General features: G+C 73.0%; 39 protein-coding genes (1 of these 39 running past the window's edge). 23 read left to right on the top strand and 16 right to left on the bottom strand.

Features of this window, described 5'->3' with window-relative positions:
• Positions 1 to 601, bottom strand: partial view of a serine/threonine-protein kinase gene (locus LG395_RS16465; RefSeq protein WP_225810266.1) — the 5' end (the start) only. The gene continues 1,139 nt to the left of window position 1, outside the view; the window shows 601 of its 1,740 coding nt (coding positions 1–601); it begins with the start codon at positions 599 to 601; its stop codon lies off the left edge, out of view.
• Between the two features lie 396 nt (positions 602 to 997).
• Here LG395_RS16465 and LG395_RS16460 point away from each other — a divergent pair, with 396 nt between their 5' ends.
• From LG395_RS16460 to LG395_RS16430, 7 genes are all read left to right on the top strand, one after another.
• A complete protein-coding gene (locus tag LG395_RS16460) occupies positions 998 to 4,579 on the top strand; it encodes an FHA domain-containing protein (protein WP_225810265.1) in 3,582 nt (1,193 codons plus the stop codon).
• Positions 4,580 to 4,811: 232 nt separating this feature from the next.
• Positions 4,812 to 6,191 (top strand): ABC transporter substrate-binding protein, encoded by a 1,380-nt coding sequence (locus LG395_RS16455; protein ID WP_171155738.1) that lies wholly within the window; start codon positions 4,812 to 4,814, stop codon positions 6,189 to 6,191.
• A 70-nt stretch (positions 6,192 to 6,261) separates the two neighbouring features.
• Positions 6,262 to 7,542, top strand: a complete 1,281-nt coding sequence (locus LG395_RS16450; RefSeq protein ID WP_308071271.1) for a carbohydrate ABC transporter permease — start codon at positions 6,262 to 6,264, stop codon at positions 7,540 to 7,542.
• On the top strand, positions 7,539 to 8,447 hold the full coding sequence (locus tag LG395_RS16445) for a carbohydrate ABC transporter permease (RefSeq protein WP_225810263.1): 909 nt from the start codon (positions 7,539 to 7,541) through the stop codon (positions 8,445 to 8,447). The genes LG395_RS16450 and LG395_RS16445 overlap by 4 nt, the downstream gene beginning before the upstream one ends.
• A gap of 145 nt (positions 8,448 to 8,592) precedes the next feature.
• A complete protein-coding gene (locus LG395_RS16440) occupies positions 8,593 to 10,800 on the top strand; it encodes a bifunctional glycosyltransferase/CDP-glycerol:glycerophosphate glycerophosphotransferase (protein ID WP_225810262.1) in 2,208 nt (735 codons plus the stop codon).
• A gap of 125 nt (positions 10,801 to 10,925) precedes the next feature.
• A complete protein-coding gene (locus LG395_RS16435; RefSeq protein WP_225810261.1) occupies positions 10,926 to 13,127 on the top strand; it encodes a bifunctional glycosyltransferase/CDP-glycerol:glycerophosphate glycerophosphotransferase in 2,202 nt (733 codons plus the stop codon).
• A 6-nt stretch (positions 13,128 to 13,133) separates the two neighbouring features.
• A complete protein-coding gene (locus LG395_RS16430; protein WP_225810260.1) occupies positions 13,134 to 15,335 on the top strand; it encodes a bifunctional glycosyltransferase/CDP-glycerol:glycerophosphate glycerophosphotransferase in 2,202 nt (733 codons plus the stop codon).
• A 58-nt stretch (positions 15,336 to 15,393) separates the two neighbouring features.
• Here LG395_RS16430 and LG395_RS16425 read toward each other — a convergent pair whose 3' ends face one another.
• Positions 15,394 to 15,807, bottom strand: a complete 414-nt coding sequence (locus LG395_RS16425; RefSeq protein ID WP_171155733.1) for an organic hydroperoxide resistance protein — start codon at positions 15,805 to 15,807, stop codon at positions 15,394 to 15,396.
• A 74-nt stretch (positions 15,808 to 15,881) separates the two neighbouring features.
• On the opposite strand from LG395_RS16425, the gene LG395_RS16420 reads away from it, so the two are divergent.
• On the top strand, positions 15,882 to 16,373 hold the full coding sequence (locus LG395_RS16420) for a MarR family winged helix-turn-helix transcriptional regulator (RefSeq protein WP_225810259.1): 492 nt from the start codon (positions 15,882 to 15,884) through the stop codon (positions 16,371 to 16,373).
• Here LG395_RS16420 and LG395_RS16415 read toward each other — a convergent pair.
• A complete protein-coding gene (locus tag LG395_RS16415; protein ID WP_372463308.1) occupies positions 16,321 to 17,805 on the bottom strand; it encodes a glycosyltransferase family 39 protein in 1,485 nt (494 codons plus the stop codon). The two genes, LG395_RS16420 and LG395_RS16415, sit on opposite strands and share 53 nt — an antisense overlap.
• Before the next feature lie 225 nt (positions 17,806 to 18,030).
• Between LG395_RS16415 and LG395_RS16410 the strand changes: the two genes are divergently transcribed.
• Complete coding sequence (locus LG395_RS16410) at positions 18,031 to 19,302, top strand: glycosyltransferase 87 family protein (protein WP_225810257.1); 1,272 nt, start codon at positions 18,031 to 18,033, stop codon at positions 19,300 to 19,302.
• 44 nt (positions 19,303 to 19,346) lie between these two features.
• Positions 19,347 to 20,969: a glycosyltransferase family 2 protein gene (locus LG395_RS16405; RefSeq protein ID WP_225810256.1), complete on the top strand. Its 1,623-nt coding sequence runs from the start codon at positions 19,347 to 19,349 to the stop codon at positions 20,967 to 20,969.
• A 135-nt stretch (positions 20,970 to 21,104) separates the two neighbouring features.
• On the opposite strand, the gene LG395_RS16400 is transcribed toward LG395_RS16405, so the two are convergent.
• Positions 21,105 to 21,743 (bottom strand): TetR/AcrR family transcriptional regulator, encoded by a 639-nt coding sequence (locus LG395_RS16400; protein WP_171155728.1) that lies wholly within the window; start codon positions 21,741 to 21,743, stop codon positions 21,105 to 21,107.
• Between the two features lie 202 nt (positions 21,744 to 21,945).
• On the opposite strand from LG395_RS16400, the gene LG395_RS16395 reads away from it, so the two are divergent.
• The 4 genes from LG395_RS16395 (at position 21,946) to LG395_RS16380 (ending at position 27,726) form a co-directional block, all read left to right on the top strand.
• A complete protein-coding gene (locus tag LG395_RS16395; protein WP_171155727.1) occupies positions 21,946 to 22,860 on the top strand; it encodes an ABC transporter permease in 915 nt (304 codons plus the stop codon).
• The gene (locus LG395_RS16390; RefSeq protein WP_225810255.1) at positions 22,853 to 23,752 is read left to right on the top strand and encodes an ABC transporter ATP-binding protein; all 900 of its coding nucleotides are present in this window, start codon (positions 22,853 to 22,855) and stop codon (positions 23,750 to 23,752) included. The genes LG395_RS16395 and LG395_RS16390 overlap by 8 nt, the downstream gene beginning before the upstream one ends.
• A gap of 102 nt (positions 23,753 to 23,854) precedes the next feature.
• Entirely contained in the window at positions 23,855 to 26,065 is a 2,211-nt protein-coding gene (locus LG395_RS16385) for a CDP-glycerol glycerophosphotransferase family protein (RefSeq protein WP_171155725.1), read from the top strand.
• Positions 26,062 to 27,726 (top strand): glycosyltransferase family 2 protein, encoded by a 1,665-nt coding sequence (locus tag LG395_RS16380; protein ID WP_225810254.1) that lies wholly within the window; start codon positions 26,062 to 26,064, stop codon positions 27,724 to 27,726. The genes LG395_RS16385 and LG395_RS16380 overlap by 4 nt, the downstream gene beginning before the upstream one ends.
• Positions 27,727 to 27,752: 26 nt before the next feature.
• Here the strand turns inward: LG395_RS16380 and LG395_RS16375 are convergent, their stop codons facing one another.
• The gene (locus tag LG395_RS16375; RefSeq protein WP_225810427.1) at positions 27,753 to 29,147 is read right to left on the bottom strand and encodes a hypothetical protein; all 1,395 of its coding nucleotides are present in this window, start codon (positions 29,145 to 29,147) and stop codon (positions 27,753 to 27,755) included.
• Positions 29,148 to 29,394: 247 nt separating this feature from the next.
• Positions 29,395 to 34,341 carry an NAD-glutamate dehydrogenase gene (locus LG395_RS16370; protein ID WP_171155723.1) on the bottom strand — a complete coding sequence of 1,649 codons (4,947 nt, stop codon included), beginning with the start codon at positions 34,339 to 34,341 and terminating at the stop codon, positions 29,395 to 29,397.
• A gap of 599 nt (positions 34,342 to 34,940) precedes the next feature.
• Between LG395_RS16370 and LG395_RS16365 the strand changes: the two genes are divergently transcribed.
• Positions 34,941 to 35,507, top strand: coding sequence for a DJ-1/PfpI family protein (locus LG395_RS16365; protein ID WP_171155722.1), 567 nt, complete (start codon positions 34,941 to 34,943; stop codon positions 35,505 to 35,507).
• A gap of 238 nt (positions 35,508 to 35,745) precedes the next feature.
• On the opposite strand, the gene LG395_RS16360 is transcribed toward LG395_RS16365, so the two are convergent.
• Both LG395_RS16360 and LG395_RS16355 read right to left on the bottom strand, forming a co-directional pair.
• Positions 35,746 to 36,414: an HAD family hydrolase gene (locus tag LG395_RS16360; protein ID WP_225810253.1), complete on the bottom strand. Its 669-nt coding sequence runs from the start codon at positions 36,412 to 36,414 to the stop codon at positions 35,746 to 35,748.
• A 57-nt stretch (positions 36,415 to 36,471) separates the two neighbouring features.
• Entirely contained in the window at positions 36,472 to 36,984 is a 513-nt protein-coding gene (locus tag LG395_RS16355) for a DUF6912 family protein (protein ID WP_225810252.1), read from the bottom strand.
• Between the two features lie 336 nt (positions 36,985 to 37,320).
• Here LG395_RS16355 and LG395_RS16350 point away from each other — a divergent pair, with 336 nt between their 5' ends.
• Positions 37,321 to 37,806 (top strand): Rv3235 family protein, encoded by a 486-nt coding sequence (locus LG395_RS16350; protein WP_171155719.1) that lies wholly within the window; start codon positions 37,321 to 37,323, stop codon positions 37,804 to 37,806.
• Between the two features lie 228 nt (positions 37,807 to 38,034).
• On the opposite strand, the gene secA is transcribed toward LG395_RS16350, so the two are convergent.
• Positions 38,035 to 40,845: a preprotein translocase subunit SecA gene (gene secA / locus LG395_RS16345; RefSeq protein ID WP_225810251.1), complete on the bottom strand. Its 2,811-nt coding sequence runs from the start codon at positions 40,843 to 40,845 to the stop codon at positions 38,035 to 38,037.
• 253 nt (positions 40,846 to 41,098) lie between these two features.
• Between secA and LG395_RS16340 the strand changes: the two genes are divergently transcribed.
• Together LG395_RS16340 and LG395_RS16335 are read left to right on the top strand one after the other, a co-directional pair.
• Positions 41,099 to 41,668 (top strand): GNAT family N-acetyltransferase, encoded by a 570-nt coding sequence (locus LG395_RS16340; RefSeq protein ID WP_171155715.1) that lies wholly within the window; start codon positions 41,099 to 41,101, stop codon positions 41,666 to 41,668.
• A 71-nt stretch (positions 41,669 to 41,739) separates the two neighbouring features.
• On the top strand, positions 41,740 to 42,915 hold the full coding sequence (locus LG395_RS16335) for a winged helix-turn-helix domain-containing protein (protein WP_225810250.1): 1,176 nt from the start codon (positions 41,740 to 41,742) through the stop codon (positions 42,913 to 42,915).
• 3 nt (positions 42,916 to 42,918) lie between these two features.
• On the opposite strand, the gene LG395_RS16330 is transcribed toward LG395_RS16335, so the two are convergent.
• The 7 genes from LG395_RS16330 to mtnA form a co-directional block, all read right to left on the bottom strand.
• Entirely contained in the window at positions 42,919 to 43,662 is a 744-nt protein-coding gene (locus tag LG395_RS16330; RefSeq protein WP_171155711.1) for a response regulator, read from the bottom strand.
• Positions 43,663 to 43,865: 203 nt separating this feature from the next.
• Complete coding sequence (gene hpf, locus LG395_RS16325; protein WP_372463375.1) at positions 43,866 to 44,564, bottom strand: ribosome hibernation-promoting factor, HPF/YfiA family; 699 nt, start codon at positions 44,562 to 44,564, stop codon at positions 43,866 to 43,868.
• A gap of 311 nt (positions 44,565 to 44,875) precedes the next feature.
• Complete coding sequence (locus LG395_RS16320; protein WP_225810249.1) at positions 44,876 to 45,754, bottom strand: ComF family protein; 879 nt, start codon at positions 45,752 to 45,754, stop codon at positions 44,876 to 44,878.
• Positions 45,755 to 45,900: 146 nt separating this feature from the next.
• Positions 45,901 to 47,733: an LpqB family beta-propeller domain-containing protein gene (locus LG395_RS16315; protein ID WP_225810248.1), complete on the bottom strand. Its 1,833-nt coding sequence runs from the start codon at positions 47,731 to 47,733 to the stop codon at positions 45,901 to 45,903.
• Positions 47,723 to 49,831 (bottom strand): MtrAB system histidine kinase MtrB, encoded by a 2,109-nt coding sequence (mtrB, locus tag LG395_RS16310; RefSeq protein WP_225810247.1) that lies wholly within the window; start codon positions 49,829 to 49,831, stop codon positions 47,723 to 47,725. Before mtrB ends, LG395_RS16315 begins: the two co-directional genes overlap by 11 nt.
• A 1-nt stretch (position 49,832) precedes the next feature.
• Positions 49,833 to 50,522: a two-component system response regulator MtrA gene (gene mtrA, locus LG395_RS16305; RefSeq protein ID WP_005316841.1), complete on the bottom strand. Its 690-nt coding sequence runs from the start codon at positions 50,520 to 50,522 to the stop codon at positions 49,833 to 49,835.
• A 118-nt stretch (positions 50,523 to 50,640) separates the two neighbouring features.
• Positions 50,641 to 51,786: an S-methyl-5-thioribose-1-phosphate isomerase gene (gene mtnA, locus LG395_RS16300; RefSeq protein WP_225810246.1), complete on the bottom strand. Its 1,146-nt coding sequence runs from the start codon at positions 51,784 to 51,786 to the stop codon at positions 50,641 to 50,643.
• Positions 51,787 to 51,926: 140 nt separating this feature from the next.
• Here mtnA and LG395_RS16295 point away from each other — a divergent pair, with 140 nt between their 5' ends.
• Genes LG395_RS16295 through LG395_RS16275 form a run of 5 tightly spaced genes read left to right on the top strand, consistent with a single transcriptional unit; the run spans position 51,927 to position 57,600 of the window.
• Positions 51,927 to 53,315, top strand: coding sequence for a glycerophosphoryl diester phosphodiesterase membrane domain-containing protein (locus tag LG395_RS16295; RefSeq protein ID WP_225810245.1), 1,389 nt, complete (start codon positions 51,927 to 51,929; stop codon positions 53,313 to 53,315).
• 4 nt (positions 53,316 to 53,319) lie between these two features.
• Positions 53,320 to 54,108 (top strand): DUF4129 domain-containing protein, encoded by a 789-nt coding sequence (locus LG395_RS16290; protein ID WP_372463302.1) that lies wholly within the window; start codon positions 53,320 to 53,322, stop codon positions 54,106 to 54,108.
• Positions 54,105 to 55,301, top strand: coding sequence for a DUF4350 domain-containing protein (locus tag LG395_RS16285; RefSeq protein ID WP_225810244.1), 1,197 nt, complete (start codon positions 54,105 to 54,107; stop codon positions 55,299 to 55,301). Before LG395_RS16290 ends, LG395_RS16285 begins: the two co-directional genes overlap by 4 nt.
• A complete protein-coding gene (locus tag LG395_RS16280; protein ID WP_171155697.1) occupies positions 55,298 to 56,290 on the top strand; it encodes an AAA family ATPase in 993 nt (330 codons plus the stop codon). Before LG395_RS16285 ends, LG395_RS16280 begins: the two co-directional genes overlap by 4 nt.
• Positions 56,290 to 57,600, top strand: coding sequence for a DUF58 domain-containing protein (locus LG395_RS16275; protein WP_225810243.1), 1,311 nt, complete (start codon positions 56,290 to 56,292; stop codon positions 57,598 to 57,600). Before LG395_RS16280 ends, LG395_RS16275 begins: the two co-directional genes overlap by 1 nt.
• Positions 57,601 to 57,671: the final 71 nt, after the last annotated feature.

The raw sequence follows: 57,671 nt of genomic DNA, 5'->3' as shown, positions 1-57,671 counted from the left end.
CGGAGGTCTGCGGGCGGCCCTCCGCGGACTCCGGCGCCACGTACGCGGGCGTGCCGACGAACTCGTGGGTGCGGGTCAGGCCCGGGGAGTCGGCGAGGCGGGCGATGCCGAAGTCGGTCAGCATCGGGTGCATCTGGCCGCCGTGCTGCATGAGCAGCACGTTGGCGGGCTTCAGGTCGCGGTGGACGACGCCGTCGGCGTGGCTCGCGGCGAGGGCGTCGGCGATCTGGGCGGTCAGCAGGGCGGCGGCGACCGGGGTGAAGGGGCCGTTCTCGCGCAGGTAGCGGTGCAGGTCGGGGCCGTCGACGAGGTCCATGACCAGCGCCAGCAGGTCGCCCTCGACGACCAGGTCGCGGACCCGGACGATGTTCGGGTGGGTGAGCCGGAGCAGCACGGAGCGCTCGCGCAGGAAGCGCATCACGATGTCCGGGTCGCTCGCCAGCTCCTCCTTCAGGACCTTGATCGCGACGGTCTCCCCGGGCTGTCCGGGCACGGCCGCCTCGGCGCCCGCGGTCTCACGCTGGCGGGCACGCCAGACGGTGCCTGTGGCGCCGCGTCCGAGCGGTTCCTCAAGCAGGTATTTGCTGCCGACTGGCCGCACGTCTCGCGCTCCCTGCTGGTCGCTGTTGCTTCGCTTGCCTGCGTTCCGGTGTCCCGACCCACTGTAGGCCGTGCTCCACGGCACCACGTACGCGTTCCCGAGCACGCTCGCGGGCTCGACGGGAAGACGCGCGGCCCGGTCCGCTGGTTGCCGGGGACGGACGTGACCGATCTCAACTGATCGCCGGTGACGTCTTGGTCAGGCATTTTTGGGGGCAGAGCCGACCAATCAAGATCACTTCTGCCCGGGTCACGGGCGTGTTGTCGGTGGCAGGTGCGAGGATGCGTGCAGCAGCTCCCTGGGATGCCTTCAGTGGCTGCTGGCCGACGTGCTCGTGCGGGGGTGGGGGGAAGTCCGCGCCCGCGCAGATCCGCGCAGAAGGGACCGCTGACGCCGATGCAGATCCGGCTGACCGTCGTAGACCCGCTCGGCCCGTCCCCGCAGCGGGGCCGCGCCGCGAGCCGCGACGTGCTGGTCACGGCTCCCGCGGGTACGGAACTGGCCGCGGTCGCGTCGGCGCTGGCCGGGGCGGTCACCGCGGAGGGCGGCACGGGACGGGAGACCGGCGGCGCGTCCGTGGTGCTGTACGCGGGCACCGAGCGGCTCGACCCGCGCCGCGGCACGCTCGGCGAGCCCCCGCTGGTCGACGGCGCCGTGCTGTCCCTGGGCGCCCCGGCCGCCCCCGAGCCGCATCCCGAACTGGACGACGCCCCGACCCAGCTGCACGTGGTCGCCGGCCCCGACGCGGGCGGGGTCCATCTGCTGCACGGTGGCCGGATCACGGTCGGCCGCTCCGCCGACGCCGACGTCCCGCTGGACGACCCCGACGTCTCCCGTCTGCACTGCGTGGTCACCGTCGGCGCGGACGGCCGGGTCTCGGTCGCCGACCTCGGCTCCACCAACGGCACGTCCCTCGACGGCGTACGGGTGACGGAGCGGCCGGTACGGGTGCCCGCCGGGGGCCTGCTGCGGATAGGAGAGTCCGCCCTGCGGGTGACGCCGTCCGGGGGACCCGGGATGCGGGTGCGGACGGTGGCCGACGGTGAGGGGTGCGTACGGGTCGCCGTGGGCGAGGAGCGGAGCCCGTCGGACGCGTATCCGGCGGGGACCGGTTCCGCCGTGCCGCCCGCGCGGACGCCCTCCTCCGCTGTGAGCGGTGCCGAGGAGCCCGGAGGGTCCGCCGGCGGCGCGGGGCACCCGCACGGCGTGGCGCCTTCCGCAGGCGGGCGCCCCGGTGCGTGGGCCTCCTCCGGCGGTGCCCGGCACGCCTACGACCCCCACGGCCCCGCCGGCTGGGACGCCGGGGCCCGGGAGCACCGGCGCGGGCAGTCGCCCGTCGTGCCGGGACAGGCGGGCGCGCCGAGCGTGGAGAGCCCCGGCGGGGGCTCCGCCGGTGCGTTCCGCCCGGCGTCCGGTGCGGACACGCACGCGGGCCGCTCCGGGGTCGCCGGGACCGGTGACGAGGACGCGCGGGCGGGCGGGCGTGAGGGGGCTCCGCTCGGGGGCGCCGACCTGCCGCAGGGTGTCCGGCGGCGCGGGCTCGGCGCCTGGGCGCGTCGGCTGGCCGGCGGGCGCGGGGAGCAGCCGTCCGGTCCGCAGGCGTACGACGGTACGGCCGCCCCCGACGGCGGCGCCCCGCCGGAGGACGCCCCACGGCAGCCGGAGACCTGGCCGGACCCGGCCGCGCTGCTGCTGACCGCGCTGGGCCCCGGGCCCCGGTTGTGGGAGCGCGGGCCGGGACACCCCGAGGCGCTCACCGTGCGGCTCGGCACGGCCGACCGGAGCACGCCGGACGGCTCGGTCCTGCTGCCGGCGGTGCCGGTGACGGCCGCGCTGCGGGAGGCGGGCGCGCTGGGCCTGGCCGGTCCGCGCCCGAGGCTGTCCGGGCTGGCCCGCGCGGTGCTGGCCCAGCTCGCCGCGCTGCACTCCCCCGACCTGCTGGAGATCGTGCTGATCAGCGCGGACCACGCACGATCGGTGGCGGACCGTACGGCCGAGTGGGCCTGGCTGGGCTGGCTCCCGCACGTCCGTCCGGGCCACGGCCAGGACTGCCGGCTGCTGCTGGCCTACGACCGTGAACAGGCGGCGGCCCGCACACAGGAACTGCTGCGCCGGGTGGAGGACCACGCGGCGACGGGCCGCACCACGGCCCATCCCGCGCGCGACGCCGCCCGCCCCGGCGCCGCGGGCCCGTCCGGCACCGGCACCGGCACCGGCACTCACCATGGACCGGACCCCTCCCACGGGACCCACGACGGGCCCCAGGGGACCCATGAGGCTTACGGGACCTACGGGGGCCCGGGGCACGCGGTACGCCCCGCCGGCCCCGGCACGCCCGCCCACCCGGCCGCTCCCCTCGCCCCCACCGAGCCCTCCGCCCGCCGCCCCTCCTGGGCCCGGGAAGCCTCCGGTGCCGGCGGCGGCTTCGGCGGACCCTTCACCGTCGTCGTCGTGGACGGGGACCCCGGCGGGGCCGCGCTGCGGGACGCGCTCGCGCGGCTGGCCGTGGCCGGGCCCCGCGCCGGGGTCCACGTGGTGTGTCTCGCCGAGACCCCGGCCGCGTCGCCCGCCTCCCCGGTGGCCGAGACGTACGAGGCCGCCTGCGCGGTGACGCCGACGTTCCGGCACTGCGGTGCCGTGGCGCTGCTCGGCGGGGACGTCGCCGCCACGCTGCGGCTGGCGCGGGTCGCGCCGGGCGGTCCGGTCGGCCCCGGTTCGCCCGCCACCGTCGACGCCGTCTCCGCCGCCTGGGCCGAGCGGTTCGCACGGGCACTCGCACCGCTGCGCCCGGACGGCCCCGCCGGCGAGCACCACGCGCGCGTGGCCACGCCGCTGCCCCAGTCGGCCCGGCTGCTGGACGAGCTGGGGCTGGCCCGGGCCACCCCGGCGTCGCTGATGGCCCGCTGGGCCGACGCGGCCGACGACACCCGGTCGCTGGGCGGGCGGGCCCGCGCGGTGCTGGGTGCCGGGCCGCGCGGACCGGTCACCGTCGACCTCGTGGCCGACGGGCCGCACCTGCTGATCGAGGGGCCGGCCGGCAGCGGCCGTACCGAACTGCTGCGGGCCGTGGTCGCCTCGCTGGCCGCGGCCGAGCGGCCCGACCGGCTGGCCATGGTCCTGCTCGACGGCCGGGACGGGGTCGGCACGGGCGCCGGCCGCGGTGAGGGCCTGCGCGTGTGCACGGACATACCGCATGTGACCACGCATCTCATCGCCAACGACCCGGTGCGCATGCGGGAGTTCGCGCAGTCGCTGGCCGCCGAGCTGAAGCGCCGGGCGGAGCTGCTGGGCCGGACCGACTTCGCCCAGTGGCACGCCGGGCAGGAGGTCTCCGGCCGGCTGGTCGCCCAGCGCACGCCCCACCCCGGTGCGGCGCCCTCCTCCGGTGACATCGACACGCCCCCCAGCTCCACCCTGCGGCTGCGGCCGGGCGCCGCCGCCCGGCAGCGGGCCGCGGCCGTGGCGCCGTTGCCCCGGCTGGTGGTGGTCGTGGACGACCTGGACGCACTGGTCTCCCCGGCGCTCGGCTCGCCGGGGCGGCCCGCCGCCGGTTCGGTGATACGGGCGCTGGAGGCGGTGGCCCGGGAGGGCGAGCGGCTCGGCGTCCAGCTGGTGGCGGCGGCCGGGACCGGCGGCCGTACGGCGGAGTCCGAGCCGGCGCGCCGGGCCGCCCTGCGCGTCACGCTGGACGCACCGCAGCCGGGGCCGGACCAGCCGGCGCCGGGCCGGGGCACGCTGGTGTACGCCGACGGACGGGCCACCGGTTTCCAGGGCGGCCGGGTGACGGGCCGTATCCCGCGGACCGCGACCCAGCGGCCCACCGTCGTCCCGCTGGACTGGGAGCGCATGGGCGACCCGCCGGCCCGCCGGCCCGTGCGGGAGCTGGGCAACGGCCCGACCGACCTGGCGCTGCTGGCGAGCGCGGTGGAGCGGGCGGCCCGTGAGGTCGCGGCGGCGCAGGTGCCCTCCCTGCTCTGACGGAACCCCGTCCTCCCTCCAGGGAACCCGGCCCCTCCCCGGCCGGCCCGCCCGGCCCCCGTGCCGTCGGAGATCCGCGGGCATACACCCGTGGTCACGAGCCGGTCACGATGAGCCGGTGGACACCGCAGGCGCTCTTGCCCACCCGTCGCGGCCCGGCGTACACCGGACCGCACGGGACAGAGTTCTGACGTTCAACAACGTTCAACGGAGAACGACGAACGGGGAAGTGATGCGCAGCAAGAGCAGCACGTTCCGGTCACACAGGGCCGTCACCACACTCGCCGCACTGCTGACGGGAGCGCTCGCGCTCTCCGCCTGCTCCGGCAGTGACGACGACAAGAAGGACAACGGGGACAAGAGCAGCGGGGCCGCCGGTTCCACCGTCACGCTGCCGAAGCTCGACGGCGCCCACCTGGAGGTGGCCGCCGTCTGGACCGGCGGGGAGCAGGCCAACTTCAAGAAGGTCCTCGCCGAGTTCGAGAAGCGGACCGGCGCCAAGGTCACCTTCGTGCCCGCGCAGGACCCGATCATCAATTTCCTCGGTTCGAAGATCGCGGGTGGCCAGCCGCCGGACGTGGCGCTGCTGCCGCAGCCCGGCGCGATCAAGCAGGCCGTCGACAAGGGCTGGGCCAAGCCGCTCGGGGCCGGGGCCCAGCAGGAGCTGGCGAAGAACTACTCGCAGGGCTGGCAGGACATCGGCAAGGTCGGCGGCAAGCCGTACGGCGTCTACTACAAGGCCGCCAACAAGTCGCTGATCTGGTACAACGCCAAGGTCTTCGAGAACGCGGGCACCCAGGAGCCGAAGACCTGGAAGGACCTGCTGACCGCCGCGCGGGCCGTGTACGACTCGGGTGTCACCCCGTTCTCGGTGGCCGGCGCGGACGGCTGGCCGCTGACCGACTGGTTCGAGAACGTGTACTTGTCGCAGGCGGGGCCGGAGAAGTACGACCAGCTCGCCCAGCACAAGATCAAGTGGACCGATCCGTCGGTGAAGCAGGCACTGACCACGCTCGCCGGGATCTGGGGCAGGAAGGACTATCTGGCGGGCGGTCAGAAGGGCGCGCTGCAGACGGAGTTCCCGCAGTCGGTCACCCAGACCTTCACCGGCGGCGACCAGCCGAAGTCCGCGATGGTCTACGAGGGCGACTTCGCGCAGGTGAACATCGGTGAGACCAAGGCGAAGGTGGGCACGGACGCGAAGGTGTTCCCGTTCCCCGCGGTCGGCGCGGGCGCGCCGGTGGTCTCCGGCGGTGACGCGGCGGTGATCCTGAAGGACTCCAAGGCGGCACAGGCCCTCGTCACCTTCCTGGCCTCCCCGGACGCGGCCACCATCCAGGCGCGGCTCGGCGGCTACCTCTCGCCGAACAAGAACGTGCCGATCTCGGCGTACCCGAACGCGGTGCAGCAGAAGATCGCCAAGGCTCTGATCGCGTCCGGTGACGACTTCCGCTTCGACATGTCCGACCAGGCCCCGCAGGCCTTCGGCGGGACGCCCGGCAAGGGCGAGTGGAAGGACCTCCAGGACTTCCTGAAGAACCCGAAGGACGTGGCCGGCGCCCAGGCGAAGCTGGAGAAGGACGCGGCGGCGGCGTACGGGAACGGGGGCTGATCCGGTCATGGCGTCGGCAGCGGCGGCCGGGGCCTCACCGGGCCCCGCCGCGCCCCGCAGTCGCAAGAGCGTGACCGGCACCCGCAGGACCGTGGCGGCGCTGTTCCTGCTGCCCGCGCTGGTGCTGCTGGGCGCGCTCGTGGTCTACCCCATCGGGTACTCGCTCGTCCGCAGTTTCTCCAACGCCTCCGGTGACGGTTTCGCCGGCTTCGACAACTACAAGACCCTCTTCACCGACGACGGCATCCGCACCGCGCTGAAGAACAACGTCCTGTGGGTGGTGTTCGCGCCGACGGTCTCCACCGCACTCGGCCTGGTCTTCGCGGTGCTGACCGAACGGGTGCGCTGGGGAACGGCGTTCAAGCTGGTCGTCTTCATGCCGATGGCGATCTCGATGCTGGCCGCCGGGATCATCTTCCGGCTGGTGTACGACCAGGACCCGGACAAGGGCGTCGCGAACGCGGTGTGGGTCGGCGTGCACGACACGTTCGCGCAGTCGTCGGCGTTCCCGAAGGCGCACCCGGGGCGCGAGTCGCCGCTCGTCGCCCGGGGCGGGGGCTTCGTCACCAAGTCGCCGGTGCACGCCGGGCAGCCGGTCGCCCTGCCGCTCGTCGGCGTCGCCCCGGACCAGTTGCCGGACGCCGCGAAGAAGGCCGCGGCCGCGCGGCCGGAGCCGGGGAAGGTCACCGGCACCACCTGGCAGGACTTCACCCGCGGCAAGGGCGTCGGGAAGCTCGGCGCGCCCGATCCGTCGGAGGTGGGCTACGCCGGGATGCGGATCGAGGCGGTGAAGGACGGCCGTGTGGTCGCCTCGACGAAGGCGTCGGGCGACGGCACCTTCACGCTGCCCGCGGCGGCCGACGGGGCCCTGCTCCGGCTGCCCGCGAGCAATTTCAAGGAGCCGTACAACGGGGTCGACTGGCTCGGCCCGGCGCTGGTCACCCCGGCGATCATCGGGTCGTACGTGTGGATGTGGGCGGGCTTCGCGATGGTGCTGATCGCGGCCGGGCTCGCGGGCGTGCCCCGGGAACTGCTGGAGGCGGCACGGGTGGACGGCGCCACCGAGTGGCAGGTCTTCCGCAAGGTCACCGTGCCGTTGCTGGCACCGGTGCTGGCGGTCGTGGTCGTCACGCTGATGATCAACGTGCTGAAGGTGTTCGACCTGGTGTTCATCATCGCGCCGGGCTCCTCCCAGGACGACGCGAACGTGCTGGCGCTGGAGCTGTACCGCAAGGGCTTCGCGGAGGGCCAGCCGGGCGTCGCGAGCGCGATCTCGGTGTTCCTGCTGCTGCTGGTGATCCCGGTGATGCTGTTCAACGTTCGTCGGCTCAGGCGGGAGGTACGGCGATGACGGCGACCGCCGGACGCATCGGGAAGGCCGATCCGGCCGGGGCGGTGAAGGCCGGGCAGCCGGTCGCCTCCCGGATCACGGAACGGCTGGGCGGCGGACTGGTCCGCGTGGTCCTCGTCCTCGTGGGCCTGTTCTGGCTGGTGCCGACCATCGGCCTGCTCGTCTCCTCACTGCGCAGTCCGCAGGACATGAGCGCCGGCGGCTGGTGGACGGTGTTCACCGAGCCGTCCCAGCTCACCGTGGACAGCTACCAGAAGCTGCTGGAGAACCCCGACATCACCAACTCCCTGGTGAACACGGTGCTGATCACGGTTCCGGCGACCGTCCTGGTCGTGGTGATCGGGGCGCTGGCCGGGTACGCGTTCGCGTGGATGGAGTTCCCGGGCCGGGACTGGTGGTTCCTGGGCGTGGTGAGCCTGCTGGTGGTGCCCGTACAGGTGGCGCTCATCCCGATCGCCGAACTGTTCGGCAACATCGGCCTGTTCGGGACGATCTTCGGGGTGATCCTGTTCCACACCGGCTTCGGCCTGCCGTTCGCGGTGTTCCTGCTGCGGAACTTCTTCGCGGAGATCCCGCGCGAGCTGCTGGAGGCGGCCCGGCTGGACGGCGCCGGCGAACTCCGGCTGTTCGCACGGGTGGTGATGCCGCTCGGCGGGCCGGCCATCGCGAGCCTCGGCATCTTCCAGTTCCTGTGGGTGTGGAACGACATGCTGGTGGCGCTGGTGTTCACCAAGTCGGGCACCCAGCCGATCACGGTGGCGTTGCAGACGCAGGTACGGCAGTTCGGCAACAACATCGACGTGCTGGCGCCCGGCGCGTTCATCTCGATGGTGATCCCGCTGGCCGTGTTCTTCGCGTTCCAGCGGCAGTTCGTGTCCGGGGTGATGGCGGGCGCGGTCAAGTAGCCGTCGCGGGAGGGGGCGGGCCGCCGGCGGCCCGCCCCTTCGCGTTCCCCCGCTGTAGCCCGAATGCCGCACGGGGCCGTAACCAAGTCACTCCATCGGCCGTTCCCGGGCAGAACGCCCGCGCCGACCGACCCATGGATGTCCAGTGCCCAGGTTCAGTGTCATCGTCCCCGCGTACAAGGTCCAGGCGTACCTCCCCGAGTGCCTGGACTCGGTGCTCTCGCAGTCGTTCCCCGATCTGGAACTGATCGCGGTGGACGACCGCTCGCCGGACGCATGCGGCGCGATCATCGACGAGTACGCGGCCCGGGACACGCGCGTGAAGCCCGTCCACCTGGCCGTCAACCAGGGGCTGGGCCGGGCCCGGAACGCGGGACTCGCCGAGGCCGCCGGCGACTACCTGGTCTTCCTGGACGGCGACGACACGCTCACGCCGGACGCACTGCGGGCGGTGGCCGACCGGCTGAAGGAGACCGGCGACCCGGACGTCCTGGTCTTCGACTACGCGCGCACCTACTGGGACGGCACCCGGGTGCGCAACCGGCTCGCCGCCGAGCTCACCGAGCAGGGCCCGGCGCCGTTCCGGCTGGAGGACCGGCCGGGGCTGCTGCGGGTGCTGATGGTCGCCTGGAACAAGGCCTACCGGCGGGAGTTCGTCACGGAGCACGGCTTCACGTTCCCGCCGGGCTACTACGAGGACACCCCCTGGACCTTCCCGGTGCTGCTGACGGCCGAGTCGCTCGCCACCCTGGACCGGGTGTGCGTGCACTACCGGCAGCGCCGGCGGGGCAGCATCCTCGGCACCACCAGCCGCAGCCACTTCGACCTGTTCGAGCAGTACGACCGGGTGTTCGCGTACGTCGCGGAGCGGCCAGAACTGGCTCGCTGGAGCCCTGAGTTGTTCCGCCGGATGGTCGACCACATCGCCGTGGTGTTCACCAGGCGGGACCGGTTGCCGCGCGGCAGCCACGGCGAGTTCCTGCGCCGGGCCCGCGCCCACTGCCGCCGCCACCGCGTACCGGGAGCCCGCCTGCGACTGCGGCACGGCCTGGTCCGCTTCGGGCTGCACCGCACGTTCCGGGCGCTGCGGCTGGCCGCGGCCGTCCGCCGGCGCGTGCTGAGGGCGGCGCTCAGACTCGCCCGCGCCCTGCGCACCGGCGCGCTGCGGCTGCACTACGGCGTCCAGCTGCGGCTGCCGCTGCGGTCCGACCGCGCGGTGTTCGCCGCCCGGGAGGGGTACGGCGACCCGGCCGCGCTGGAGGAGGCGTTCCGGACGCACGCCCCCCGGCTGCGCACGGCGTGGGTCGCCCCGCCCGGGCGCGCGGTGCCGCCGGGCCCGCGCCGGCTGACACCCGGCACCGCCGCCTACTGGACGGCGCTGGCCCGCTCCCGCTACCTGGTCAGCGACGCCCGCATCGAGCGGCGGCTGCGCAAGCGGCCCGGGCAGGTCGTCGTGCGGGCGCTGGAGGGCACGCCGCTCGGACACGCGGGCCTGGACCTGCTGGAGCGCCCGGCGGCGGCCCGCGGCCTGGACTTCGCGGAGCTGCTGCGGGACGTCGACCAGTGGGACTACGTCCTGTCCGGCAACCGGCACGCCACCCTGACCTGGGAGCGGGTCCTGCCGGGCGGCTACACCACGCTGGAGTACGGGCTGCCCCGCAACGACGTCCTGCAGCGGGCGACCGCGGCGGACGTGGCCCGGCTGCGGGGGTCGCTGGGCGTCCCGGAGGGAGCGGTCGCCGTCCTGTACGCGCCCGCGCACCGCGACCACCGGCGCACCCAGCAGCCCCTGCTCGACCTGGAGCGGATCGTGCGCCGCCTCGGCCCGCGCTTCGTGGTGCTGGCCCGCGCCCACGCCCCTGCCGGGAGCACCCGGGTCATCGACGTCTCGGGCCACCCGGACCTGGCGGAGCTGTGCCTCGCCTCGGACGCGCTGCTCACCGACTACGCGCCCGTCCTGTTCGACTACGCGGGCCTGGACCGGCCGATCGTGGTGCACACCGAGGACTGGGCGGCGTACGAGGCTTGCCGTGGCGCCTACATCGACCTGCGCCGGTTCCCGCCGGGCGCGGTGGCGCGCAGCGAGGACGAGCTGATCGACATCTTCGCCTCCGGGCACTGGCGCGGCTCGCGCTCGGCTCAGCTCCGGGCGGCGTTCCGGGAGCGGTTCTGCCCGTGGGACGACGGGCACGCCGCCGAGCGGGTGGTGCGGCGGGTGGTCCTGGGCGAGACGGAGCCGCCGTCCGCGGTGCCCCTGGCGGACCGCACCCCGGCCCCGTCGGCCTGTGCGCGCTCCCCGCTGGCCACCGTGCCGCAACCTTCCGAGCCCGTCCCCGTCACCGAGAGCCGCTGAACGGCGTTGGTCATACCGGGAGTTCCCATGCCCCTCGGCTCGACGCGGCCCACCCCGAGCCGGCCGTCCACCTGGCGTCCGGCGGGACGGCCCGGCCGCGTCCGCAAGACGACAGAAAGAACAGAATGCCCCGCTTCAGCATCATCGTCCCGTCCCACGGGGTCACCGGCCGGCTGTCCCAGGCGCTGGACTCGGTCCTGTGCCAGTCCTTCGGCGACCTGCAACTGATCCCGGTCTGCGACGCCCCCGACGCCCCGGCCGCCGAGGTCGCCGCCGGGTACGCCGAGCGGGACTCCCGGGTGACCCCGGTCCACTCGCCGCCGTCCGCCGGGCTGAGAGGGGCGCGCAACGCCGGCATCCGGGCGGCGACCGGCACCTACCTGCTGTTCCTCGACGGCGACGACCTGCTGCTGCCGGGCGCGCTGGCGGCGCTGGACGCCCGGCTGTCCGAGACGGCCGGCGTGGACGTGCTGTACGCCGAGCACGAACGTGCCCCCTGGTGGGAGGGCGAGCCGACGAACCCGGCCGCGCCGCTGCTCGCGGGGGCCCCGAAGGGCGCGTTCGCCCCCGCCGACCGGCCCGCGCTGACCGGCGTCCAGCTGCCCGCGTGGAGCGCCGTCTACCGCCGCGCCTTCCTCGCCGAGCGGGAACTCCTCTTCCCCGAGGGCCACTTCACCGACCTCGGCTGGGGCGGGCTGGTGACCGTCGCCGCCGAGCGGATCGCGGTGCTGCGCCGGACCGTCGTACGGCACCGGGTGCGCCGCCAGGGCAGCCGGCTCAATCTGCCCGGGCCGCACCAGCACTCCCTGCTGGACCAGGTGGAGCGGGTGCTGACGCGGGCGGCGGAGCGCGCCCTGCCGGCCGAGCGGACGGGACCGCTGTTCGACCAGTTGTTCGCCGTGGTGCTGAAGACGGCGTCCCGGCCGGAGCGGCTGCTTACCGGGCGCCGGGCGTTCTTCCGCCGGGCGGCCCGCCTGTACCGGCGGCACCGGCCGGCCGGCCACCCGGTGCCGGGCGGCAGCCTGGGCGTGCAGCACCGGCTGCTGGCGGCGGGCGCGTACACGGCGTTCCGCGCCCTGCGCGGCGCCAACCGGGCGGCCGGCGGCGCCACCGGCCTGCTGCCCCGCCCGCACATGCTGCGCACCCGGCTGCGCTACGCCCGCGACCTGCGCCGCCCGCTCGACCCGAACCTCGCGGTGTACTGCGCCTACTGGGGCCGCGGCTACGCCTGCAACCCGGCGGCGATCCACGCCAAGGCCCGGGAACTGGCCCCGCACATCCGCTCGGTGTTCCTGGTCGAGGCCGGCCAGGAGCACGCCGTGCCGGGGGACGTCGAGTACGCGGTGATCGGCTCCCGCCGCTACTGGGAGGTGCTGGCCCGCGCCACGTACCTGATCAACAACGCCAACTTCGCCGAGGGCGTCGTCAAGCGGCCGGGCAGCGTGCACGTGCAGACCCAGCACGGCACCCCGCTGAAGACGATGGGCGTGGACCAGTCGACGTACCCGGTGGTCGCCGCGCAGTCCGGCAGCTTCACCAAGCTGCTCGGCCGGGTCGACCGCTGGGACTTCAACCTGTCGTCCAACCGTCACTCCACCCAGATGTGGGAGCGCGCCTTCCCCGGCTCCTACGAGCACCTGGAGTACGGCTATCCGCGCAACGACGTCTACTACACCGCGACCGCGCGGGACGTGGCCCGGATCCGGCATGAGCTGGGCGTCCCGGAGGGCAGGACGGCCGTGCTGTACGCGCCGACCCACCGCGACCACCACAGCGGCTTCGAGCCCGGCCTGGACCTGGAGGCGTTCTGCGCGGCGGCCGGTGAGGACGTCGTCGTGCTGCTGCGCGCCCACTACTTCTACGACCGGGGCGGTGTCCGGGGCTCCGGCCGGATCATCGACGTCACCGCCCACCGCTCCGCCGAGGACGTGTGCCTGGCCGCGGACGCGCTGGTCACCGACTACTCGTCCATCATGTTCGACTACGCCAACCTGGACCGGCCGATCGTCGTGTACGCCGACGACTGGGACGTCTACCGGGAGACCCGGGGCGTCTACTTCGACCTGATGGCCGAGCCGCCGGGGCTGGTCGCCCGGACCCCCGAGGAGCTGGCCGCCGTCTTCCGCGACGGCTCCTACGCGGGCCCGGGGGCCCGGGCGCTGCGGGCCGCGTTCCGGGAGCGGTTCTGCCAGTTCGACGACGGCCGGGCCGCCGAGCGGGTCGTCCGGCGGGTGCTGCTCGGCGAGCCGCCGGAGGCGGTTCCGGCCGTGATCCCGCTCGCGGAGCGCATCCCCGCCCCCGCCGCCGCGACCCTCGTGAGGAGCTGACCCGCCGTGCCCCGCTTCAGTGTGATCGTGCCCTGTTTCAAGGTGCAGGGATTCCTGCGCGAGTGCCTGGACTCGGTGCTCGGCCAGTCCTTCGGCGACTTCGAGCTGATCGCCGTGGACGACTGCTCCCCGGACGGCTGCGGCGCGATCCTGGACGAGTACGCCGAGCGCGACTCGCGCGTGAAGGTGCTGCACCTGCCGGAGAACGTGGGCCTCGGCCGGGCGCGCAACGCGGGCATGCCGCACGCCACCGGCGACTACCTCTTCTTCCTGGACAGCGACGACACCCTCACCCCGGGCGCGCTGCGGGCCGTCGCCGACCGGCTCACCGAGGCCGGGGACCCCGACGTGCTCGTCTTCGACTACGCGCGCACCTACTGGTGGGGCGGCACCCGGCGCAACGTCCTCGCGCACGTCCTGGCGGAGGCGCCCGGCACGTTCACCGTCTCGGAGTACCCACAGGTCCTCGACCTGCTGATGGTGGTCTGGAACAAGGTGTACCGGCGCGCGTTCGTCGCGGAGCACGGTTTCGCGTTCCCGCCGGGATACTACGAGGACACCCCCTGGACCTTCCCGGTCATGCTCAGCGCCCGCCGGATCGCCGCCCTGGACCGGATCTGCCTGAACTACCGGCAGCGCCGCCAGGGCAACATCCTGTCCACCACCAGCCGCAAGCACTTCGACATCCACGACCAGTACGAGCGGGTGTTCGCCTTCGTGGCCGGGCGGCCCGAGCTGGCGGCCTGGCGGCCCTACCTGCACCGCAAGATGGGCGAGCACTGCCTGGACATCCTGGCCAAGCCGGACCGGCTGCCGCCCGCCGACAGGGCCGAGTTCTTCCGGCGTACGGCGGAGATGTTCCGCCGGCACCGGCCGGAGGGCGCCCCGGTGGACGGCGAGGTCGCCGTGCTGACCGGTTCGTGGGCCGGGTACCGGGTCAGGCGGCAGGCGGCGCGGGCGGGCCGGGAGGCCGCCCGGCGGGCGGACGGGGTGCGACGGGCAGCCGGCGCGCGGGCCCGCACCGGCTGGACGGCCCTGCACACCCTCCGCCCGCTCGACGAGAACCTCGTCGTCTACTCGGCGTCCTCGCACCGGGGTGTGCTCGGCGACCCGGCGGCCGTACACGCCGCCGCCCGGGAGATCGCCCCGCGGCTGCGCGGCGTGTGGGTGGTGCGGGACGCGGAGACGGCCGCGCGGCTGCCGGCCGGCGTCGAGCACGTGATCGTCGGCTCCCGGCGATACCTGGAGGTGACCGCACGCGCGAAGTTCTTCGTCAACGACGTCAACTGGCCCGGCGCTCTCGCCAAGCGCCCCGGCAGCGTGCACATCCACACCCATCAGGGCACCCCGCTGAAGTACCTGGGCGCCGACCTGCTGGACAAGCCGGGCGCCCGGCTCGGCTTCGACGTGCCACAGATGCTGCGCCGGGCCGACCGCTGGGACTACAGCCTGGTCGCCAACCGCCACTCCGAGCTGGTCTGGGAGCGGGCCTACCCCTGCCACTTCACCTCGGTGCGCACCGGCAGCCCGCGCAACGACGTGCTGGTGAACGGCGGTCACGGCGATTTCCGGGAGCGGCACGGCATCCCGGCGGACCACACGGTCGTGCTGTACGCGCCGACCCGGCGGGACTACCGCCGCGGCGGGTACGTGGAGCGGTTCGACCTGGCCCGGTTCGCGGCCGACCTCGGCGAGGGCCACACCCTGGTGGTCCGGCTGCACCCGTCGCTGGCGCAGGGTCACGCGCGAGGCATGGGCCTCACGGAGCTGGCCAGGCGCGGGGTCGTGGTGGACGCGACCGACGAACCACGGCTGTCCGACGTGCTGCTGGCGGCGGACGCGCTGGTCACCGACTACTCGTCCGTCATGTTCGACTACGCCAATCTGGACCGGCCGATCGTGGTGCACGCCGACGACTGGGCGGCGTTCACGGCGAGCCGGGGCACCTACCTCGACATCACCGCCGAGCCGCCCGGCCATGTCACGCGCTCCTACCGGGAGCTGGCCCGGCTGTTCGCCTCGGGCGGGTGGCGGGACGAGGAGTCGGCGCGGCTGCGCGCGGACTTCCGGGCCCGGTTCTGCGCGTACGAGGACGGGCGGGCCGCCGAACGGGTCGTACGGAGCCTGCTGCTGGGCGAGCCGATGCCCGCCCCGCTGCCCCGGATCCCGGGCCAGGCGGCCTCCCCGGACACGCTGACGTCGGCCTAGCGGGGACACCGAGGGGGCCGGCCCCGGCCGGGCCGGCCCCCTCGGGCGTGCGCGGTGCCTACTCGACGACCAGGTCGACGTCGATGTTGCCGCGGGTGGCGTTGGAGTACGGGCAGACCTGGTGGGCGCTCTCGACGAGCTTGCGGCCGGTCTCCTGGTCCAGGGTGTCGGGCAGTTCGACGCGCAGGGTCACCTTCAGCCCGAAGCCCTCGCCCTGCTTGCCGATGCCGACCTCGGCGGTGACGGCCGCGTCGCTGACGTCGACCTTCGCCTGGCGTCCGACGAGTCCGAGGGCGCTGCCGAAGCAGGCGGCGTACCCGGCGGCGAAGAGCTGCTCGGGGTTGGTGCCCTCGCCGTTGCCGCCCAGCTCCACCGGCGGGGCCAGCTTCAGGTCGATCTTGCCGTCGGAGGAGACGGCGCGACCCTCGCGGCCGTGGGTGGCGGTGGCGACAGCGGTGTAGAGCGCGTCCATGAAGACCATCCCTCTCGGGTGTTCGGTTCGTTGTGAGCACAAGTAGAGCACACAACTGAGTTGCACACAACTAAATGGGCCGCGAGAGCTATCCTGGACCCATGACCGACACGGAGTGGCTGCGACTGAACCGCCAGATCTGCTTCTCGCTGCACGCGGCGTCCCGCGCCTTCAACAGCGTCTACCGCCTGATCCTCAAGGACCTCGGGCTCACCTATCCCCAGTACCTGGTGATGCTGGTCCTGTGGGAACACGGCGACCTGCCCGTCAAGAAGCTCGGCGAACAGCTGCGGCTCGACTCCGGCACGCTGTCCCCCCTCGTCAAGCGGCTGGAGGGGGCCGGGCTGGTGCGGCGCGAGCGCAGCGCGCAGGACGAGCGCTCGGTGCGGGTCCACCTCACCGAGGAGGGCACGGCGCTGCGCGAGCGGGCCCTGGAGGTGCCTCCCCGGATCATGTCGGCGACCGGCCTCGACCTGGCGGAGGTCGTCGACCTGCACGCCCGCCTGGAGCGGCTCACGACGGCCCTGGACGCGGCGGCGGAGGCTGAGGCGCGAGCAGCGGGATGACCGGGCGGACGTACAGCCGTACGGTCACCCCGCCCCGCACGGTCTCGCCCTGGCCGAGGAACTCCCGCCCCAGCACGTCGGTCTTCGCCCGCTCGACGGGACCGCCCGGTGCCTCGCGGCCGGTGAGCAGCTTGCGGTCCGCCACGGCCCACACCCGGTCCACCCGCGCCAGCCTGCGCCGCAGCTCCGCCGGAGCGGCCTCGCGCCCGTACAGCGTCCCGGACCCGGCGGCCCCCGCCACGAGCGCGATGTCCCGGGTCCCCCGGAACGCCCCCGGGTAGGTGAGCGCGACGTTCCGGGCCGACGCCGGCACGAACAGCACGGGATCGCCCGGCTCCACCCTGCGCGCGACGGCACGGGAGACGGCACCGAGGTCATCCGGCCTGCTGCCCGGATCGCGGTCCTGCCGCAGGAGCGGGAGCTGGTGGAGGAGGCTGAGGGCGACGGCGAGGACGCCGGCGAGGGGGACCGCCGCGGACCGCGGGAACGACCGCCTCCGCACCGCCCCCGCCACCCGCTCGGCCCCGGCCGCCACCAGCAGCGGCGCCCCCGGCAGCGCGTAGAGCACATACCGGTCGACGTACAGCGGCGAGAACTGCGACGCCAGCATCAGCACCGCCGGCGGCACCACCACCAGCGGCAACGCGACCCCGGCACACGTCGGTTCCCCCCGTCGCCCCACCAGGCCGACCAGCCCCACCACGGCCAGCGCGAGACACACCCAGAACACCTCGTCCGTCGGCCCCAGGAACCTCCGCAGCAACCTCTCCGCCGTATCCGCCGTAGGCGTGCGCAACCAGGCCACCTGCGCCGACTGCCCCCGCGAGACCACCACCATCGGCACCAGCGCGACCACGACCGCCGCCGCCGCGCTCCCCCACCCCCGCCACGCCCGCGCCCCGGCCCGCGCCAGCGCCAGCGACACCGCGTGGGCGAGGAGCAGCAGCACCGCGAACTCGTGCAGCCAGCAGGTGAGTCCGAGGACCGCGCCGTACGGCCACCACGGCCCGCACCGCACGGCCCGGACGAACAGCAGGGTCGCCGCGGTGGCGCCGGCCGCGACCAGGGCGTAGGAGCGGCCCTCCTGCGCGTAGTGGCCGGCCATCGGCGCGACGGCGTAGAGCAGCCCGGCCCACAGGCCGGCCCGCGGCCGGACCAGCCGGGCGCCGAGGGCGGCCACCAGGCCCGCCGTGAGGGTCGCCGCGCACACCGACGGCAGCCGCAGGGCGACCTCACCGGGATGGACGGCGAGGACCGGGCGCAGCAGCAGGTAGTACAGGCCGTGCACCGCGTCCACGTCGTGGAGCAGGAGCCAGATCCGCGGCACCGTACGGCGCCCGACCTGGAAGCTGACGGCCTCGTCGCGCCACATGCCGCCCCGGTCCAGGCCCCAGAGCCCGAGCGCGAGCATCACCAGCGCGGGCACGCCCACGACGGCGGCCCGGTGCAGGCGGGTGGGCCCGAGTGTCCCGTGCGGGAGGTGGCTCGTTGCACCTGTCGGCAGGTCCGTGGTCGTTCCAGCCGCCCGACGCGACTGCGGTTTCGCAGGAAGCCCGACGTTCACCATGGCCCGATCTCTTGCGATTACCCAATATTTGCGGTCCTTGACGGCGTATCAGCATCAATACACCATCCATACCGCTTAGGCTCCCATGTGATGAACCGTCTCCGTGTCACCCCCGGCCCGGTCCTCACCCTCACCGCCCTGTGGCTCGCCACCCGCGCGCTGATGCTGTGGCTGCTCGTCCACGGCGGCGCCCCGCTGCTCGGCGGCGGCTCGGTGACCCGTGAGGTGTGGCGGCTGTACTTCCACTGGTACGGCATCCTCGCGCACGGTTCCTTCCCGGTGCACGACACGCTGTGGCAGTACCCGCCGGGCGCGGGCGCGGTGCTGCTGGCGCCGGACCTGCTGCCGGGCCTGACGTACTTCGAGGCGTTCGTGGCGCTCACCCTGACCGTGGACGCGCTGACCGTGGCGGCGCTGCTCCGCGCGGGCACCCGGCCCGGGCGGAGCCTGCTCGGCGCGGCGCTGTGGACGGGCGGTCTGCCGCTGCTGCTGCACATGCCGCTCGCCCGGTACGACGTGCAGGTCACCGCCCTGGCCGTGCTGTCCCTGCTGGCCTCGGCGCGTTCCCCGCGCGCGGGCGGTGTGCTCGCGGCGGTGGGCGCGCTGGTGAAGGTGTGGCCGGCGCTGGTGCTGCTGGGCACGCCCCGGGGCCGGCCGACGCGCAGGGCGTGGGCGTGGGGGGCGTGGGCCGGGGCCGCGTGCCTGGCCGTGCTCGCGGCCCTCTTCGCGCATCCGCTGTCCTTCCTGCGGGAGCAGGGCGGCCGGGGCGTGCAGATCGAGTCGCTCGGCGGTACGGCACTCAATCTGGCCCGGCACTTCGGCTGGCCGGGCCGGGCCCGCTACCGGTACGGCGCGGTGGAGATGACCGGCCCCCACGTGCACGCCGTCGCCACCGCCTCGCTGACGCTGACGGCGGTCTCCTTCGGACTGCTGGTGCTGTGGCGGGTACGGGCGCGTCGCTGGAGCGAGGCGACGCCGTACGACGCGGCCCTGAGCGCGGTGCTGCTGTTCACGGTCACCAGCCGGGTCATCAGCCCCCAGTACATGATCTGGCTGATCGGGCTGGCCGCCGTGTGCCTGACCTCCCGGCACACCGGCCAGCGGCCGGTGGCGGTGCTGATCCTGCTGGCGTCCGCGCTGAGTTCGGTGGCGTACCCGATGTACTACCGCGAGGTGGTCGGCGGCAGTTGGGCCGGGTGCCTGCTGATGCTGTCCCGGAACGGGCTGCTGACGGCCGCCGCCGTGCTGTCCTTCGTACGGCTGTGGCGGTCCACGCGGCCGCCGGCCGGGCGGCCGGCGCCGAGCACGCAACCCCGGCCCGGTTCCGACCGTCTTCGGGAGCGAGTACTGAGCGCCTCCTGACGGCCTCTTACCGAGTTCTCCTACGCTCCCGGCCCGTGGACCCCATGCATCCAGCACCGCGTACGACGCACCCGGCCCCGGCCCCGGCCGCTCAGGTCGCCGTGGTCGTCATCGGCCACAACGACCGCGTCCATGTGGGCGAGGCCGTGCGCTCGGCGCTGGCGCAGGGGCCGGCGGTGGCCGAGGTGATCGCCGTGGACGACTGCTCCACGGACGGCAGCGACGCCCTGCTCGCCGGGCTGGCCGCCGGTGAGCCGCGGCTGCGGGTGGTGCGCCGGAGCGTGAACAGCGGCGGCTGCGGCAGTCCGCGCAACACCGGGATCGACGCGGCGACCGCGCCGTACGTGATGTTCCTGGACAGCGACGACGTGCTGCCGCCCGGCGCGGTGGACGCGCTGCTGACGGCGGTCACGCAGGCGAGCGCCCAGGTCGCCAGCGGTCTGTGTGTGCGCCGGGAGCTTCCCTCGGGGCGTGAACAGCCCTGGCAGGCGCCCCTCTACACGGCCCACACCGTCCTCGCGCGCCCCTCGCGGCACCCCGGGCTCGTCCAGGACACGCTGTGCGTCAACAAGCTGTACCGCACCGACTTCCTGCGCGACCACGGCATCCGCTTCCCCGAGGGCCGCTTCCTCTACGAGGACTTCGTCTTCACCGCGCGCGTGCTGGCCGCGTCCCCGCGCGTCGCGCTGGTCCCGGACCGGGTCTACGTCTGGCAGGTACGCCGGTCGGCCGGGCGGCTGTCGCTCTCGCTGGACCGGGGCGGCATCGGGAACTGGACGGCGCGTCTCGAGGCGTGCGCGCTGGCGTACGACATCCTGCTGGACGCCGGGCAGAGGGAACTGGCGCGGGCGGCACGCGTCAAGTTCCTCGACCACGACCTGCGCATGTACGCGCGCGAGCTGGGGTTGCGCGACGCGCGGTACCGGCGTGCCTGGTGGGCGCACACCCGCGCGTACCTCGCGCGCTACGACGCGGCCGGCCGGGAGCCGGACCCCGCCACCCCCGGGGGCCTGCTGGCGCGGGTCGTCCTGGCCTCCCCCGAGCCGCGCGACCTTCCCCGCCTGCGCGAACTCGCCGCCCGCCCGGCCCGGCTGCTCCCGCCGTACGCCCGCACCCCCGAGGACGGCCCGGTCTGGTCCGCCGACCTCCCCGAGGTCTCCCTGGCCCCCCTGCTGGCCGGGCCCGTCGCCGCGCTCCCGCTCGCGGTCGACGCGGAACTGCGCCCCCGCGCGCGGACCTCACTGCTGCGCCTGCGGCTGCACGAGCTGTACGGGAAGGTGGCCGAGGCGGGACCGCCCGAGGTGGACGTGGAGTGGCGCGCGCGGGAGGACGACCGCGGGCGCGGGCACACCACGGTGGCGCTCACCCCGTCCGTCCCGCAGGGCTGGTCCGCCGAGGTGCCCGTCGACCTGGCACGGCTCGGTCCGGGCACCTGGGACCTGCGTCTGACCCTCCGTTTCCCGGACGGCACCCGGCGCGAGACCACGGCGCACGCCCTCGCGGGCGCGGGCCGGCTGCGCCGGCACGCCGTGCCGAGCGCCCTGCACGGCGTGCTCCTGGCACAGCCGTACGCCACGCACTCCGGCGCACTGGCCGTGCGGGTGGCCACCGGTCTCCGGGGCGTGCTGGCGGTGGCACGCGGCCGGCTCCGCCGACTGCTCCGCTGAGACACGGCGGGTGCGACGGGTGCGGCGGCGTCCGAAGGCGGCGCGGTCGCGGCAGACCCGCCGGACCCGGGCCGTACGCCGGCCGCGGGCCCGCCGTGGCTGATCGCGTGGTTCGCCGCGCCCCCGCCGGGCGCCTCAGAGCGCCTTCAGCGCACCCGCCGTCGCCCGCGCCAGTCTCTCCAGGTACCCCTTCGGCAGCTTCGGGGAGCGGATGACCACCGAGCGCCAGTACAGCGGCCCGGAGATCAGGTCCAGGGCCAGGTCGGGATCGACGCCCGCGCGGACCTCGCCCCGCCCCTCGGCCGCGGCCATGATCCCGCTGGCCACCCCTTGCTGCCCGTCCCGCAGCGCCTTCTGGAAGGCGTCCGCGATCTCGGGGTTGCGGGCCGCCTCGGCCTGGAGGTCGGGGATGATCTGGGACGCGACCGGGTGGCGCAGGGCGCGGGACGTGACCTCGTACAGGAGCCGCAGGTCACCTTCCAGGGAGCCGGTGTCGGGCACCGGGAACCCGGTCACCGCCATCGCCGAGACGACGTCCAGCACCAGGTGGAGCTTCGAACGCCACCGCCGGTACACCGCCGTCTTGCCGACCCCGGCCCGCCGGGCGATCCCCTCGATGGACATGCGCGCGTACCCGACGGCCGCCAGTTCCTCGAAGACGGCCGCGCGGATCGCCTCGGTCACGTCCTCGCGGAGCACGGCCGCCCCGGCGGGTGCCCGGCGGCGCGGACGCGCCGGCGGCTCGTCGGCTGACTCGGCGGCGTTCGTCGTCATACCCACAGCATAGGGCGTTACGACGAAACGGTTGCGTCCCGACGTCTGTTGGTCTTACGCTCGCGTTGCGACGATACGGTCCCGTCCCGACGTAAGAGAACGTGAAGAGAAGCGTAAGCGAACGCCGGACGACGGGCCCGGACGCGGCGCCCCGGCGAAAGCCGGGCGCAGCACCCCCTCCCCCCGAGCGAAAGCAGCGGATGTGAGCCAGGTCCTCCACACACCGCCCCCCACCCGGGCCCCGGCAGACGACGATCTCGCGGCGCTGGCCGCCCGGCACGGCCTGTCGGTCAGCGGCGCCCGCCCCACCCTGCCGGAGTACGTCCGCCAGCTGTGGGCCCGCCGCCACTTCATCGGCGCCTTCGCCACCGCCAAGCTCACCGCGCAGTACAGCCAGGCGAAGCTCGGCCAGGTCTGGCAGGTCATGACCCCGCTGCTGAACGCGGCGGTCTACTACTTCATCTTCGGCGTGCTGCTCGGCACCAAGCACAACGTGCCCGACTACGTGCCCTTCCTGGTCACGGGCGTGTTCATCTGGACCTTCACGCAGAGTTCGATCATGGCGGGCACCCGGGCCATCTCCGGCAACCTCGGCCTGGTCCGCGCCCTGCACTTCCCGCGCGCCGCCCTGCCGATCTCCTTCGCGCTCCAGCAGCTCCAGCAGCTGCTGTTCTCGATGGCCGCGCTGGTCGTCATCCTGCTCTGCTTCGGCGTGCCGGTCTCCGTCTCCTGGGTGCTGGCCGTGCCGGCCCTGGTGCTCCAGTTCACGTTCAACGCCGGCGTGTCCATGGTCATGGCGCGGATGGGCGCGAAGACCCCGGACATCGCCCAGCTGATGCCGTTCGTGCTGCGCACCTGGATGTACGTGTCCGGCGTGATGTGGAGCATCGACAAGCTGGCCGACAAGGACGACCTGCCGCACGTCGTCACCGTCCTGCTGGAGATCAACCCGGCCGCCGTCTACATCGACCTGATGCGGTTCGCGCTGATCGACAGCTTCCACGCGAGCCAGCTGCCCCCGCACGTGTGGGCGGCGGCGATCGGGTGGGCCCTGGCCGCGGGCATCGGCGGCTTCATCTACTTCTGGAAGGCTGAGGAGACGTACGGCCGTGGCTGAGCGCAGCGAAGAGAAGGTCCCCACCGTCGTCGCCGACCGCGTCGACATCGTCTACCGGGTGAACGGCACCGGCGCCGGCCGGGGCTCCGCCACCGCCGCCCTCAACCGCATCCTGCGCCGCAAGCAGGCCGAGAAGGCGGCCGGCGTGCGCAAGGTGCACGCGGTCAAGAAGGTGTCCTTCGTCGCCCACAAGGGTGAGGCGATCGGACTCATCGGGACCAACGGCTCCGGGAAGTCCACCCTGCTGAAGGCGGTCGCGGGCCTGCTCCCGGTGGAGAACGGGCGCATCTACACCGATGGCCAGCCCTCCCTGCTGGGCGTCAACGCGGCCCTGATGAACGACCTCACGGGCGAGCGGAACGTCTTCCTCGGCGGGCTCGCCATGGGCATGTCCCGGGAGCAGATCAAGGAGCGCTACCAGGACATCGTCGACTTCTCGGGCATCAACGAGAAGGGCGACTTCATCACCCTGCCGATGCGCACGTACTCCTCCGGCATGGCGGCCCGCCTGCGCTTCTCCATCGCCGCCGCCAAGGACCACGACGTCCTGCTGATCGACGAGGCACTGGCCACCGGCGACCGCTCCTTCCAGAAGCGTTCGGAGGCGCGGATCCGCGAGCTGCGGCAGCACGCGGGCACGGTCTTCCTGGTCAGCCACAACAACAAGTCGATCCGTGACACCTGCGAGCGGGTCCTGTGGCTGGAACGCGGCGAGCTGCGCATGGACGGGCCGACCGAGGACGTCATGAAGGAGTACGAGGCGTTCACCGGTGACAAGAAACCGGCCGCCAAGAAGCCAGCACCGAAGGCGGATGCCACAAAAGCGAAGCCGGACGCCACAAAAACGGGCACAACGCAACCGGACGCCGTGAAAGCCGGTCTTCCTTCCTGAGCGCAGCTCTTACGCCAACCGTAGTTATCCCTTTCATCCGTTTAATGACAGTATGTTATGAAGGGTGCGGCGGGAGACGACGAGCCGAAGGAGTCCATCGCGATGCCCCAGTTGAGCGTGATCGTCCACGGGCCGAACGCACAGGGGCATCTGACCGATCTGCTGGACTCCTTGGACGCCCACCCCCTCACCGGCTGTGAGGTGATCGTCGCCGCCGTCGGCGACTGGGCCCTGGAGACGGCCGAGCACCACGCGCCCGAGACGATCGTCGTCCCGCTGCCCGACGGCACCGGTGACCCGGAGGCCCGGGCGGCCGGCGCCGCCCGCGCGTCCGGCCGCTGGCTGCACTTCGTCCACGCCAAGGACGGCCTGCCGGCCGGCGCCCCCCGCCTGATCGCCGAGCGGACCGCCGAGCTGGACGCCACCGCCTCCGGCGACCCCGTCGACGTCCTGCTGTTCGACCACGTCACCACCACCTGGCAGACCGCCGCCAAGCCCTCCCGCGACGGCCGCCACCTCGCCGCCGTCGGCCGGGCGGGCCGGTCCCTGGACGAGACCGCCGACCTGCTGCGGCTCACCCCGCTGCTCGGCAACCGCGCCCTGCGTACCGCGTTCTGGCGGGCCCACGAGGAGCGGCTGAACACCGACGACGAGCAACGCGCCGCCCAGACGGCCCTGCTGTACGCCGGCCGGATCGCCTGCCTCAACCAGACGGCGTACGAGCACCGCGTGCTGCGCCCCGAGAGCCTGCCCCCGCGCGCCCCCGAGGACCGGCTCGCACTCATCGACCGCTACGAGTCCCTGCTCGCGCTCGCCAGGGATCGCCGCGCCCCCCGCACGGTGCTGTACGACCTGATGGTGCGCGACCTCATCCGCACCTTCGCCCGCGAGGAGCTGCCCGACCCGGTGGCCCGCGAGTTCTTCCGCCGCGCCTCCGTGGCCGCGGTCCGCTGGCGCCCCGAGGACCACCGGCGCCCGGCGGGCCTGGAAGGCGTGCGGCACACGCTGCTGGAGGAGGGTGCCTACACCAAGTACCGCGCGTTCCAGGCCGCCAACCGCACCCGCCGGGCCGCCCGCAAGGCCGTGCGCACCCGCAGGAAACAGCTGAGCACCCGGATCCGCGACCACCAGTACCAGCGCGCCCTGAGCCGCCCGGTGGACCCGCACCTCGCCGTGTTCGCGGCCTACTGGGAGCGCGGAGTGGCCTGCAACCCGGCCGCCATCGCCGCCAAGCTCGCCGAACTCGCCCCGCACATCCGCCCGGTGTGGGTGGTGAACAAGCAGAACGAGGCCCTGCTGCCGCCCGGCACCGACCACGTCGTCCCCGGCACCCGCCGCTACTGGGAGACCCTCGCCACCGCCAAGTACCTGACGAACAACGTCAACTTCCCGAACGCCGTGGTCAAACGCCCGGACGCGGTCCACCTCCAGACCCACCACGGCACCCCGCTCAAGCGCATGGGCCTGGACCAGATGGACCATCCGGCCGCCGCCAAGGGCCTGGACTTCGCCGCCCTGCTGACCCGGGTCGACAAGTGGGACTACAGCGTCAGCGCCAACAGCCACTCCACCCGCATGTGGCAGCGCGCCTACCCGTCCCGCTACACGTCCCTCGACTACGGCTATCCGCGCAACGACGTCTTCTACACGGCCACCGCGGCCGACGTCCGCGCGGCCCGTGACCGCCTCGGCATCGCCCCGGGCAGGACCGCCGTCCTCTACGCCCCCACCCACCGCGACTACGAGGCCGGCTACACCCCCCGCCTCGACCTCGCCGCCCTCGCCGACCGCCTCGGCGACGACACCGTCCTGCTCGTCCGCGCCCACTACTTCTACGGCGGCGCCGCCTCCCCGCTGACCGGCCTGCGCCGCTCCGGCCGGATCATCGACGTCTCCTCCTACGACCCCGTCGAGGAGCTGTGCCTGGCCGCCGACGCCCTGGTCACCGACTACTCGTCGATCATGTTCGACTACGCCAACCTGAACCGCCCGATCGTGATCTACGCCGACGACTGGGAGACGTACCGGACCACCCGCGGCGTCTACTTCGACCTGATGGCCGAGCACCCCGGCCAGGTCGCCCGCACCCAGGAGGAGCTGGCCGAGATCTTCCTCTCCGGCGCCTGGCGCGACGAGAGCGCGGGCAAGGCGCGGGCCACGTTCCGGCGGCGGTTCTGCGAGTACGACGACGGGCGCGCCGCCGAACGGGTCGTGCGCCGGGTGTTCCTGGACGAACCGGAGGACGCGCTGCCGCCGGTGCTCCCCATCGAGGACCGCACCCCCGCCCCCACGCCCGAGGAGGCCACGGCATGACCCGCCCCGACGTCACGGTCACGGTCATCGTCTACAACGACGCGGCCCGTCTGCCCCGCGCGGTGGCCTCGCTGCGCGCGCAGACCCACGCGAACATCGAGATCGTCATCAGCGACGACCACTCCACGGACGAAACTCCCGCGGTGGCCCGGAAGCTGGCGGCCCAGGACCACCGCATCCGCTACCTCCGGCTGCCGGAGAACAGCGGCGGGTGCAGCGCACCGCGCAACCGGGCCATCGAGATCGCCCGGGCGCCGTACCTGATGTTCCTGGACAGCGACGACGAACTCCCGCCGCGCGCCGTCGAGTCGCTGCTCGCCGCGCACCGCGAGCGCGACGTCGACTTCACCATGGGCGCGGTCCGCCGGGTCCGGGTGGACAACGGCCGCCGCTCGACCTGGATGCCGCACCTGGTCGCCGAGCGCCGCACCCTGGAGGGCATCGAGGCGGACCCCCGTCTCCTCTTCGAGCACCTGTCGACGAGCAAGATGTACGCGCGCGCCTTCCTCGACCGCCACCGGCTCCGCTTCCCCGAGGGCATCCACTACGAGGACCAGCTGTTCTCGGCGCAGGCGTACTGCCTGGCGCGGGCGTTCACGATCATCCCGGACCCGGTGTACGTCTGGTACATCGAGCCGTTCGCGGACGCCTCCTCCGCCTCCATCTCCAACCAGCGGCACAAGATCTCCAACGTGGGCGACCGGGTGCACGTCCAGCGGCTGATCGACGAGTTCCTGGTGAGCAGCGGGCACGCGGGGCTGCGGGAGGACAAGGATTACAAGTTCCTCAAGCACGACTTCCGGATGTACGCCGGTGACCTGCCCTACCGGGACGAGGAGTGGCTGACGTCCTTCGCGGACATCATGAACCCCTACCTCGACACGCTCTCCCCCGAGGCGTACGGCCGGCTGCCGCGCGCCGAGCGGGTGGTGCTGGAACTGCTGCGCGACGGCCGCACGGACGAGGCCCGGCTGGCGGCGCGCGGACTGGGGCACGCGGTGGCACCGCGGCGGGTGACGTCCGACGGTACCGGGGTCCCGTACTGGGGTGACACCGTGCCCGCGACGGACCGCGCCCGCCGCGAACTGGACGTGTCCGAGCTGGAGCTGGACACCCGGCCGTTCCCGACCGCCCTGTTCCGGCACGAGATCACGGGGCTGACGCCCGGCGCGGGGGCGACCCTGACCCTGGCGATCCGCACCTACGACCCCGGTCTGCGCCTGCCCGTGGGGCCCCAGCGCGCGTTTCTGCTCCTGACCCCCGGCCGACGCCGCATGACGACCCCCTTCCGCCTGGACCCGGTCCGCCCCGGCGTCTTCGAGGGCACGGTCCGCCTCGACCTCACGTCCGCGCCGGTCCCGCTCCACGGCTTCGAGGGCGTACGGCACCCCTTGGTCCGGCTGGAGCAGCAGGGCCTGTCCAACTCCGGTCTGCTCCTCGCACCGTTGGACTTCCCCGCACGTACCGCCCGCATCGACTACCACTCCGGTGCGGCCCCCCACGAGCTGACCGTCGAACCGGAGGGCCGCAACCCGGGCCGGCTGCAGTTCCGCTGGCGCCCGGTCGGGGTGACGGCCCGGATCACCCGGCCCGCCGTCCGCCGCCTGGCCCGGCCCCGGGTGCGCAACGCCGCGCGGCTGGTGGCGAGTGCGCTGAAGTAACCGCAGGGCGCCGCCGTGCCGTCCGCTCAGGGCACCACTCGGTACAGGACCTGCCCGCCCGGGCCCACGGCCGTCCTGCGGAGCCACGGTGCCTCGCCGCCCCCCACGACCCACTTCACCCCGTACTCCCGCAGGATCGCCCGTCGTTCACCCGCACTGGTCGCCGGCGAGAAGTACCGGTCCACCGCCGCCTGCCTGCGCCCGGCGTCCGGGAGGAAGAAGTCCGGGTACCCGGGGGCCACGGTGTACGGGCCGTACGCGGGGATCTGCCGAGCCGGGAACTTGCGCGCCATCACCACGTCCCCGTACCGCACCCCCGCCCGCACGATCCACTGGTAACCCGCCCACGGCGTGTGGTACTTCGCCGCGACCACCCCAGGCAGCGCGTCCCGCGGCACCACGTACCCGAGCGTCCCGGCCTGCGTCCACGCCCCCACCGCCAGCGCGGCGAGCAGCACGCACGCCCAGCCCCGCCGCACCGCGGCCCGCCCCGCCGACACCGCCTCCAGCGCCGCCGCGAGCTGCGCCGGGATCAGCGCGGCGGGCAGGGCGCGGCCCCAGGAGTAGTGGCCGGTCAGACCCCCCGCCGCGAACACCAGCGCGCCGAACAGGAAGAAGAGGGCCAGGGGGTCGCGGTGATCCCTGCGCAGGCGGAGACCCAGTGTCACCACCCCGAGCAGCACCAGCCCGAACCGCCCGGCCAGGTGCTGGTACAGCGGCCGGTGGACGGCTTCCAGGTCCGCGCCGGCGGAGAACAGCGCGAAGAAGTCGTAGTACGGCCAGAGCCACAGCACCAGCAGGCCCAACAGCAGCCCGGCGCCCAGCCGGAGCAGCGCCCCGCGCGCCGGCCGCGCCGCGAGCACCGTCGCCAGCCCGCCCAACGAGGCCACCACGCCCGTGAACTGGTGGCACAGCAGGATCACCGCCCACAGGGCGCCCAGCCCCAGGCACGCCCCCCAGGTCACCTCCCCGCGCACCACCCGCGTCAGCCGGGCCCAGAAGTGGAAGGCGAGCCCGAGCGCGAACACGCTGGGGTAAGAGACCGTCAGCGCGAGGGAGTTCAGCCCGACGAAGCCGCTCCAGTCGAACAGCAGCGGCCCCCAGAGGAAGACCAGGCTCAGGAAGGCCAGCGCGGGAGCGGCACGGTGCCCGCTCAGCGTACGGACGTAGCGACGGACGCCCGTCACCAGCAGACCCAGTCCGGTGAGCGCGGCCAGGCGCAGGACCACGAAGACCGACAGGCCCGTCAGCCTGGCGACGGTGCCGAGCAGCAGCATCCAGGGCGAGTGGTACGGGCTCGGCGTGTCGGCGTCGACCAGCGGGTTGCCGGGGTGCAGCAGGCTGTGCCGGAAGCGCTGGACCGTGGCCGCGTGCATGCCGAGGTCGCCCGCCCACGGCAGACGGACGACGACCCAGAACATCAGCACCACGACGAGCGCGGCGGCGACCTGCGGCAGCTCACGGCCCACGCGCGACGCGGAGCCGCCCGGTGGTGCCGTACGGCCCACCTGTTCGGTGTCAGACGGCGCGGTGTGCACACGCCGACCCTATCCGACCCACCGCGAAGAGCAGGAAAAGGTAAGTTCTCCGCACGTTTCGCACGAGAAGCGGGCAAGAAGAAGGGCGCCCCGGGGAGTCGGTCCCCGGGGCGCCCTTCCCGCCGTACGGCTACGAGTGCGTCCGCAGCAGCGTCCGCATCGTGCGCATCGCCACCGACAGGTTGGCGAGGTCGAACGAGTCCGAGCTGCGGATCTCGTCCAGCGTGGTGCGGGCCCGGCCCAGCAGCGCGCTGTTCTTCTGCTCCCACGCCTCGAACCGCTGCTCCGGCGTGGAGGTGCCGTTGCCCACCGCGAGGACGTCCGCGGTGAGGGCCGCGTGCGCCGCGTACAGGTCCTCACGGATGGAGGCGCGGGCCATGGACTGCCAGCGGTCGGCACGCGGCAGCTCGATGATGCGGTCCATGAGCTGGGTGATGTTCAGCCGGTCGGCCAGGTCGTAGTAGACCTCGGCGACGTCCAGCGGCTCCTTGCCCATGCGGTCGGCCACCGACACGATGTCGAGCGTCGGGAAGGCGGAGGAGAAGCCGGCCACGCGGGTGGCGACTTCGTCCGGGACACCGGCCGCGGACAGCTCGTCGTACACGTGCTGGTACCACTCCGCGTCCGCGCCGCGCAGCAGCTTCGGCAGCTCCTGCCAGACCCGCTCGACCCGCTCGGCGAAGAACTCCACCGTCTCGGCGAGCTGGAGCGGCTGCGGCCGGTTGTTGAGCAGCCAGCGGGTGCCGCGCTCGACCAGCCGGCGCGAGTGCAGGCGGATGCGGGTCTGGACGCCCGCGTCGACCTGGTTGTCCAGGGCCTCGACGGCGTCCCACACGGGCGCGGAGCAGAAGATCGCGCGGGCCGCGGTCTGGGCGCGGACGATCTCCTCCAGGGAGGCGCCGGTCTCCTCGCGCAGCCGGTGCAGATACGTCGTACCGCCCGTGTTGACCGTGTCGTTGACCAGCACGGTCGTGGTGATCTCGCGGCGCAGCGGGTGGTTGTCGATCGCCTCGGCGAACCGCTCGCGCAGGGCCGTCGGGAAGTACGCGTGCAGCAGCCCGCGCAGGTACGGGTCGTCCGGCAGCGAGGTCCGCAGCAGCTCCTCGGCGACCGTGATCTTCGTGTACGCGAGCACGACGGCGGTCTCCGGGCTGGTCAGGCCCTGGCCCTGGGCGAGGCGCTCACGGATCTGCCGGTCGGTGGGCAGGAACTCCAGCGCCCGGTCCAGGTGGCCCTCGCGCACCAGGTGGCGGATGAACCGCTGCTGGGCGTGGAGCATGTCCTTCGCCTGGAACAGGGCGTTGGCCAGGGCGGTGTTCTGCGCGTAGTTGTTGCGCAGGACCAGCGCGCCGACCTCGTCGGTCATCTCGGCGAGCAGCTTGTTGCGCTGCTTGACGGTCATGTCGCCGTCCGCGACCAGGCCGTTCAGCAGGATCTTGATGTTCACCTCGTGGTCGGAGGTGTCCACACCGGCGCTGTTGTCGATCGCGTCGGTGTTGATCTTTCCGCCGTGCAGCGCGAACTCGATCCGGCCGAGCTGGGTCAGGCCCAGGTTGCCGCCCTCGCCGACGACCCTGACCCGCAGGTCCTGGCCGTCGACGCGGATGGCGTCGTTGGCCTTGTCGCCGACGTCCGCGTTCGACTCCGTCGACGCCTTCACGTACGTGCCGATGCCGCCGTTCCACAGCAGGTCCACCGGGGCCGTGAGGATCGTCTTCATCAGGTCGGCCGGGGTCATCTTGGTGACCTTGCCCTCGATGCCCAGCGCCTCGCGGATGTGGCTGTTGAGCGGGATCGACTTGGCCGTGCGCGGGAAGATCCCGCCGCCCGCCGACAGCAGCTCGGTGTTGTAGTCGGCCCAGCTGGAGCGGGGCAGCTCGAACAGGCGGCGGCGCTCGGCGTAGGAGACGGCCGCGTCCGGGCTGGGGTCGATGAAGATGTGCCGGTGGTCGAAGGCGGCGACCAGGCGGATGTGCTCGGACAGCAGCATGCCGTTGCCGAACACGTCACCGGACATGTCACCGATGCCGACGACCGTGAAGTCCTCGCTCTGCGTGTCCACGCCCAGCTCGCGGAAGTGCCGCTTCACGGACTCCCAGGCGCCGCGGGCCGTGATGCCCATGCCCTTGTGGTCGTAACCGGCGGAACCGCCGGAGGCGAAGGCGTCGCCGAGCCAGAAGTTGTAGGTGTTCGCGACGTCGTTGGCGATGTCCGAGAAGGTCGCGGTGCCCTTGTCCGCGGCGACCACCAGGTAGGTGTCGTCGCCGTCGTGCCGCACCACGTCCCGCGGCGGCACGACCTCGCCCGCCACCATGTTGTCGGTGATGTCGAGCAGCGCCGAGATGAACGTCTTGTAGCTGGCGATGCCCTCGGCGAGCCAGGCGTCGCGGTCCACGCTCGGGTCGGGCAGCTGCTTGGCGACGAAGCCGCCCTTGGCGCCCACCGGCACGATGACGGTGTTCTTCACCATCTGCGCCTTGACCAGGCCGAGGATCTCCGTACGGAAGTCCTCGCGCCGGTCGGACCAGCGCAGGCCTCCTCGGGCGACCTTGCCGAAGCGCAGGTGCACGCCCTCCACGCGCGGCGAGTACACCCAGATCTCGTACGCCGGGCGCGGGGCGGGCAGGTCCGGGATGGCCTGCGGGTCGAACTTCATGGAGACGTAGTCGTGCGGCCGGCCGCCGGACGCGTCCTGGAAGAAGTTCGTGCGCAGGGTCGCCTTGATGACGGTCAGGAAGGACCGAAGGATGCGGTCCTCGTCCAGGCTGGCCACCTGCTCCAGGGCCGCGTCCAGCTCCTCCAGCAGCGCGTCGGTGATCTCCACACCGGCCTGCTGCCGCTCCGGGGACATCCGCGCCTCGAACAGGGAGACGAGGAGCCGGGTGGTGTGGACGTTGTTGCGGAGGGTGTCCTCCATGTAGTCCTGGGAGAAGGTCGAGCCGGCCTGCCGCAGGTACTTGGCGTAGGCGCGCAGCACCATCGCCTGCCGCCAGGTCAGCCCGGCGCTCAGCACGAGCGCGTTGAAGCCGTCGTTCTCGGCCTGACCGGTCCAGGTGGCGGCGAAGGCCTCCTGGAAACGCTCGCGGGCGTCGTCGCCCAGGTACTCACCGCCGCCCGCCGCCTTCGGCATGCGCAGACCGAAGTCGTAGATCCAGGCGGTGATGCGGTCCGCGCAGCGCAGCTCGTAGGGCCGCTCGTCGGTGACCTCGACACCGAGCCGGCTCAGCACCGGCAGCACCTTGGAGAGGGAGACCGAGCCGCCCTTCTGGTAGATCTTGAAGCGGCGCTCCCCGGGCGCGGCGCCCACCGGCTCGTACAGGCTCAGCGAGAAGGTCTTGTCCTCGCCGAGCTGCTCCAGGTGGACCAGGTCGGCGACCGCCGCACGCGGGCTGTGGTCGGCCTTGTAGCCCTCGGGGAAGGCGTTGCTGTAGCGGCGCAGCACCTCGGCCGCGCGCTCCTCGCCGCACTCGGCGGTCAGCGCCTCGGCGAACGCGTCGGCCCAGGAGCGGGCCGCCTCGACCAGGCGGGCCTCGATGCGCTCCTTGTCTGCGTCCGACAGCTCGGGCAGCTCGGTGCCCGGCGGCACCCGGACGACGAAGTGCAGCCGGGACAGGATCGACTCGGTGTTCCAGGCGGTGAAGTCGACGCTGACGCCGCCCAGCTCCTCCTTCAGGATGTCGATGATCCGCAGGCGCACACCGGTGGTGTAGCGGTCCCGCGGGAGGTAGACGAGGGCCGAGTAGTAGCGGCCGTACTCGTCCTGGCGCAGGTACAGCCGCAGCCGGCGGCGCTCCTGGAGGTAGAGCACGCTCGTGGCGATGGCCTGCAGTTCCGCGGCGGGCGTCTGGAACAGCTCGTCGCGCGGGTAGGTCTCCAGGATCTGGAGCAGGTCGCGGCCGTCATGGCTGTGGGGCGAGAACCCGGCGCGCTCCAGCACCTCGTCCACCTTGCGGCGGATGACCGGGACGCGGCGCACGGACTCGGTGTACGCGGCGGAGGAGAACAGACCGAGGAAGCGCCGCTCGCCGACGACGTTGCCGTCCGCGTCGAACTTCTTGACGCCGATGTAGTCCAGGTACGACGGCCGGTGCACGGTGGCCCGGCTGTTGGCCTTGGTCAGCACGAGCAGCTTGTGCTCGCGTGCCTTGGCCCGGGCGTCGGCCGGGAGACGCTCGAAGGAGGGGCTGACCGGGTGCTGGTCCTCCTCGGCGTGGTGCGGGTCCGAACGCAGTATGCCGAGACCGGTGCCGGGCACCGCGGCGAGCGTGTCGTCCTCGCGCAGTTGGTACTCGCGGTAGCCGAGGAAGGTGAAGTGGTCGTCGGCCAGCCAGTGCAGCAGCTCGCGGGCCTCCTCGACCTCCGGTCCGGGCAGGTCGCCGGGGACGGGCTCGCCCTCCAGGCCGTCGGCGATCCGGACCGCCGCGTCCCGCATCTTCTCCCAGTCCTCGACGGCCTCGCGGACGTCGGACAGCACACGCAGCAGATCGGCGGTGATCTGCTTGAGGTCCGCGCGGTCGGTCTCGCGGTCGATCTCAACGTGGATCCAGGACTCGACGTGCGTGTCGTGCGGGAGCTCGCCGGTGAACCCGGCGGACCGGTCCGGCAGCACCTCGATCAGCTTGCCGGTCAGGTCCCGGCGCACGACGAACTGCGGGTGGATCACGACGTGGATGCCGCGCCCCTGCCGGGTCAGCTCATTGGTGACCGAGTCCACGAGGAAGGGCATGTCGTCGGTGACGACCTCCACGACGGTGTGGCTGCAGGTCCACCCGTTCTCCTCCACCGTCGGGGTGTGCACCCGGACGTTCGCGGTGCCCTGGGGGCGGGTCTCGGCGAGACGGTAGTGCGAGACCGCTGCGCCGAAGACGTCGACCGGGTCGCGGTCGGCGAGGTCTTCCGGGGCGGTGTGCAGGTAGTAGCGCTGGAGGAACGCGAGCACGGATTCGCTGTCCGGGGTGCCGGGGGTGCCCTCGCTCGTCGTCCCGGTCGGTAGGTGGCCCCCGACCGGGCTGTTCTCAGCTACCCGGGCGGCCCGTTCGAGCAGCTCGGCCTTGGCTTCGTCCAGCTTGGTCTGCATTGTCCTCTGGCTCCTGTCGCGCGCCGTTGCGTGACGTAGAAGGAAGTACGGTCTCTTTCCCTCCGGCTCGACGCCACGGCCCGGGGTGTCCGGTCCGGTCCGACGCTATGCCGCGAGGTGAGATGAGCGGGGGGAATTCGGCCATTCTCGGCACGTCCGTGGGGTGTGACGCTGCTCTCGGCACCGTCGCGTCCCGGGCCGTCCTCGGCGTCCTGGAGGCGTCCGCGCCCCCGCCCCGCCCGCGAAGACCAGCGACCGCGGCCCGGTCACGGAGGTGTTCCGTGCAACCCGGGCGCAGGGCAGGAGCAGGATCGCCCCCGCGAGATATCGCGCTGATCACGCCACAAGGCTATCGCCACTTACCCCGGGCCCGTCATGAGCCGTATGTGTACAAAACCGAGGGGCGAAGTTTGACGTTCTGCACAGCGGCGGGGCGGGTGGGGGTGGCGTATCCGACGGCTGGTCCGCGTCCGGGGCACCGGCTCGCGCCCCCGGGTCCGTGGTCGCACCCTGAAAAACGCCGGGCCCTCTTGGCAAGGGGCGCCCGGCGGAGGCACGGTGCCCAGGACACTGTGCGGAGTCTCCCCGGAGGAGCCGACATGCCCACCAAGATCCTCATCGTCACCGGCGACGCGGCGGAGTCACTGGAGGTGCTCTACCCCTACCAGCGGCTGCGCGAAGAAGGCTACGAGGTCCACATCGCCGCCCCCACCCGCAAGACCCTCCGGTTCGTCGTGCACGACTTCGAACCCGGTTTCGACACCTACACCGAGAAGCCCGGCTACACCTGGCCCGCCGACCTGGCCTTCTCCGAGGTCGACCCGGGCGACTACGCGGCCCTCGTCATCCCCGGCGGCCGGGCCCCCGAGTACCTGCGCAACGACCCCGAACTGCGCAAGATCCTCAAGGCCTTCTTCGACGCCGACAAGCCGGTCGCCCAGATCTGCCACGGCCCGCTGCTCACCGCCGCGATCGACTCCCTGCGGGGCCGCCGGGTCACGGCCTACCCGGCGCTGGAACCGGACATGCAGGCGGCCGGCGCGGGCTTCCAGGACAGCGAGGCGGTCGTCGACGGCACCCTGGTCTCCTCCCGCGCCTGGCCCGACCACCCGGCGTGGATGCGGGAGTTCCTCACGGTCCTGCGCTCCAAGGCGCCGGTGAGCTGAGCACCGTCCGGGCGGCGCCTCCGGCACGCGGTACGCCGGCGGCGCCGGGGTCCGCACGCGGTACGCCAACGGGGTCGGGGTCCGCACGCGGTACGCCGACGGGGTCGGGCTCGTGGTACGCCAGCGGCGCGGACCGCGCTCGCGGTGCGCCGGCGGCCGTCCGCCGTGGCCGGCCGCGCGGCCCCCCGCGCCCTGGGTGGACCGGGGGAGCCGCGGCGCCCGCCGGCCCGCGGCCCGGCTACGCCGCCATCCTCCGCGCCTCGGCCACCGCCTCGGCCAGCGTGTCCACCACCGGCGCCCCCGCCCCCTCCAGACTCACCCGGCTGTGCGACCCCCCGCTGTACAGCACGGCCCGCGCCCCCACGTGCCGCGCGGCGACCGCGTCGTCCGCCGCGTCCCCGATCACCACGGTCCGCTCGGGCGCCACCACCCCCGTCAGCGCCTCCAGGTGCCGCACCATGTGCTCGGCCTTGCTGCCACCGGACGGCCCCGTACGCCCGTCGACCCGTATGAAGTGCGCCTCGATCCCGAAGCCCCGCACCAGCGGCACCAGGTCCTCGTGCCCGTACATGCTCAGCAGCGACTGGCTGTGCCCCGCCGACCGCCAACCCGCGAGCAGCTCCTCCGCCCCCTCGGTCAGCCGGCACCGCACCCGGTGCTCGGCGTAGTAGCGGTGGAAGACCCCGTCCATCAGCTCCCACTCGGCGTCGGACGGCAGCCGGCCGAGCAGCCGCTCGTAGAACTTCGGCACCGGCACGCAGTACAGCGTCCGGTACTGCTCCAGCGTGATCGGCGCCAGGCCCAGCTCCGCGAAGGCCGCGTTCGTCGCCCCGATGATCGCGTCATTGTCGTGGAACAGCGTCCCGTTCCAGTCCCAGACGATGTGCGCGCTTGCCTGCGTCCCCATGTCCAAGACCGTACCCGCCCCCACCGACAATCAAGGGCACGGCCGCGGTGGGTTCGGTCAGCCCAGTCCGACCAGGTTGGGGATCTCCTGCGTGGCGTACCACAGCAGTTCGTGGTCGTCCGCGCCGTCGACGGTGAACTGCGCGTCGTCGTCCCCGCCGTCCGCCGCCTCCAGGGCGTCCGCCGCGGCGGTCACGTCCCGCTCGGCGTCCTCGGCGTCGACGTGCACGGCGGCCGCCTTGGCGAGCGGCACCCCGGTCTTCACGGTGACCTCGCCGAGCGCGGCGGGTTCGAGCGCGCGGTCCGGGTCGGTGCTCACGGCGCCGTCGGGCACGTCCACGGCGACCACGACCCGGCGCCGCAGCGCGTCCGGGTCCGCCGCGAGCAGCCGCAGCGAGGCCAGCGCGGCCCGGCTGAGCGCGGCGTACTCCAGCTCCTCGATGTCCTCGGAGAGGTACCACTCGCGCAGCCCGGGCGTGACGGCGTACGCGACGAAGGGGCCGGTCCCCAGCTCACCCGTCTTGTACGCCTCGGCGAGAGCGGGGAGGGTCAGGGGGACGTAGACGCGCATGCTGGCCGCTCTTTCCTGTTCCTGGTCGAAGGCTCCGCTGGGCCCCGGGGAAGGCGGCTGGCGCGTCGCCCGGAGGGCCTTCAGGATACGTGCGGCCGTCCCCTTTCGGGCCCCTGCCCGCACGAGCGGAGGCGTCCACTCCATGCCTTCGATTCACCCCCGTCGGCCGCCTGGCCACGGGGTGCGGGGCTCCCCGGGTCCCTCGGATAGGTGAACCGTCCTGCCCCTTCCCCACGCACCGCCGCTTCCTTGCGACCCCCTCCGGCGCCCCGTACAAGATCCCCACTACTTGGTTACCGCCCGGTATCCCCCGGGCCCGCCGAACGGGGACGCCCCATGAACAAGGTCATGAGCCGCACCGCCCAGACCCGCCCGCGGCACCGCCCGCCGACCCGCCGCGACTCCCGCCGCCCCGGCGGCGCGCCGCCCCGCACGCCCAGCCGCCCCACCGCCGCACGGCCGGAAGCGGCCCTTAGGCGGCCGGGAGCCGCCGTACGGCAGCCTCGGCCCACCGACCTCTTCGCCGAGCGCCTGCTGGCCGTCCTGAGCGGTCAGCGGCCCGTCCACTGGATGCTGCGGCACACCGCGGGCCGCGCCTACGACGACCTGGCCCGCCTGGCCGAACACAGCCCCCTGCGCACCCTCGGCCCCCGCCCGGTCGTCCACGACATCGGCTACTACGTCCCCAGCCAGGGCGCCCTGGAGGTCTTCGCCCGCATCGCCGCCGGTGGCCGGCTGCGCGCCATGGCCTTCCGCCTGGAACTCGGCAAGGACCTCCGCTGGCGCTGCACGGCGGTGGAGACGGGCACGCCGCACGGGTAAGGGTCACACAGCACACTCTGGGGGCTGGGGGCTGGGTGCTGGAGGGAGGGCCGGAGCGGGGCGGGGCCGGGGGGCGGGCTGGAGGGCCGGGGGCGCGGGAGCCACCGTGGCCGGGGTGCCCGCGCGGCTGCGGCAGCGCAAGGCACCGCCCGGCAGGCAACGCGGAGGGGCCGGGCCCCCGAAAGGGAACCCGGCCCCGCTCGACCGCTGAAGCGCCGCAGGCGACCGTTACTTCTTGCGGCGGCGCCCGCCCTTGGCCTGCCGGCGTCGCTCGGCCCGCGTGAGCCCGTCCGACTCGGACCGCACCGGCTCGTCCTCCTCCAGGTCACGCTCGACGATGCCGCCCTCACCGTCCACCGTCGGCGCGGAGAAGTGCAAGTCCCGCCGCTGCGGAACATCCAGCCCCTTCGCACGGATCTCGGGACGCGCGCCCGCCTGCGCAGGCACCGTGTCCTGGACGCCCTCGCCCACCGGCTGGGCCTCCTCGACCGGGACCTCCTCGACCTGCTGCTCGACCTGGACCTCCAGGTTGAACAGGTAGCCGACGGACTCCTCCTTGATGCCGTCCATCATCGCGGTGAACATGTCGAAGCCCTCGCGCTGGTACTCGACCAGCGGGTCCTTCTGCGCCATCGCGCGCAGGCCGATGCCCTCCTGGAGGTAGTCCATCTCGTAGAGGTGCTCGCGCCACTTGCGGTCCAGGACCGACAGCACGACCCGGCGCTCCAGCTCACGCATGATCTCGGAGCCGAGCTGCGCCTCGCGGGCCTCGTACTGCTGGTGGATGTCCTCCTTGATGGACTCCTCGATGAACTCGGCGGTGAGGCCGGCCCGGTCGCCGGCCGCCTCCTCCAGCTCCTCGATGGTGACCTTCACCGGGTACAGCTGCCGGAACGCGCCCCACAGCCGGTCCAGGTCCCAGTCCTCGGGGAAGCCCTCGGAGGTCTCGGCGCCGACGTACGCCGCGATGGTGTCGTCCATGAAGTGCCGGATCTGCTCGTGCAGGTCCTCGCCCTCCAGGACGCGCCGGCGCTCGCCGTAGATGACCTCGCGCTGCCGGTTGAGGACCTCGTCGTACTTCAGGACGTTCTTACGGGTCTCGAAGTTCTGCGTCTCGACCTGGGCCTGCGCGGACGCGATGGCGCGCGTGACCATCTTGTTCTCGATCGGCACGTCGTCCGGCACGTTGGCCATCGACATCACGCGCTCGACCATCTGGGCCTTGAACAGGCGCATCAGGTCGTCGCCCAGCGACAGGTAGAAGCGGGACTCGCCCGGGTCGCCCTGACGGCCGGAACGGCCGCGCAGCTGGTTGTCGATGCGCCGCGACTCGTGCCGCTCGGTGCCGAGGACGTAGAGGCCGCCCAGCTCCTCGACCTCCTCCTTCTCCGCCTTGACGGCCTGCTCGGCCTTCTCCAGGGCGGCGGGCAGGGCGGCGGCCCACTCCTCGATGTGCTCCTCGGGGTCGAGCCCGCGCTGGCGCAGCTCCGCCTCGGCGAGGTCCTCGGGGTTGCCGCCGAGCTTGATGTCCGTACCACGGCCGGCCATGTTGGTGGCCACCGTCACGGCGCCCTTGCGGCCGGCCTGGGCGACGATCTGCGCCTCGCGCTCGTGGTGCTTGGCGTTCAGCACCTCGTGCTGGATGCCGCGCTTGCTGAGCTGCTGCGAGAGGTACTCCGACTTCTCGACGGAGGTGGTGCCGACGAGGATCGGCTGACCCTTCTCGTGCTTCTCGGCGATGTCGTCGACGACCGCCTCGAACTTGGCCACCTCGGTGCGGTAGATCAGGTCCGACTGGTCCTTGCGGATCATCGGCTTGTTGGTCGGGATCGGGACCACGCCGAGCTTGTAGATCTGGTGGAACTCCGCGGCCTCGGTCATCGCCGTACCGGTCATTCCGGAGAGCTTCTTGTAGAGGCGGAAGAAGTTCTGCAGGGTGATCGTGGCGAGCGTCTGGTTCTCGTCCTTGATGTCCACCCCTTCCTTCGCCTCGATCGCCTGGTGCATGCCCTCGTTGTAGCGGCGGCCGGCGAGGATACGGCCGGTGTGCTCGTCGACGATCATGACTTCGCCGTCGATGACGACGTAGTCCTTGTCCTTCTTGAAGAGTTCCTTGGCCTTGATGGCGTTGTTCAGGTAGCCCACGAGCGGGGTGTTCACCGACTCGTACAGGTTGTCGATGCCCAGCCAGTCCTCGACCTTGCTGACACCGGACTCGTGGATGGCGACCGTGCGCTTCTTCTCGTCGACGTCGTAGTCGCCGGTCTCCTCGACGCCCTTGAGGGGGTTGCCGGCCTCGCCGCGCTTGAGGCGCGTGACCAGCTTGGCGAAGTCGCCGTACCACTTGGTGGCCTGGTCGGCCGGGCCGGAGATGATCAGCGGCGTACGGGCCTCGTCGATGAGGATGGAGTCGACCTCGTCGACGATGGCGAAGTTGTGGCCGCGCTGCACCAGCTCGTCCTTCGACCACGCCATGTTGTCGCGCAGGTAGTCGAAGCCGAACTCGTTGTTCGTGCCGTAGGTGATGTCGCACGCGTACTGCTCGCGGCGCTGGGCCGGCGTCATGTTGGCGAGGATGCAGCCGACGCTCAGGCCCAGGAACTTGTGGACGCGGCCCATCATCTCGGAGTCGCGCTCGGCCAGGTAGTCGTTGACCGTGATGAGGTGGACGCCGTCGCCGGACAGCGCGTTCAGGTACGCGGGCAGCGTGCCGACGAGGGTCTTGCCCTCACCGGTCTTCATCTCGGCCACGTAGCCGAGGTGGAGCGCGGCACCGCCCATCATCTGCACGTCGTAGTGGCGCTGGCCGAGGACACGCTTGGCGGCCTCGCGCACCGTGGCGAACGCCTCGGGGAGCAGGTCGTCCAGGCTCTCACCGTCGGCGTAGCGCTGCTGGTACTCCGCGGTCAGGGCCCGCAGCTCGGCGTCGGAGAGGTCGACGAAGTCCTCTTCGATGGAGTTGACCTGGTCCGCGATGCGGTGCAGCTTGCGCAGGATCTTGCCTTCGCCTGCACGCATGATCTTCGAGAGGACGGACACGGGGGCTGGTCTCCTTGCCGGTCGGGCCTGGGACGGTCGGTTTTCCTTCTGACGTACTGAGCAACGGCCATCGTATGCGAGGACCCGGCCGCGCCGGGAGGCCTGGCGGTCCGACGGCTGCCTCACCCGGGACAACGGACGGGACGACGGGATGGTGCCGCATCGGCGCGAGGAATTACGCGAAACGTGACCGGGCGCTCACCGATCGCGAAAATCCATGGCCGGGACCGGGCGTGCCGAGCAGAATCGGGCGATGGAACCCGTCACGCTCACCACGGACCGTCTGCTGCTGCGCCCGGTCGGCCCCGCCGACACCGACGCCGTGTACGCGGCGGCGCAGGACCCCGACATCCAGCGCTGGACCCTGGTCCCCTCGCCGTACCTCCCGGAGCACGCGACCTGCTTCACGGAGCAGACCGTCCCGGACGGCTGGTCGCAGGGCTCCACGTTCACCTTCGGCGTCTTCCTCGCGGGCGGGGAGCTGGCCGCCATGCTCGCCCTCATGATGCGCTCACCCGGCACGGCCGAGGTCGGCTTCTGGGCGGCCAAGGAACACCGCGGCAACGGCTACGTCGTGGAGGCCACGCTCACGGCCTGCCGGTGGATCTTCACCGAGGTAGGCGTCGACCGTGTCGAATGGCGTGCCGAGGTCGGCAACCACGCCTCCCGCGCGGTCGCCGAACGCGCGGGCTTCACCCTGGAGGGCACCCTGCGCTCCGGCCTCAACAACAAGGGCGTGCGCCGCGACTGCTGGGTCGGCTCGCTGCTCCCCTCCGACCTGGGCCTGCCCTCCACCGCCCCGTACCTGCCCGCGCGTTCCTGAGCCCGCCGGCCGTTCCCGGGGATTGGACAGCCCGTCGCGGGCTGTCAGTGGCACCCTCTATCGTCCGAGGCATGACGACCCTTCCGCGCCCGACCACCACTCTCACCGCGGACGACGCCCGCCGGATCGCCCTGCGGGCCCAGGGCCTGCTCGGCGCGCCCGACCGGCGCGCGGGCGTCCGCGGGGTGCTGCGCCACCTCGGCGCGGTCCAGCTCGACACCATCTCGGTGCTCGCCCGCTCCCATGAACTCGTGCCCTACGCCCGGCTGGGCGCGGTCGGCCGCAAGACCGTGGAGGCCGCGTACTGGACGGACACCCACGCCTTCGAGTACTGGTCGCACGCGGCCTGCATCCTCCCCATCGAGGAGTGGCCGCACTTCGCCTTCCGTCGCCGCGCCTACCGCAACCGGCCGCACTGGCACCACGAACTCCCCGAGGGCGCCTACGACCAGGTCATCAAGCAGCTCCGCGCGGAGGGCCCGCTGACCGCCACCGAACTGGGCGGCGCGAAGAAGACGAACGACTGGTGGGACTGGTCGGGCACCAAGGTCGCCGTGGAGCGCGCGCTGATGTACGGCGAGGTGGTGTGCGTGGAGCGGCGCGGCTGGAAGCGGGTGTACGACCTCGCCGAGCGCGCGGTCCCGGCCGAGCTGCTCCACGACGAGCTGGACGACTCCGAGTGCGTGCGCCGGCTGGTCAGGCTGGCCGGCGAGTCGCTCGGGGTCGGCACGCGCGCCGACATCGCCGACTATCACCGTCTCAAGGGCGAGCAGGTCGACGCGGTCATCGCGGACTCCGGCCTGGTGCCGGTCGAGGTCGAGGGGTGGGGCAAGCCGGCCTGGGCGGACCCGGCGGCGCTCGCGACGCCGCCGCGCGGCCGGCACCGCACCACGCTGCTGTCGCCGTTCGACTCGCTGATCTGGGAGCGGGCGCGCACGGAGCGGATCTTCGGTTTCACCCACCGGCTGGAGGCGTACGTCCCCAGGCCCAAGAGGGTCCACGGCTACTTCGCGATGCCGGTGCTCGCGGGTGGCCGGCTGGTCGGGCGTGTCGACCCGGCGCGGGAGGGCCGCACACTCGTGGCCAAGCGGGTCACCCTGGACGGTCCGAAGGCGGTCCCGGCGGTCGCCCAGGCCCTCTTCGAGGCGGCGGCGTGGGTGAACTGCACCGACGTCCGCGTGGAGCGCGTGGACGCACCCGAGCTGCGCGAGCCCCTGGGCAGGGAACTCGCCGGGCTGCTCGGATAGGAGCTAGCGGATCTCCAGGATCTTCTCCCGCATCGCGTAGACCACGGCCTCCATCCTGGAGTGCAGTTGCAGCTTCTCCAGGATGTTGCGGACGTGGTTCTTCACGGTGTTCTCGGAGATGAACAGCTCCTTGGCGATGTCCCGGTTGTTCATGCCCGTGGCGACGAGTTTGAGGACCTCCAGCTCACGGTCGGTCAGCCGGGGCGCGGGCACCAGCCGGCGCTCGTCGGTGCGCTGGATCATCGACTTGAACTCGGTGAGCAGTTTCGACGCCATCGACGGACTGATCTGCGACTGTCCGTCGGCCACCGCGCGAATCGCGGTGGCCACCTCGTCGGTCGAGATCTCCTTGAGGAGGTATCCGGTCGCGCCCGCCTTGATCGCGTCGTAGAGGTCGGCCTCCTCGTCGCTGATCGTCAGCATGATGATCTTCGCGCTGGGGGCGACCTCCTTGATGGAGGTGCAGGCCTCGATCCCGCCGCGCTTGGGCATGCGGACGTCCATCAGCACGATGTCGGGCAGCAGGTCGGCGGCCTTGTCCACGGCCTCGGCCCCGTCGCCGGCCTCGCCGACGACCTGGATGTCCTCCTCGGCCGCGAGCACGATCTCCAGGCCGCGCCGGAAGAGTGCGTGGTCGTCCACGACCAGGACTCTGATCGGCTCGCGCGACGAGCCCGCGTCCTGGTTGCCGCCGATGACATCGTCGTCGGCGTCCCCGTCCCGCATCGGTCCGAAGGTGTCCGCCATCGTTCCTCCCCCTGAAGGCTGTGGCCTGTGGTCCTGTGCCATCGCCAACCCAAGGCAGCGGCCCACCGGTTGGGCCGGTGCGGCCATGATTTCATGCCCGGGCGGCACCGAGGTGACGTGCGGGGCGCGAAGTGGTCGCACACCGGTGCCCCTGGGGGCGCATACGCGCTCCAGGGGCACCCGCACAGCTTCAGCCGAGTGGATCAGCCGCCCAGCGTGCCACCCGCCGCGGGGGGCTGCGTCTGTGCCTCGGCGACCATCGGGTCGGTGCTGAGGTGGATCACGCCGTAGTCGTAGGCGTGTCGCCGGTAGACGACGCTGGGTTCCTTCGTCTCGGAGTCGACGAACAAGTAGAAGTCGTGGCCGACCAGTTCCATCTCGTAGAGGGCCTGGTCGAGCGTCATGGGGGAGGCGACGTGGGTCTTCTCGCGGACGACGAGGGGGCCTTCACCCTTGACCTCCAGCGAGCCGATCTTCTTGGTCGGCACTCCGTCCGTGTCCTCCTCGTGGACGGGCTGGCCGCTGCCGTTCAGTGTCGCCGCGCCGGGGACGTGGTCGGGGACCTCTGCCGCCGAGATCCGCCGTGCGCCACGGCGCGAGAACCGCTTGTCGTGCTGCTTGCGCAGCCGGGCGTCCAGCTTCTCCGCCGCCAGGTCCAGCGCCGCGTACGGATCGCTGGCCGCCGCCTCCGCCCGGATCACCGGACCGCGCGAGCGGAGCGTGATCTCCACTCGGTCACAGCGGTCGGCCTGTCGGGGGTTCGGCTCCTTGGACACCTCGACGTCGAGGCTGATCACCTTGGCATCGAGCCTCTGGATCTTCTCCAGCTTCAGCTTCTCGGCCACGTGCTTGCGGAACCGCTCGGGCACCTCGGTCTTGCGGCCCTTGACGACGATGTCCACGCAGAACTCCGTTCCCGGAACGCCCCGCTGCATCGGCGGAGCATCTCCCTTTCGCACCAGATCCGGTGATCACCGGACCTCGGACTCGGTGACTTCCACCTCCTCCTCCCCCATGGGCGAGATCTCCACCCCACCGTGCGGGTGATTGTGTAAAACCCGCAGCACGGCATTCGGATATGAGAGGTGTGGCCTGCGCCTTTCCTCACACCCGAACATATCTCGCCCGGACGGATGTCGTCACCCTCTACTGCGACGTACCTCCATTCCGGTGAATTACCCCTGTCACTAGCTGGAACGATGCACCTTGACGATCAGTTCCTGTTCTTTTCGAAAGAATCGCGAGGAGCTGCGATCACGGCGGCATGGAGGAGCCGCCGCGAGGCGTTCGGCATCGCATTTTCCGGTGCACTGTGCACCGACTCCCTTCTCCCCGGCGGCGCACCGATCCGTCGTTCCTCCCTACCTTCCCGACTTGCGCCCGCGTACACGGCCGTCCTGCCCGAACGGAGGGACACGGCCGCCTCCCGCAGGGCCCGCGCCGCCTCCGCGAGACTGGCGCCCGTCGTCATCAGGTCGTCGACGAGCACGACGCGGCCCGCGCCGAGCAGCCGTGCGCCTCCCGGACTCAGCTCCAGCGCCCCGGCGAGGTTCTCCAGGCGCCGCCGCGCGTCCAGCCCCGCCTGGTCGGCCACGGGCCGCCGTTGGCGCAGCACGGCCGCCACCCGGGCCGGCGTCCCGGTGCGCCGCAGCTCCCCGGCCGCCGCGAGCGCCATCCGCCGCACCGGATCGTGGCCACGCGCCCGCACGGCCCACCGGGCCGAGGGCACGGGAACCAGCAGCACGGGCCCGGACCGGGGCCACCCGGCCGACCTCGCGCCGGCACCCGCTCCGTACTCCGCGTCCAGGCCCGCCCGCACGGCCCTCGCCAGCGCCGTGCCCAGCGCTCCCGTGAGCGTCAGCGCCCCCCGTTCCTTGTGTGCGAGCAACAGCTCGCGCACCTGCGCCGCGTAAGGGGCCACCGCGTGCACCACCGGCAGCCCGGCCGGCTCCGGCACCGGCCGCACCCGCCGCGCCGCGCTCCCGTGCAGCGTGGCCCGGCACCGCGGGCACAGCGCCGTACGAGGTGCGCCGCAACCCGCGCAGTCGGCCGGCAGCACCAGGTCGGTGAGGTCCTGCCACCACCCCCGCATGCCCACCACTGTGCCAACGCGACCACGGACCGGCCACCCCTGTGGACAACGCCCTGTGGACAACCCGGCCCGTGGCCACGGGAAGCGGGCCGTGCGCTCAGCCGCCGCGCGCTCAGCCCGGCCGGACCGTCCCGGCCGTCGCGCGCTCAGCCCGGATAGACCGGCGCCGACCCGTCCTTGTCGACCTTCTGCCACTGCGCCCCGGCCGGCAGCCGTACGATCCCGTCCTCCGAGTAGGCCACCAGCGGCACCCGGTCGTCCTCGGACGCGGCGACCGCCTTCACGCTGGTGAGCGCGCCCGGTGCCGGGCCGTCGAGCGTGGAGCCGTCGACCTGGACGTACCGCATCTGCTGCACGCCCCCCTGCTCCTGCCCGACGACCAGCAGCCTGCTGTCCCCGGCCCAGGAGATGGCGCTGACCTGCTCCAGGTCCGGTGCCGCCGACCGCAGTCCGTCCACCGAGATGCCCTGCCCGGTTCCGTCGTCGCGTTGGATCCGCCCGATCAAGAGGGACTGCTTGCCGTCCTTCTCCACGACCAGCGCGATCCGCGCCCCGTCGGCGGCCACCCGCACGTCCTCGATCCGGCCGGACAGGTCCGGTACGGCGACCGGCGCCGGTTTCTCGGCGCCCTGTTCCAGGACGAACAGCCGCGGCCGGTGCGGGTCGCGGTCGGCCACCCACAGGTCGCCACGTGCGTCCCAGCTCGGGGTGGCGAGCCGGTGGTCGGGGGTCGTACCGGCGCTGGTCATCAGCGGAGCGCCGAGCGACCCGCCCGACGCCAGCGACGTCACGTACAGCGTCCTGCCCTCGTCGGCGATCCCGGCCGCGGTCTGCTCGTCCCGCGACACCGCCACGGACTGCAGCCCCCTGCCGGCCTCGCCCAGCGGACCCGGCACCGGCGCGGACGCCGTCCCGGTGCTCCCGGTCTGCATCCGTACCATCCGGTGCTTGCCGTCGAGGAAGTACAGGAAATCGGGGCGCTTGGACGACCCGTGCCAGGCGACGGACTTGGCGCGCTCCCCGTTCACCTCGCACAGCCGGTCGTCACCGGTCCCCCGCAGCTCGACGGAGTCCAGCGTCGGCGCCAGGTTCCGCAGCGTGAACAGCATCTGCGTCGCCATCTCGGTGCACTTGCCCGGTGTCACCCGGGACGGCTTGAGGTTCAGCGGCACGGTCACCTTGTTCTGGTCGTCCGGTGCCAGTCCGGACACACCCTTCTGCAAGCCCGTACCGGTCGGGAAGCTCGACCTGACCACCGGCCGCAGCCAGGTGGTGGGGCCCTTCAGCAGCGAGCGGACCAGCTCGGTCATCGCGTCGACCTTGCTGCGCACGAACACCGGGTCGGCGACCGCCGCCGGCTGCCCGCTCGCCCCGACGGACGCGTCGGAGGCGAAGTAGTACTTGCCGACGGACGTGTAGTTGCGCTGGAAGTCCGACTTGCCCATGACGACGCCGTCCGGCAGCCCGTCGATGCGCCACTGCCCGCTCTTCGGGTCCTTCGTGAGGTGCAGCTTCTTGCGGTAGGTGCCGTCGGCGGGCTGGTAGGCCTGCTGCGCGTCCACCGTGGCGACCTGGCTTCCGGCCAGTACGCAGGTGACGCTGTTGGTCTCCTCCCGCCCGCCCGGACGGCAGTCGGTCTCGATGGTCGGCCCGTTCGCGAGGACGGTGGTCGACCGCTCGGGCCGCCAGGTGCGGGCCGCCTCGGCCGTCAGGTACTTACGAGCCGTGTCGTACCCCGGATCGTCGCTGGTCAGCGCCTCCAGGAAGCCCTGCATGATCTCGCCCGGACCGGCGCCGTCGGCCGGCGGCATGGCGAACACCCGGACCCCGGTGTCCTGCCGCGGCGTGGACTCCACGTCCCGCAGGTCCCCGCTGTCGGGCATCGAGGCACAACCGGCCAGCAGTACGGCACCCAGGGCGGCGTACGCCACCGCGCGCCACGACCGCCGCCGCGCGCCCCCCTCGCGGTCAGCGGCCACGAAATGCCTCCCCTGGCTCGGTCGAGTCCTCCGGCACGGCCGCGTCCGGCCGGCCCGCGCCCGCGCCGGGCGCCGGATGTGCGGCGGATCCGTCGACCGGGTGCCGTGCGCCGGCGCTGGGCCGGGGCACGACCCGCGCGCCGTTGCCGTTGCCGGGCAGGGCGGTGGGGTCGGCGGCCGGGGTGGACGTGGTCAGCCGCGGCGCGATCTCCGCCCGGGGCGGCAGCGCGGGCTGGACGCCGTTCTGCTGCACCGGAACGGTCGCCCGCTTCTCCTCGCCCGCCCGCGGCAGGCCGGCGTCGTCGAGGCCACGGTTGCGGCGGGAGTCCTTGGGCTCCAGCGGTATCGGTGAGCCGCGCAGCGGCTCGTCCGCCGTCCTGGGCAGCGTCAGCCGGAACTGCGAGCCGCCGCCCGGTTCGCCCCAGGCCTGCAGCCAGCCGCCGTGCAGCCGGGCGTCCTCCAGGGCGATCGACAACCCGAGGCCGGTGCCGCCGGTGGTACGCGCGCGTGCCGGGTCGGCCCGCCAGAAGCGGCTGAAGACCCGCGTCGCCTCGCCGGGCTTGAGGCCCACGCCGTAGTCCCGCACCGCGATGGCCACGGCTCCGCCCGCGGCGGCCAGCTTCACGACCACGTCCTTGCCCTCACCGTGCTCCACGGCGTTGACGACGAGGTTGCGCAGGATCCGCTCCACTCGCCGGGCGTCCGCCTCGGCGACGACCGGCTGCTGGTCACCGAGGACCCGTACGTGCGTGCCCTTGCGCTCGGCGAGCGGCTCGGCACCGCTCACGACCCGCCGCACGACCTCCCTGAGGTCTATCGGCTCGGCCTCCAGCGCCGCCGCCCCGGCGTCGAAACGGCTGATCTCCAGCAGGTCGGCGAGCAGCGACTCGAACCGGTCCAGCTGGTCGGCGAGCAGCTCGGCCGACCGCGCGGTGACCGGGTCGAAGTCCTCGCGCGCCTCGTGGATGACGTCGGCCGCCATCCGGACCGTGGTCAGCGGGGTGCGCAGCTCGTGCGAGACATCGGAGACGAACCGCCGCTGCATCCGCGACAGGTCCTCCAGCTGCTGGATCTTGCCCTGGAGGTTCTGCGCCATCTTGTTGAAGGCCTCGCCAAGGCGCGCGATGTCGTCCTCGCCGGTGACCTTCATCCGCTCCTGCAGCCGCCCGGCCGACAGCCGCTCCGCGATCCCGGCCGCCATCCGCACCGGCGTGACGACCTGCCGCACCACCAGCCAGGCGATGGCGCCGAGCAGGACGACGACGAACAGCCCGGCGGTGGCGAGCGTGCCCTTGACCAGGCTCAGGGACTTCTCCTCCTGCGTGAGCGGGAAGAGGTAGTACAGCTCGTACGGGCGGCCGTTGGGGTCGTTGACCTGCTTGCCGATGACGAGCCCGGGCTGCGAGTCCTTGCCGCCGTAGTAGACGATTCGCGTGTTGCTCTGGACGGCCGACGTACCGCTGTTGACCCGCTCGCGCAGGGCGGCGGGCACGCTGGAGGTCGGGTTGACGTTCCCGGAGCCGCGTGGGCTGCGTCCGCCGCCGCTGTCGTCGCCCACCGGCAGCGTGACCACGTCGAAGGCGCCCGCGCCGCCGCTGGACAGCGACTCCACGAGGTCGCTCATCCACTGGATGACGTTCTGCGACTGCCGCCCGTCCCCGGTCGCCGTGCCGTCGCCGGCACCGGTCCCGGCTCCCGCGCCGGTCCCGCCGGCCGCCTCGTCGGCCTTCTGCTTGGCCACCGCGAACCCGCCCGTGGCCTGGCTCTGCGACGCCTTGACCTTCGCGTCGAGCAGGCCGTTGCGCACCTGCCCGATCACCACGAAGCCCAGCAGCAGGACGACACCGAGCGACATCAGCAGGGTGGTGGCGACGACCCTGAGCTGGATGTTGCGCCGCCACAGCCGCATCACCGGCAGCAGCGGACGGCGCACCCAGCGCAGGAGCAGGCGCAGGACCGGGCTGCCCTGGACTCCGCCCTCGAGCAGCCCGCCGTCGAACATCGCCCGCCAGCGCGCACCCGCCGCCGTCCGGCCGACAGGCCGCCCCGGACGGGCCCCAGAACCGCCGGGGGCCGAAGCGGCGCTGTCCCCGGACATGTCAGCTCGGTCCGGCCTTGTAACCGACACCACGGACGGTCACCACGATCTCCGGCCGCTCCGGGTCCTTCTCGACCTTGGAGCGCAGCCGCTGGACGTGCACGTTGACGAGCCGCGTGTCGGCCGCGTGCCGGTAGCCCCACACCTGCTCCAGCAGCACCTCGCGGGTGAACACCTGCCAGGGCTTGCGCGCGAGCGCGACCAGCAGGTCGAACTCCAGCGGGGTCAGCGCTATCGACTGCCCGTCCCGCTTCACCGAGTGTCCGGCGACATCGATGACCAGGTCACCGATGGTGAGCTGCTCCGGCGCCGGCTCCTCCGACCTGCGCAGCCGCGCCCTGATCCGGGCCACCAGCTCCTTCGGCTTGAACGGCTTGACGATGTAGTCGTCGGCGCCAGACTCCAGGCCCACGACGACATCGACGGTGTCGCTCTTGGCCGTGAGCATCACGATCGGCACACCGGACTCCGCCCGGATCAGCCGGCACACCTCGATGCCGTCCCGTCCGGGCAGCATCAGGTCGAGCAGCACCAGATCGGGCTTCGCCTCACGGAAAGCGGCCAGCGCCTTGTCGCCGTCGGCTACGAAAGACGGCTCAAAACCTTCACCACGCAGCACGATGCCGAGCATCTCGGCCAGTGCGGTGTCGTCGTCGACGACAAGGACTCGTCCCTTCATAAACGACATCATCCCATTCTCATAACAGCGACAGGCGCCCTGGTGAGGCAGGTCACTGGCCGGTGACGATAGTCGTACGGGGCCGTCACTGTCTGCCCCTGTCCCTCGCCGATGATGCCGCTCGCCGGTGTCAGCCCGACGCCGACGGGGCCCCCGCCGCGGACCGGGCGCACAGATCCGCGAGCGCCTCGGCCGTCACGGGCGAGACCACCCCCTCCTCGGTGACGATCGCCGTCACCAGTTCGGGCGGGGTCACGTCGAACGCCGGGTTGTACGCCTGCGTCCCCAGCGGCGCCACCGGAATCCCACCCCCCACTCCGGCCGCCTGAGGCGCCGCCACTTCGGTCACCTCGAAGCCGGGACGCTGCTCGACCTCGATGGACGCCCCGTCGGGCGTGTCCAGGTCGACCGTCGTCAGCGGCGCCACCACGATGAACGGCACATGGTGGTACCGGGCGAGCACCGCGAGCGGATAACTCCCCACCTTGTTCGCCACCGAACCGTCGGCCGCGATCCGGTCCGCCCCGATCACCACCGCGTCCACCTCACCCGCCGCGAACAGGGAACCCGCCGCGTTGTCCGTGAGCAGGGTGTACGCCATGCCGCTGCGGGCCGCCTCGTACGCCGTCAGGCGAGCGCCCTGCAACAGCGGACGCGTCTCGTCCACCCACAGCCGCCGCAGCCTTCCCGCCCGGTGCGCGGCGAGGGCCACCGCGAAGGCCGTGCCCTCCCCGCCCGACACCAGCGACCCGCTGTTGCAGTGGGTCAGGATCCGGTGCCCGCCGCCGGACAGCAACTCGTCCAGCAACGCCAGACCATGGTCCGCCATCCTGGCGCTGGCCTCGGCGTCCTCCTGGTGCAGCGCCCGCGCGGCGGCCAGCGCAGCCACGGCGGCCGCGGTCGGGTCACCGGTCCGGGCCAGCGCCGCCTGGTGCGCCGCCTGCGCCCGGCGCACCCCGACGGACAGGTTCACCGCGGTGGGCCTGGCCTCCTCCAGCGCCCGCGCCGCCTCGGCCACGTCGAACCCCCGCGCGGCGGCGAGCGCGACGCCGTACGCCCCCGCGATGCCGAGCAGCGGCGCCCCGCGCACGGCGAGCGAACGGATCGCCTCCACCAGCGCCGCCGCGTCCGTGCACACCAACTCGACCTCTTCGGCCGGAAGCCTCGTCTGATCCAGAAGGACCAGTACGGGACCTTCTGGTGGTTCCTCCCATCGGATCGCCGGTATCTCGGTCGGCCGCCTGTCCCCACCGGTTCGCGCCTGCTGATCAACCATGCCGTCAGTCTGCCCCGGATCCGGCGGACAATTGAAGGCGTCCGGCCCCCACCGTGGCCGGTCCCCCGGTGACCAGCACATGGCACGATGGCTGCCAACCTGCCGCCGCGACCGCGGACGGGCACCAAGAAGGAGCTTCGATGACTGACACTCCGGGCTGGGCCTCGCCCGGATCCGCCCCGTCGTCCGAGGGGCGGGAACCCGGTGCGTCCGGCCCCGCCGAGCCCGCGGACCGCCCCGCCCTCACCGAACCCGCGCCGCAGCCGGGCCCGGACGCGCAGGGCCCAGGTTCGAAGTGGTCCAAGGAGCAGCCGCCGGCCGGCCAGTGGTCCGCGCCCACCGGTGCCCCGAGCCCGCACCAGGCCCCGCCGCCCCCGCCACCCGGACCGGGCTGGAACGGCGGGCAGCCCGGCGGCCCCGGCCAGGGCGGCTACGGTGTGCCCGGCGGCGGATACGGCGGCCCCCCTCCCGGCTACGGCGGTTACGGCACCCCGGGCGGCTACCCCGCCTGGGGCGGCGGCTGGGCAGGCCCGCCGCCGGCGGCCAAGCCCGGCGTCATCCCGCTGCGCCCGCTCGGCGTCGGCGAGATCCTCGACGGCGCCGTCTCCACCATGCGCACCTACTGGCGCACGGTCCTCGGCATCGCGCTGGCCGTCGCCGTCGTCACGGACACCTGCCTGGTGCTCGTCCAGGGCTTCTTCGTCAACGACGCCCGCACATCGCTCGACAGCAGGACCGCCACCTTCGACGACGTCTACCGCTCCCTGCGCGAATCCATGATCGGCACCGGGATCGTCACGGTGATCTCCGCAGCCGCCGTCATCGTCGCCACCGCCCTGCTCACCACCATCACCAGCCGCGCCGTGCTCGGCAGGCCGGTCAGCACCGGCGAGGCCTGGCGCGAGGCCCGCCCGCAGATCCCGCGGCTGGCCGGACTGCTCCTCCTGCTCGGCCTGATCACCGTCGGAGTGATCGCCGTCGGCGCCGTGCCCGGCTTCCTGGTCCTGCTGAGCGGCGGCAGCGGCATAGGCGGATCCGCCCTGTTCGCCCTGGGCATCCTCGTAGCCGTCCTCGTCGCGGTGTGGCTGGCCATCCGCTACTACCTGGCCGCCCCCGCCCTCATGCTGGAACGCCAGAGCGTCACCAAGTCCATGAGCCGCTCCGCGAAGCTGGTGCGCGGCTCCTGGTGGCGCGTCTTCGGCATCCAGCTCCTCGCCTGGCTCATCGCCAACATCGTCTCGGCGGTCATCACCATCCCCTTCGCCCTCATCGGCGCCGCCGTCGGCGGTAACGGCATGGACGACATCCTCGGCACCAACGGCGGACACGTCGGCTGGGCGTTCCTGATCATCCGGGGCGTCGGCTCCCTGATCGGCACCACGCTCACCCTTCCGATCAGCGCCGGAGTCACCGTGCTCCTCTACATCGACCAACGCATCCGCCGGGAGGCCCTCGACCTCGAACTGGCCCGCGCCGCCGGCGTCCAGGGTTACGGCACCGGCGTCCCCGGCCCCGTCCCCGGGAGCTGATGCGGTGAGCCTCACGGGGGGAGTTCTCACGGCGGCGCCCCCACCGGGCACCGCCACCGCCGTCGCGGGCCGGCTGCTGCGCGCGACGGACCGGGTGGTGCTGGCGGCCGGTGGCTCGGGGGACGAGCCACCGGTGACCATCGGACGTGATCCCGCACGCGAGGCGGCCCGGCGCGAACTGTCCAAGGGCATGTACCACGAGAACGACCCCAGCCTGCTCCAGCGCGCCCTGAACGCGTTCTGGGAGTGGCTCGACCGGGCCCTCGGCTCGGCAGCCTCGGCGACCCCGGGCGGCGCCGTCGGCCTGGTCGTCGTCATCCTGTTCGTCGTCGCCGTCCTGGCCGCCCTGTGGTGGCGCCTGGGCACTCCCCGGCGCCGACCCGCCCCGGCCGCCGTCCTCTTCGACGAGCGCCCCCGCAGCGCCGCCGAGCACCGGGCCGCCAGCGAGGCCCACGCGGCCCAGGGCCACTGGAACCAGGCCGTCCAGGAACGCATGCGAGCCCTCGTCCGCGCCCTGGAGGAACGGGCCCTGCTCGACGTACGCCCCGGCCGCACCGCCGACGAGGCAGCCGCCGAGGCCGGGCGCGTCCTGCCCGCGCACACGGACCGACTGCGCGCCGCCGCCCGTGAGTTCGACGACGTCACATACGGCGGACGCTCGGCCGACGAGCCGTCGTACCACCGCCTCGCCGAACTCGACCGCGACCTCGAACACACCAGGCCGGCCCTCGCCACCAGCCCCACAGGCGCCACCACGAAGGCCCGGAGCACCCGCGAGGGGGCCGCCGAGTGACCACCGAGACCACCCCGCCGGCCACCTCCACCGCGCCCACCGGCCGCCAGGTGTGGACCCGCACGCGAGGCATCGCTCTCGCCGCCGTCCTGCTCCTGGCCGCGGCCGTCGCCATGGCCGCCGTCCGCTCCACCACCCGGCACGGCGAGCTGGACCCGCGTTCCCCCGACCCCTACGGCAGCCGGGCCGTCGCTCAACTCCTCGCCGAACGCGGCGTCTCCACCCGGGTCGTCACCACCCTCGGCGCGGCCCGCGCCGCCGCCGGGCCGGACACCACGCTGCTCGTCGCCGTACCCGACCTGCTGACCCACCGCCAACAGAGCGAGCTGCGCGCGGCGACCGCGTCCGCCGGCGGGCGGACCGTCCTCGTCGCGGCCGGCAGCTGGTCCGTCGAACGGCTCGCCCCCGGGGTCTCCGCGGACCCCGCCACCAGCGACAGCTCCACCCTCGGCCCGCACTGCACGCTGCCCGAAGCCCGGCGCGCGGGCCCCGCCGACACCGGCGGCATCCGCTACACCACCACCCGTCTCGACGCCGACTCCTGCTACCCCAGCGAGCGCCTCGCCACCCTCCTGCGCGTCCCCGCGGCCTCCGGAGGCGGTGACACCGTCGCACTCGGCGCGCCCGACATCCTCTACAACGACCGCCTCGACGAACAGGGCAACGCCTCGCTCGCCCTTCAGCTCCTCGGCTCCCGCCCCCATCTGGTCTGGTACCTCCCCTCGTTGTCCGACGCCTCCGCCACCGAGAACGGCGAGCAGAAGAGCTTCCTCGACCTGCTCCCCTCGGGATGGCTCTGGGCCACCCTGCAACTGTTCATCGCGGCCGTCCTCGCCGCCTTCTGGCGGGGACGCCGCTTCGGCCCGCTCGTGCCCGAGAAACTCCCCGTCGCGATCCGCGCCTCCGAGACCGCCGAGGGCCGCGCCCGCCTCTACCGCAACGCCAACGCCCGCGACCGCGCCGCCACCGCTCTTCGCACCGCCACCCGCACCCGCCTCGCCCCTCTCGTCGGCGTCCCCGTCACCCGGGCGCACACGCCCGAGGCCCTGCTCCCCGCCCTGTCCGCCCACCTCACCGGCGACGGACAGGCCCTGCACTCCCTCCTCTTCGGACCGCCGCCCGGCGACGACACGGCCCTCGTCGCCCTCACCGACCAACTCGACGCCCTCGAAAGAGAGGTACGCCGTTCATGACGGACCCGACCACCGACAACGCCGGGCAGAGCGGGGACCCGGACACCGCCCGGGCCTCCCTGGAGGCCCTGCGCGCCGAGATCGCCAAAGCCGTGGTCGGCCAGGACCCCGCCGTGACCGGCCTCGTCGTCGCCCTCCTCTGCCGCGGACACGTACTACTAGAAGGAGTCCCCGGGGTCGCCAAAACGTTGCTCGTCCGCGCCCTCGCATCGGCACTCGAACTCGACACCAAACGCGTCCAGTTCACCCCGGACCTGATGCCGAGCGACGTGACCGGCTCCCTCGTCTACGACACCCGCACCGCCGAGTTCTCCTTCCAGCCCGGCCCGGTCTTCACCAACCTCCTCCTCGCGGACGAGATCAACCGCACCCCTCCCAAGACCCAGTCGTCCTTGCTGGAGGCCATGGAGGAACGCCAGGTCACGGTCGACGGCACCCCCCGCCCGCTCCCCGAGCCCTTCCTCGTCGCCGCGACGCAGAACCCGGTCGAGTACGAAGGCACCTACCCCCTCCCCGAAGCCCAACTGGACCGCTTCCTGCTGAAACTGACGATCCCTCTGCCCTCCCGGCAGGACGAGATCGACGTCCTCACCCGGCACGCCTCGGGGTTCGACCCTCGCGACCTGCGCGCCGCCGGCGTACGTCCGGTCGCCGGCCCCGCCGACCTGGAGGCGGCCCGTGCCGCGGTCGCCAAGACGACCGTCTCCCCCGAGATCACCGCCTACGTCGTGGACATCTGCCGCGCCACGCGTGAGTCGCCCTCCCTCACCCTGGGCGTCTCCCCACGCGGCGCCACGGCCCTGCTGGCCACCTCGCGCGCCTGGGCCTGGCTGACCGGCCGCGACTACGTCATCCCCGACGACGTGAAGGCCCTCGCGCTGCCCACTCTGCGCCACCGGGTCCAGTTGCGCCCCGAGGCCGAGATGGAAGGCGTGACCGCTGATTCGGTCATCAACGCCATCCTCGCCCACGTACCGGTCCCCCGCTGATGGCCCTCACCGGACGCGCCGCCCTCCTCGCGGCCCTCGGCTCCATCCCCGTCGGCATCCTGGAGCCGAGCTGGACGGGCATTTTCGCGGTCAACGGCCCCCTGGCCCTGGCCTGCGCATGCGACTACGCACTGGCCGCGCCGGTACGTCGTCTCCAGCTGAGCCGCTCCGGCGACAGCTCGACCCGGCTCGGCGACACCGCCGAGGTGACGCTGACGATCACGAACCCCTCCCGCCGCCCGCTGCGGGCACGACTGCGGGACGCGTGGCCGCCGAGCAGCTGGCGGCCAGGCACCGAGATCGCCGCCTCCCGGCACGAGCTGACCGTGCCACCGGGCGAGCGCCGGCGCGCGACGACCCGGCTGCACCCCGTCCGCCGCGGCGACCACCGGGCCGACCGCGTCACGATCCGCTCCTACGGCCCCCTCGGACTCTTCTCCCGCCAGGGCGCCCACGAGGTTCCCTGGTCAGTACGGGTTCTGCCCCCGTTCACCAGCCGCAAGCACCTCCCGTCGAAACTCGCCCGATTGCGTGAACTCGACGGCCGCACCAGCGTGCTGACCCGCGGGGAGGGAACGGAGTTCGACAGCCTGCGCGAGTACGTTCCCGGTGACGACACCCGCTCGATCGACTGGCGTGCCACGGCCCGGCAGTCCGCCGTCGCCGTCCGCACCTGGCGCCCCGAGCGCGACCGGCACATCCTGATCGTCCTGGACACCGGCCGTACCTCGGCCGGCCGGGTGGACGACGCGCCGCGCCTGGACGCCTCCATGGACGCGGCCCTGCTGCTCGCCGCCCTTGCCTCGCGCGCGGGCGACCGCGTGGCCCTGCTGGCCTACGACCGCCGGATCCGAGCCCTGGTCCAGGGCCGCGCGGCGGGCGATGTGCTGCCTTCCCTGGTCAACGCGATGGCCACCCTGGAACCGGAACTCGTCGAGACCGACGCTCGGGGCCTCACCGCCACCGCGCTGCGCGCCGCGCCCCGCCGCTCCCTGATCGTCCTCCTCACGACGCTGGACGCGGCACCGATGGAGGAGGGATTGCTTCCCGTGCTGCCGCAGCTCACTCAACGACACACTGTTCTGGTCGCCTCGGTGGCGGATCCCCGCATTGCCCGCATGGCGCAGGCCCGGGGGGACATGGAGGCGGTGTACGAAGCGGCGGCGGCCGCTCAGGCGCAGGACGAGCGTCGACGCACTGCCGAGCAGCTTCGCCGTCATGGAGTGACGGTGGTGGACGCGACACCGGAGGAACTGGCGCCGGCGCTCGCGGATGCGTATCTGGCTCTCAAAGCGGCGGGCCGGCTCTGACGGGTGCCGAACCGTCGGTGTCCCTTCGGGGACGTCTCATGGTCCTTAAACGCAGAAAACCCCCGCACCGT

This window comes from Streptomyces spinosus (genome assembly GCF_020400655.1).
Classification (GTDB): Bacteria; Actinomycetota; Actinomycetes; order Streptomycetales; family Streptomycetaceae; genus Streptomyces; species Streptomyces argyrophylli.
Note: the sequence above shows the minus strand (reverse complement) of the source record. Positions and strands in the feature narration are given on the sequence as shown.

Excerpts from the sequence above, each read along its gene's own strand:
- LG395_RS16460 (WP_225810265.1), top strand. The coding sequence starts at position 998 with ATGCAGATCCGGCTGACCGTCGTAGACCCGCTCGGCCCGTCCCCGCAG.
- LG395_RS16455 (WP_171155738.1), top strand. The coding sequence starts at position 4,812 with ATGCGCAGCAAGAGCAGCACGTTCCGGTCACACAGGGCCGTCACCACA.
- LG395_RS16445 (WP_225810263.1), top strand. The coding sequence starts at position 7,539 with ATGACGGCGACCGCCGGACGCATCGGGAAGGCCGATCCGGCCGGGGCG.
- LG395_RS16435 (WP_225810261.1), top strand. The coding sequence starts at position 10,926 with ATGCCCCGCTTCAGCATCATCGTCCCGTCCCACGGGGTCACCGGCCGG.
- LG395_RS16425 (WP_171155733.1), bottom strand. The coding sequence starts at position 15,807 with ATGGACGCGCTCTACACCGCTGTCGCCACCGCCACCCACGGCCGCGAG.
- LG395_RS16420 (WP_225810259.1), top strand. The coding sequence starts at position 15,882 with ATGGGCCGCGAGAGCTATCCTGGACCCATGACCGACACGGAGTGGCTG.
- LG395_RS16410 (WP_225810257.1), top strand. The coding sequence starts at position 18,031 with ATGAACCGTCTCCGTGTCACCCCCGGCCCGGTCCTCACCCTCACCGCC.
- LG395_RS16405 (WP_225810256.1), top strand. The coding sequence starts at position 19,347 with ATGCATCCAGCACCGCGTACGACGCACCCGGCCCCGGCCCCGGCCGCT.
- LG395_RS16400 (WP_171155728.1), bottom strand. The coding sequence starts at position 21,743 with ATGACGACGAACGCCGCCGAGTCAGCCGACGAGCCGCCGGCGCGTCCG.
- LG395_RS16385 (WP_171155725.1), top strand. The coding sequence starts at position 23,855 with ATGCCCCAGTTGAGCGTGATCGTCCACGGGCCGAACGCACAGGGGCAT.
- LG395_RS16380 (WP_225810254.1), top strand. The coding sequence starts at position 26,062 with ATGACCCGCCCCGACGTCACGGTCACGGTCATCGTCTACAACGACGCG.
- LG395_RS16375 (WP_225810427.1), bottom strand. The coding sequence starts at position 29,147 with ATGTTCTGGGTCGTCGTCCGTCTGCCGTGGGCGGGCGACCTCGGCATG.
- LG395_RS16370 (WP_171155723.1), bottom strand. The coding sequence starts at position 34,341 with ATGCAGACCAAGCTGGACGAAGCCAAGGCCGAGCTGCTCGAACGGGCC.
- LG395_RS16365 (WP_171155722.1), top strand. The coding sequence starts at position 34,941 with ATGCCCACCAAGATCCTCATCGTCACCGGCGACGCGGCGGAGTCACTG.
- LG395_RS16360 (WP_225810253.1), bottom strand. The coding sequence starts at position 36,414 with ATGGGGACGCAGGCAAGCGCGCACATCGTCTGGGACTGGAACGGGACG.
- LG395_RS16355 (WP_225810252.1), bottom strand. The coding sequence starts at position 36,984 with ATGCGCGTCTACGTCCCCCTGACCCTCCCCGCTCTCGCCGAGGCGTAC.
- LG395_RS16350 (WP_171155719.1), top strand. The coding sequence starts at position 37,321 with ATGAACAAGGTCATGAGCCGCACCGCCCAGACCCGCCCGCGGCACCGC.
- LG395_RS16340 (WP_171155715.1), top strand. The coding sequence starts at position 41,099 with ATGGAACCCGTCACGCTCACCACGGACCGTCTGCTGCTGCGCCCGGTC.
- LG395_RS16335 (WP_225810250.1), top strand. The coding sequence starts at position 41,740 with ATGACGACCCTTCCGCGCCCGACCACCACTCTCACCGCGGACGACGCC.
- LG395_RS16330 (WP_171155711.1), bottom strand. The coding sequence starts at position 43,662 with ATGGCGGACACCTTCGGACCGATGCGGGACGGGGACGCCGACGACGAT.
- LG395_RS16320 (WP_225810249.1), bottom strand. The coding sequence starts at position 45,754 with ATGCGGGGGTGGTGGCAGGACCTCACCGACCTGGTGCTGCCGGCCGAC.
- mtrB (WP_225810247.1), bottom strand. The coding sequence starts at position 49,831 with ATGTCCGGGGACAGCGCCGCTTCGGCCCCCGGCGGTTCTGGGGCCCGT.
- mtrA (WP_005316841.1), bottom strand. The coding sequence starts at position 50,522 with ATGATGTCGTTTATGAAGGGACGAGTCCTTGTCGTCGACGACGACACC.
- mtnA (WP_225810246.1), bottom strand. The coding sequence starts at position 51,786 with ATGGTTGATCAGCAGGCGCGAACCGGTGGGGACAGGCGGCCGACCGAG.
- LG395_RS16295 (WP_225810245.1), top strand. The coding sequence starts at position 51,927 with ATGACTGACACTCCGGGCTGGGCCTCGCCCGGATCCGCCCCGTCGTCC.
- LG395_RS16280 (WP_171155697.1), top strand. The coding sequence starts at position 55,298 with ATGACGGACCCGACCACCGACAACGCCGGGCAGAGCGGGGACCCGGAC.
- LG395_RS16275 (WP_225810243.1), top strand. The coding sequence starts at position 56,290 with ATGGCCCTCACCGGACGCGCCGCCCTCCTCGCGGCCCTCGGCTCCATC.